General features: G+C 68.9%; 59 protein-coding genes and 3 tRNA genes (2 of these 62 cut by a window edge). 40 read left to right on the top strand and 22 right to left on the bottom strand.

Annotation, left to right across the window (positions count from 1 at the left end):
• Positions 1 to 1,051, bottom strand: partial view of a sensor histidine kinase gene (locus NL114_RS19400; RefSeq protein WP_254822563.1) — the 5' portion only. 497 nt of this gene lie to the left of the window's left edge; the window shows 1,051 of its 1,548 coding nt (coding positions 1–1,051); the start codon lies at positions 1,049 to 1,051; the stop codon falls past the left edge of the window.
• 126 nt (positions 1,052 to 1,177) lie between these two features.
• Here NL114_RS19400 and NL114_RS19395 point away from each other — a divergent pair, with 126 nt between their 5' ends.
• From NL114_RS19395 to NL114_RS19385, 3 genes are all read left to right on the top strand, one after another.
• Positions 1,178 to 3,181 carry a PKD domain-containing protein gene (locus tag NL114_RS19395; protein ID WP_254822562.1) on the top strand — a complete coding sequence of 668 codons (2,004 nt, stop codon included), beginning with the start codon at positions 1,178 to 1,180 and terminating at the stop codon, positions 3,179 to 3,181.
• A gap of 166 nt (positions 3,182 to 3,347) precedes the next feature.
• Positions 3,348 to 3,884: a CAP domain-containing protein gene (locus NL114_RS19390; RefSeq protein ID WP_254822561.1), complete on the top strand. Its 537-nt coding sequence runs from the start codon at positions 3,348 to 3,350 to the stop codon at positions 3,882 to 3,884.
• Positions 3,881 to 4,960: a hypothetical protein gene (locus NL114_RS19385; RefSeq protein WP_254822560.1), complete on the top strand. Its 1,080-nt coding sequence runs from the start codon at positions 3,881 to 3,883 to the stop codon at positions 4,958 to 4,960. The genes NL114_RS19390 and NL114_RS19385 overlap by 4 nt, the downstream gene beginning before the upstream one ends.
• Positions 4,961 to 4,963: 3 nt before the next feature.
• Here the strand turns inward: NL114_RS19385 and moaA are convergent, their stop codons facing one another.
• Entirely contained in the window at positions 4,964 to 5,959 is a 996-nt protein-coding gene (gene moaA, locus NL114_RS19380; RefSeq protein ID WP_254822559.1) for a GTP 3',8-cyclase MoaA, read from the bottom strand.
• 131 nt (positions 5,960 to 6,090) lie between these two features.
• Between moaA and NL114_RS19375 the strand changes: the two genes are divergently transcribed.
• Positions 6,091 to 7,266, top strand: coding sequence for a DUF7351 domain-containing protein (locus NL114_RS19375; RefSeq protein ID WP_254822558.1), 1,176 nt, complete (start codon positions 6,091 to 6,093; stop codon positions 7,264 to 7,266).
• A gap of 15 nt (positions 7,267 to 7,281) precedes the next feature.
• Here NL114_RS19375 and psmA read toward each other — a convergent pair whose 3' ends face one another.
• Positions 7,282 to 8,040 carry an archaeal proteasome endopeptidase complex subunit alpha gene (gene psmA / locus NL114_RS19370; RefSeq protein ID WP_286671111.1) on the bottom strand — a complete coding sequence of 253 codons (759 nt, stop codon included), beginning with the start codon at positions 8,038 to 8,040 and terminating at the stop codon, positions 7,282 to 7,284.
• Positions 8,037 to 8,834 carry an Ntn hydrolase family protein gene (locus NL114_RS19365; RefSeq protein ID WP_254822556.1) on the bottom strand — a complete coding sequence of 266 codons (798 nt, stop codon included), beginning with the start codon at positions 8,832 to 8,834 and terminating at the stop codon, positions 8,037 to 8,039. The genes psmA and NL114_RS19365 overlap by 4 nt, the downstream gene beginning before the upstream one ends.
• A gap of 209 nt (positions 8,835 to 9,043) precedes the next feature.
• On the opposite strand from NL114_RS19365, the gene NL114_RS19360 reads away from it, so the two are divergent.
• The 15 genes from NL114_RS19360 (at position 9,044) to rpsB (ending at position 16,792) form a co-directional block, all read left to right on the top strand.
• Positions 9,044 to 10,102: an Mrp/NBP35 family ATP-binding protein gene (locus NL114_RS19360; protein WP_254822555.1), complete on the top strand. Its 1,059-nt coding sequence runs from the start codon at positions 9,044 to 9,046 to the stop codon at positions 10,100 to 10,102.
• Entirely contained in the window at positions 10,099 to 10,347 is a 249-nt protein-coding gene (locus NL114_RS19355; protein WP_254822554.1) for a DUF7976 family protein, read from the top strand. Before NL114_RS19360 ends, NL114_RS19355 begins: the two co-directional genes overlap by 4 nt.
• Positions 10,348 to 10,524: 177 nt before the next feature.
• A tRNA-Ser gene (locus NL114_RS19350) sits at positions 10,525 to 10,606 on the top strand.
• Between the two features lie 19 nt (positions 10,607 to 10,625).
• Positions 10,626 to 11,159 (top strand): 30S ribosomal protein S13, encoded by a 534-nt coding sequence (locus NL114_RS19345; protein ID WP_254822553.1) that lies wholly within the window; start codon positions 10,626 to 10,628, stop codon positions 11,157 to 11,159.
• Positions 11,159 to 11,683, top strand: a complete 525-nt coding sequence (locus tag NL114_RS19340) for a 30S ribosomal protein S4 (protein ID WP_254822552.1) — start codon at positions 11,159 to 11,161, stop codon at positions 11,681 to 11,683. The genes NL114_RS19345 and NL114_RS19340 overlap by 1 nt, the downstream gene beginning before the upstream one ends.
• Positions 11,680 to 12,078, top strand: a complete 399-nt coding sequence (locus NL114_RS19335; protein WP_254822551.1) for a 30S ribosomal protein S11 — start codon at positions 11,680 to 11,682, stop codon at positions 12,076 to 12,078. The genes NL114_RS19340 and NL114_RS19335 overlap by 4 nt, the downstream gene beginning before the upstream one ends.
• A gap of 1 nt (position 12,079) precedes the next feature.
• Positions 12,080 to 12,841 carry a DNA-directed RNA polymerase subunit D gene (locus NL114_RS19330; RefSeq protein WP_254822550.1) on the top strand — a complete coding sequence of 254 codons (762 nt, stop codon included), beginning with the start codon at positions 12,080 to 12,082 and terminating at the stop codon, positions 12,839 to 12,841.
• A 227-nt stretch (positions 12,842 to 13,068) separates the two neighbouring features.
• Positions 13,069 to 13,153, top strand: a tRNA-Leu gene (locus NL114_RS19325).
• A gap of 29 nt (positions 13,154 to 13,182) precedes the next feature.
• Positions 13,183 to 13,539: a 50S ribosomal protein L18e gene (locus NL114_RS19320; protein WP_254822549.1), complete on the top strand. Its 357-nt coding sequence runs from the start codon at positions 13,183 to 13,185 to the stop codon at positions 13,537 to 13,539.
• Complete coding sequence (locus NL114_RS19315) at positions 13,536 to 13,976, top strand: 50S ribosomal protein L13 (RefSeq protein WP_254822548.1); 441 nt, start codon at positions 13,536 to 13,538, stop codon at positions 13,974 to 13,976. Before NL114_RS19320 ends, NL114_RS19315 begins: the two co-directional genes overlap by 4 nt.
• Positions 13,977 to 13,981: 5 nt before the next feature.
• Positions 13,982 to 14,380 carry a 30S ribosomal protein S9 gene (locus NL114_RS19310; protein ID WP_254822547.1) on the top strand — a complete coding sequence of 133 codons (399 nt, stop codon included), beginning with the start codon at positions 13,982 to 13,984 and terminating at the stop codon, positions 14,378 to 14,380.
• 42 nt (positions 14,381 to 14,422) lie between these two features.
• Complete coding sequence (locus NL114_RS19305; RefSeq protein ID WP_254822546.1) at positions 14,423 to 14,617, top strand: DNA-directed RNA polymerase subunit N; 195 nt, start codon at positions 14,423 to 14,425, stop codon at positions 14,615 to 14,617.
• Positions 14,614 to 14,811 carry a DNA-directed RNA polymerase subunit K gene (locus NL114_RS19300; protein ID WP_434084099.1) on the top strand — a complete coding sequence of 66 codons (198 nt, stop codon included), beginning with the start codon at positions 14,614 to 14,616 and terminating at the stop codon, positions 14,809 to 14,811. Before NL114_RS19305 ends, NL114_RS19300 begins: the two co-directional genes overlap by 4 nt.
• Positions 14,808 to 16,007 (top strand): phosphopyruvate hydratase, encoded by a 1,200-nt coding sequence (gene eno / locus NL114_RS19295; RefSeq protein WP_254822545.1) that lies wholly within the window; start codon positions 14,808 to 14,810, stop codon positions 16,005 to 16,007. The genes NL114_RS19300 and eno overlap by 4 nt, the downstream gene beginning before the upstream one ends.
• Positions 16,004 to 16,792 (top strand): 30S ribosomal protein S2, encoded by a 789-nt coding sequence (rpsB, locus tag NL114_RS19290; protein ID WP_254822544.1) that lies wholly within the window; start codon positions 16,004 to 16,006, stop codon positions 16,790 to 16,792. The genes eno and rpsB overlap by 4 nt, the downstream gene beginning before the upstream one ends.
• Before the next feature lie 137 nt (positions 16,793 to 16,929).
• On the opposite strand, the gene NL114_RS19285 is transcribed toward rpsB, so the two are convergent.
• Positions 16,930 to 17,478: an NUDIX hydrolase gene (locus tag NL114_RS19285; protein WP_254822543.1), complete on the bottom strand. Its 549-nt coding sequence runs from the start codon at positions 17,476 to 17,478 to the stop codon at positions 16,930 to 16,932.
• 109 nt (positions 17,479 to 17,587) lie between these two features.
• On the opposite strand from NL114_RS19285, the gene mvk reads away from it, so the two are divergent.
• The 3 genes from mvk to NL114_RS19270 all read left to right on the top strand — a co-directional run bounded on the left by mvk (position 17,588) and on the right by NL114_RS19270 (position 19,862).
• On the top strand, positions 17,588 to 18,580 hold the full coding sequence (mvk, locus tag NL114_RS19280) for a mevalonate kinase (RefSeq protein ID WP_254822542.1): 993 nt from the start codon (positions 17,588 to 17,590) through the stop codon (positions 18,578 to 18,580).
• On the top strand, positions 18,577 to 19,374 hold the full coding sequence (locus NL114_RS19275) for an isopentenyl phosphate kinase (protein ID WP_254822541.1): 798 nt from the start codon (positions 18,577 to 18,579) through the stop codon (positions 19,372 to 19,374). The genes mvk and NL114_RS19275 overlap by 4 nt, the downstream gene beginning before the upstream one ends.
• A 101-nt stretch (positions 19,375 to 19,475) precedes the next feature.
• A complete protein-coding gene (locus tag NL114_RS19270) occupies positions 19,476 to 19,862 on the top strand; it encodes a DUF7522 family protein (protein ID WP_254822540.1) in 387 nt (128 codons plus the stop codon).
• Between the two features lie 7 nt (positions 19,863 to 19,869).
• Here NL114_RS19270 and NL114_RS19265 read toward each other — a convergent pair whose 3' ends face one another.
• Positions 19,870 to 21,009 carry a phosphotransferase family protein gene (locus NL114_RS19265; RefSeq protein ID WP_254822539.1) on the bottom strand — a complete coding sequence of 380 codons (1,140 nt, stop codon included), beginning with the start codon at positions 21,007 to 21,009 and terminating at the stop codon, positions 19,870 to 19,872.
• Positions 21,010 to 21,073: 64 nt separating this feature from the next.
• Between NL114_RS19265 and NL114_RS19260 the strand changes: the two genes are divergently transcribed.
• From NL114_RS19260 to NL114_RS19240, 5 genes are all read left to right on the top strand, one after another.
• Positions 21,074 to 22,081 (top strand): DUF7064 domain-containing protein, encoded by a 1,008-nt coding sequence (locus NL114_RS19260; protein ID WP_254822538.1) that lies wholly within the window; start codon positions 21,074 to 21,076, stop codon positions 22,079 to 22,081.
• Between the two features lie 67 nt (positions 22,082 to 22,148).
• Positions 22,149 to 23,054: an MBL fold metallo-hydrolase gene (locus NL114_RS19255; protein ID WP_254822537.1), complete on the top strand. Its 906-nt coding sequence runs from the start codon at positions 22,149 to 22,151 to the stop codon at positions 23,052 to 23,054.
• A 115-nt stretch (positions 23,055 to 23,169) separates the two neighbouring features.
• Positions 23,170 to 24,657 (top strand): IMP dehydrogenase, encoded by a 1,488-nt coding sequence (gene guaB / locus NL114_RS19250; protein ID WP_254822536.1) that lies wholly within the window; start codon positions 23,170 to 23,172, stop codon positions 24,655 to 24,657.
• A gap of 250 nt (positions 24,658 to 24,907) precedes the next feature.
• Complete coding sequence (locus NL114_RS19245) at positions 24,908 to 25,096, top strand: hypothetical protein (protein WP_254822535.1); 189 nt, start codon at positions 24,908 to 24,910, stop codon at positions 25,094 to 25,096.
• Between the two features lie 267 nt (positions 25,097 to 25,363).
• The gene (locus tag NL114_RS19240; RefSeq protein ID WP_254822534.1) at positions 25,364 to 25,783 is read left to right on the top strand and encodes a group I intron-associated PD-(D/E)XK endonuclease; all 420 of its coding nucleotides are present in this window, start codon (positions 25,364 to 25,366) and stop codon (positions 25,781 to 25,783) included.
• A gap of 183 nt (positions 25,784 to 25,966) precedes the next feature.
• On the opposite strand, the gene NL114_RS19235 is transcribed toward NL114_RS19240, so the two are convergent.
• The 3 genes from NL114_RS19235 to NL114_RS19225 form a co-directional block, all read right to left on the bottom strand.
• Positions 25,967 to 26,434: a hypothetical protein gene (locus tag NL114_RS19235; RefSeq protein WP_254822533.1), complete on the bottom strand. Its 468-nt coding sequence runs from the start codon at positions 26,432 to 26,434 to the stop codon at positions 25,967 to 25,969.
• Positions 26,435 to 26,442: 8 nt separating this feature from the next.
• The gene (locus NL114_RS19230) at positions 26,443 to 26,631 is read right to left on the bottom strand and encodes a hypothetical protein (RefSeq protein ID WP_254822532.1); all 189 of its coding nucleotides are present in this window, start codon (positions 26,629 to 26,631) and stop codon (positions 26,443 to 26,445) included.
• A 330-nt stretch (positions 26,632 to 26,961) separates the two neighbouring features.
• Positions 26,962 to 27,035, bottom strand: a tRNA-Lys gene (locus NL114_RS19225).
• A gap of 187 nt (positions 27,036 to 27,222) precedes the next feature.
• Here NL114_RS19225 and NL114_RS19220 point away from each other — a divergent pair.
• Positions 27,223 to 28,692, top strand: a complete 1,470-nt coding sequence (locus NL114_RS19220; RefSeq protein ID WP_254822531.1) for a DHH family phosphoesterase — start codon at positions 27,223 to 27,225, stop codon at positions 28,690 to 28,692.
• 33 nt (positions 28,693 to 28,725) lie between these two features.
• On the opposite strand, the gene NL114_RS19215 is transcribed toward NL114_RS19220, so the two are convergent.
• Positions 28,726 to 29,031: a PRC-barrel domain-containing protein gene (locus NL114_RS19215; protein ID WP_254822530.1), complete on the bottom strand. Its 306-nt coding sequence runs from the start codon at positions 29,029 to 29,031 to the stop codon at positions 28,726 to 28,728.
• 173 nt (positions 29,032 to 29,204) lie between these two features.
• Between NL114_RS19215 and trxA the strand changes: the two genes are divergently transcribed.
• The gene (gene trxA, locus NL114_RS19210) at positions 29,205 to 29,639 is read left to right on the top strand and encodes a thioredoxin (protein ID WP_254822529.1); all 435 of its coding nucleotides are present in this window, start codon (positions 29,205 to 29,207) and stop codon (positions 29,637 to 29,639) included.
• Between the two features lie 73 nt (positions 29,640 to 29,712).
• Here trxA and NL114_RS19205 read toward each other — a convergent pair whose 3' ends face one another.
• Positions 29,713 to 30,576: an alpha/beta fold hydrolase gene (locus tag NL114_RS19205; RefSeq protein ID WP_254822528.1), complete on the bottom strand. Its 864-nt coding sequence runs from the start codon at positions 30,574 to 30,576 to the stop codon at positions 29,713 to 29,715.
• Positions 30,577 to 30,762: 186 nt separating this feature from the next.
• Between NL114_RS19205 and NL114_RS19200 the strand changes: the two genes are divergently transcribed.
• Positions 30,763 to 31,164: an NUDIX domain-containing protein gene (locus NL114_RS19200; protein ID WP_254822527.1), complete on the top strand. Its 402-nt coding sequence runs from the start codon at positions 30,763 to 30,765 to the stop codon at positions 31,162 to 31,164.
• Positions 31,165 to 31,216: 52 nt separating this feature from the next.
• The gene (locus NL114_RS19195; protein ID WP_254822526.1) at positions 31,217 to 32,218 is read left to right on the top strand and encodes an oxidoreductase; all 1,002 of its coding nucleotides are present in this window, start codon (positions 31,217 to 31,219) and stop codon (positions 32,216 to 32,218) included.
• Between the two features lie 36 nt (positions 32,219 to 32,254).
• Here NL114_RS19195 and NL114_RS19190 read toward each other — a convergent pair whose 3' ends face one another.
• The 3 genes from NL114_RS19190 to NL114_RS19180 form a co-directional block, all read right to left on the bottom strand.
• Positions 32,255 to 35,029: a PAS domain S-box protein gene (locus tag NL114_RS19190; RefSeq protein WP_254822525.1), complete on the bottom strand. Its 2,775-nt coding sequence runs from the start codon at positions 35,027 to 35,029 to the stop codon at positions 32,255 to 32,257.
• A gap of 106 nt (positions 35,030 to 35,135) precedes the next feature.
• Positions 35,136 to 35,363, bottom strand: a complete 228-nt coding sequence (locus tag NL114_RS19185) for a DUF7385 family protein (RefSeq protein ID WP_254822524.1) — start codon at positions 35,361 to 35,363, stop codon at positions 35,136 to 35,138.
• Positions 35,360 to 36,391, bottom strand: a complete 1,032-nt coding sequence (locus NL114_RS19180) for an MSCRAMM family adhesin (RefSeq protein WP_254822523.1) — start codon at positions 36,389 to 36,391, stop codon at positions 35,360 to 35,362. The genes NL114_RS19185 and NL114_RS19180 overlap by 4 nt, the downstream gene beginning before the upstream one ends.
• Before the next feature lie 143 nt (positions 36,392 to 36,534).
• Between NL114_RS19180 and NL114_RS19175 the strand changes: the two genes are divergently transcribed.
• Together NL114_RS19175 and NL114_RS19170 are read left to right on the top strand one after the other, a co-directional pair.
• Complete coding sequence (locus tag NL114_RS19175; RefSeq protein WP_254822522.1) at positions 36,535 to 36,990, top strand: chemotaxis protein CheW; 456 nt, start codon at positions 36,535 to 36,537, stop codon at positions 36,988 to 36,990.
• 211 nt (positions 36,991 to 37,201) lie between these two features.
• Complete coding sequence (locus NL114_RS19170) at positions 37,202 to 37,660, top strand: helix-turn-helix transcriptional regulator (RefSeq protein WP_254822521.1); 459 nt, start codon at positions 37,202 to 37,204, stop codon at positions 37,658 to 37,660.
• A gap of 107 nt (positions 37,661 to 37,767) precedes the next feature.
• Here NL114_RS19170 and NL114_RS19165 read toward each other — a convergent pair whose 3' ends face one another.
• Positions 37,768 to 38,163, bottom strand: a complete 396-nt coding sequence (locus NL114_RS19165; protein WP_254822520.1) for a DUF8057 family protein — start codon at positions 38,161 to 38,163, stop codon at positions 37,768 to 37,770.
• The gene (locus tag NL114_RS19160; protein WP_254822519.1) at positions 38,163 to 38,843 is read right to left on the bottom strand and encodes an RAD55 family ATPase; all 681 of its coding nucleotides are present in this window, start codon (positions 38,841 to 38,843) and stop codon (positions 38,163 to 38,165) included. The genes NL114_RS19165 and NL114_RS19160 overlap by 1 nt, the downstream gene beginning before the upstream one ends.
• A gap of 164 nt (positions 38,844 to 39,007) precedes the next feature.
• Between NL114_RS19160 and NL114_RS19155 the strand changes: the two genes are divergently transcribed.
• Positions 39,008 to 39,433, top strand: coding sequence for a DUF8048 family protein (locus NL114_RS19155; protein WP_254822518.1), 426 nt, complete (start codon positions 39,008 to 39,010; stop codon positions 39,431 to 39,433).
• Positions 39,434 to 39,609: 176 nt separating this feature from the next.
• On the opposite strand, the gene NL114_RS19150 is transcribed toward NL114_RS19155, so the two are convergent.
• Both NL114_RS19150 and NL114_RS19145 read right to left on the bottom strand, forming a co-directional pair.
• Positions 39,610 to 41,193 carry a globin-coupled sensor protein gene (locus NL114_RS19150; RefSeq protein WP_254822517.1) on the bottom strand — a complete coding sequence of 528 codons (1,584 nt, stop codon included), beginning with the start codon at positions 41,191 to 41,193 and terminating at the stop codon, positions 39,610 to 39,612.
• Positions 41,194 to 41,327: 134 nt separating this feature from the next.
• Positions 41,328 to 42,386, bottom strand: coding sequence for a hypothetical protein (locus NL114_RS19145; RefSeq protein ID WP_254822516.1), 1,059 nt, complete (start codon positions 42,384 to 42,386; stop codon positions 41,328 to 41,330).
• Positions 42,387 to 42,511: 125 nt separating this feature from the next.
• Between NL114_RS19145 and NL114_RS19140 the strand changes: the two genes are divergently transcribed.
• Complete coding sequence (locus tag NL114_RS19140) at positions 42,512 to 43,198, top strand: hypothetical protein (protein ID WP_254822515.1); 687 nt, start codon at positions 42,512 to 42,514, stop codon at positions 43,196 to 43,198.
• A 42-nt stretch (positions 43,199 to 43,240) separates the two neighbouring features.
• Here NL114_RS19140 and NL114_RS19135 read toward each other — a convergent pair whose 3' ends face one another.
• Positions 43,241 to 43,867 carry a hypothetical protein gene (locus NL114_RS19135; protein ID WP_254822514.1) on the bottom strand — a complete coding sequence of 209 codons (627 nt, stop codon included), beginning with the start codon at positions 43,865 to 43,867 and terminating at the stop codon, positions 43,241 to 43,243.
• Positions 43,868 to 44,185: 318 nt separating this feature from the next.
• Here NL114_RS19135 and cheB point away from each other — a divergent pair, with 318 nt between their 5' ends.
• The 5 genes from cheB to NL114_RS19110 are packed head-to-tail and all read left to right on the top strand — an operon-like array spanning position 44,186 to position 50,580.
• Positions 44,186 to 45,292: a chemotaxis-specific protein-glutamate methyltransferase CheB gene (cheB, locus tag NL114_RS19130; RefSeq protein ID WP_254822513.1), complete on the top strand. Its 1,107-nt coding sequence runs from the start codon at positions 44,186 to 44,188 to the stop codon at positions 45,290 to 45,292.
• Positions 45,289 to 47,553 (top strand): chemotaxis protein CheA, encoded by a 2,265-nt coding sequence (locus tag NL114_RS19125; RefSeq protein WP_254822512.1) that lies wholly within the window; start codon positions 45,289 to 45,291, stop codon positions 47,551 to 47,553. The genes cheB and NL114_RS19125 overlap by 4 nt, the downstream gene beginning before the upstream one ends.
• The gene (locus NL114_RS19120) at positions 47,550 to 48,392 is read left to right on the top strand and encodes a CheR family methyltransferase (RefSeq protein WP_254822511.1); all 843 of its coding nucleotides are present in this window, start codon (positions 47,550 to 47,552) and stop codon (positions 48,390 to 48,392) included. The genes NL114_RS19125 and NL114_RS19120 overlap by 4 nt, the downstream gene beginning before the upstream one ends.
• Before the next feature lie 2 nt (positions 48,393 to 48,394).
• Positions 48,395 to 49,717: a HEAT repeat domain-containing protein gene (locus tag NL114_RS19115; protein ID WP_254822510.1), complete on the top strand. Its 1,323-nt coding sequence runs from the start codon at positions 48,395 to 48,397 to the stop codon at positions 49,715 to 49,717.
• Positions 49,714 to 50,580, top strand: coding sequence for a CheF family chemotaxis protein (locus NL114_RS19110; RefSeq protein WP_254822509.1), 867 nt, complete (start codon positions 49,714 to 49,716; stop codon positions 50,578 to 50,580). Before NL114_RS19115 ends, NL114_RS19110 begins: the two co-directional genes overlap by 4 nt.
• Before the next feature lie 492 nt (positions 50,581 to 51,072).
• Here the strand turns inward: NL114_RS19110 and NL114_RS19105 are convergent, their stop codons facing one another.
• The 3 genes in view from NL114_RS19105 to flaI are tightly spaced (at most 2 nt apart) and all read right to left on the bottom strand, a layout consistent with a single transcriptional unit that may run on beyond the window.
• On the bottom strand, positions 51,073 to 51,951 hold the full coding sequence (locus NL114_RS19105; RefSeq protein ID WP_254822508.1) for a CheF family chemotaxis protein: 879 nt from the start codon (positions 51,949 to 51,951) through the stop codon (positions 51,073 to 51,075).
• A 2-nt stretch (positions 51,952 to 51,953) separates the two neighbouring features.
• Complete coding sequence (gene arlJ / locus NL114_RS19100; RefSeq protein WP_254822507.1) at positions 51,954 to 53,678, bottom strand: archaellar assembly protein ArlJ/FlaJ; 1,725 nt, start codon at positions 53,676 to 53,678, stop codon at positions 51,954 to 51,956.
• A gap of 2 nt (positions 53,679 to 53,680) precedes the next feature.
• Positions 53,681 to 54,135, bottom strand: partial view of an archaellum flagellar ATPase motor FlaI gene (flaI, locus tag NL114_RS19095; RefSeq protein ID WP_254822506.1) — the 3' end only. Its footprint extends 1,222 nt past the window's final position; the window shows 455 of its 1,677 coding nt (coding positions 1,223–1,677); its start codon lies off the right edge, out of view — the gene reads right to left on this strand; its stop codon occupies positions 53,681 to 53,683.

Here is a 54,135-nt window from a genome sequence, read left to right as displayed (position 1 = left end):
GTCGGGCGAGTGCCCGGGCGACGTGATCGAAGTGCTCGTCGTCGCCGTGTTCCCGGGCGAGGTCGAGCTGGAGGCTCGCGGCACCGAGCTGGTTGCTCAACTCGTGGGCCAGTACGTCGGCCAGCAGCCGGAGTCGGTCCTCGTTTCCCTCGCCGGTCGCGCCATCCGCCACGGCTGCCGCCACTGCCGACCCGAGCGCCGTGAGCGCTCGCCGCTCCCCCGCCGGGACGCCCCCGGGCCGCTCGGCGACGAGATGGAACACCACTACCGGGCTGGTGGGAACCCGCAGCGCCACCAGATGGGCTCCGTCATCGCCGCCGGGCGAACGGTCGCTCCCATCGAGCGGCTCGGTGAACACCGCTGCACCGCCGTCCGCAGTCACTGCTTCCCTCGTCACCGAAATCGTCTCCTCGCCGTCGGTGCCACCTCCAGTGCCGCCTCCGGTGCCGCCCCCGCCTCCGACCGGAACAGCTCGAAGGTGGTCCGTCGGCGTTCCTGCGGCGGCCAGCGGTCGAACCACCCGCCGCTCGGTATCGTGCTGGCCGGCCCAGACGACCGGGTAGGGGTCGGTTCCGCCGACGGACCTGACGATATCGTCCGTGAGCGGCTCGATGGCGTCCCGCTCGCCGCTCCGGACGGTCTCTATCGCCGTTCGCAGGAGCGTCTCCGCTCCGGAGCTCCGATGTGCTGACCGGTCGAGCAGTTCGTCCGAGCGAAGCTCCTCGAGCCGCCGTGCGGTTGTTGCTGGCGCGGTCCGGTCGACGACGGCTGCCACATCGGCGCCCATCGCTACGGCACCGCTGTCGGGGTCGATGGCCAGTACCACTGCCGCGCTCGAATCCCGGCGGAATCGCCGGAGTGCTCCGTCTACCGCCCCGCTGACCGCTACGCTGTCGGCTGCGGCATCGACTACGACGCAGACGACATCCCTGGCCCGAAGTCGGGCAACCGCGTCGTGGACGCCCTCGTAGCGCGCTGTCGACGCGTCCAGCGCCGCCGCCACGTCGTCCATCGCGGTGGTCGCCGGAAGCAGTACGGTCCCCGTCCCCATCTCGTGTTACGTCCCACTCTGGACCGCGCCGTCTAAACCCTAGTGGTCACTGTCCGACGTTGAGATTCCGCTCTGGAGTGTGAAATTTTATAACGGGGGACGCAGGTAAAATCGGCCAGACACTCGATGAAATCAATTCGCCTTCGGGAGGTTGCGTACCTGTCGTTCCTCGTGGTCCTCCTGCTGGGTGGGGGTGGTGTCGCCACGGGGGGTGAACCGCCGCTCGCCGACGCTGGTCTCGACCAGCAGGTCGAACGGAACGCGACGGTCCTGCTCGACGCTGCCGGCTCCCGCGACCCCGATGGAACCATCCGCTCGTACCGGTGGACCATCGAGACGCCGGACGGCCGGACGATCCAGCCTCGCGACACGGACGCTCCTCGGACATCGTTCGTCGCCCGACAGACCGGCCGATACGAGGTGACCGTCACCGTCACCGACGACGACGGGCAGACGGCATCGGACACGCTGTACGTCGATGTGGATCCGGCTGCCACGTCCCCGTCGTCTCCGTCGGAGGCTTCGGATACGACGCCGGGACTCCCGGACTCCGCCGAGCCCGACTCCGACGGGGTCCTCGACCCGGCTACCCCGGACGCGCCCCTCTCGGCCGGCACGACCGCCTCCACTGGCGGTAGCTCGCCGGGCACGGATGCCTGCCCGGGGGAGACGACCCGGAGCGGCCAGCGCGGCTGTCTGGAGGGAGAGGACCCACCAGCCACGGTCGAGGTCTCCGGGCCGCTCTACGTCCGGCAAGGCAGCGTCCACACCTACACCGCGACCGTCAGCGACCGTCCGGGGGGTATCGCCGATATCTCCTGGTCGGGGGGTCTCGGCTCCGGCTACTCGGCGACCCACCTCTTCACCGAGCCACCGGGGTCGACCGTCCGCATCGCAGCCACCGTCGACGACGGCGAGGGACACACCTCCTCGGATGCCGTCGTCGTCCACGTCGTCACGGACAACGCTCCGCCGGAGGTTCGTATCGAGGGCCCCGTCGCGACCTGCGTCGGCGAACCGGTCGAACTCGAGGGGTACGCTATCGCCTCCGAGCAACACGACGAGGTCGTCGAGACGACGTGGCACGGCGACCCGACGTTCGTCCCACAGCATTCCGGACAGTACGTCGTCGGGTTCTCCGCACAGGACATGCAGGCCCAGACGGCGCGCACCCAGCATACCGTGACGGTTCGAGAGAAGCGGGTGTGTGATCCTGAGATGGAAGAGCCTACGGGACAAGGTGCAAAGACAGACAAACTTCTCATCAGAGCTACCGATGACAACCTGGTGGAAGGTAGCAGGATCTCCGCAGTCATGCGGGCACGGGGGAACGTACCGAACTCGGGTCCGGTGGAGAAACTTGCGGACATCGGGGCGGGCCTCGGTCGTGTCGGCGAAGGTGCCGCCGAGCACGCGACCGGGAACGAGGAGACGCTCGTCTTCTACATGTCCGCCGAGAACGCCAGTCGATTGGGTCAGAACATCCGTACGACTCCTGACGACGAAGTCGTTGCAGGGGCGAATGGCCCCCGAATCAACGAACACGAACGGCTGCGCAATGCACGTGTCGAGGACAGAGTAGAGACGGAGCACGGCAGGGTCAAGGTTGTCGTCCGTATCGGGAAAGACAATACCGGGAACCCGGACCGGTTCACTGGAGAGAATCGGACCGACAGTGACTCTGCTGCAACCGGCGATTCGTCGTCCGAAGGGTCTCGTGCCGACCAATCGAGTGAGGCATCCTCGCAGGAGTCGTCCCCCAACTCGGAGCAGACAGTAATCGACAACAACCCCGGGGTCGCCGATACCGTATCGGATATCATGGACCCCGTCGGAGACGCGGCTGAGAGTGTCGGAAGTCTACTCGGGAGCGACGATACGGGGTCCGATTCGGCCAGCGATGGCGGCGATACTGAAGGCCGGGACAGGGAGACCGAATCCTCATCCGCCGACAGTTCGGGGTCCGCCACGGACGATGATTCCGGCTCCTCCGGTGGAGGCACCGTCCCTGCACTCGACGGTATCATCGACACCTCCGCGGACGAATCCGACGGCATCGGTTCGGACTCGTCCGACTCGTCCGACGAACCGACCATCGACGGCAGCGATAGCTGGGGTGGCATCATATGATTCCACACCGGTCCGTGCAGATGGTATCTCAATGGGGTGAAATCGTGTGAAACGGCGGACACTCCTCCGTGTATCCGGAGCAAGCTTGGCGTCCGGGCTCGCCAGCGGTTGCACCGAGCGCTTCGGTATCGGTGACGATACTCCCGAACAGCCTACTCCCTGTCCGATGCCCGAGTTCGATGCCGTCGCCAGCGACGAGTACGACCGTATCGAACCGTTCGAGCGAGCCGTCTTCGAGCGGGTGAACGAGTCGCGTCGGTCACAGGGCGTTGAGCCCGTTGAGTGGGACGAAGTGCTGGCCTACATCTCGAGACTCCATAGCCGGAATATGGCTATAACGGGATTTTTGGACCATGTTGACCCGGCTGGCAGAGGACCTGGAGACCGAATCGATTCCTTCGGTTATGGCTGCCCCCATTCAAGCGGAGAGATAATCTACAAACACCCATATTTCTACACCAAATACGGGAAGAAATCAGACAAATTGGGGGATGTTGCCGTGGATTGGTGGATAAGCTCTGAGCCACATCGCCGAACGATGTGGAGCGAGCCGGTCGAGGTCGCCGGTGTGGGCTGCTACATCACCCGAGACAACGATATCTACGTCACCAACCTGTTCTGTACGCACGACCCGGCCGACGCCGAGGACGCCGCCACGGGAACCCCCTCGGAGGACTGCTACTACGGGGGTGAGCGCCCGTGACGCGCAGTCGGCGCTCGCTACTGACCGCACTGGCGGGTAGTGCGACCCTGCTCGGCGGCTGTGGGGCATCCGAACGGGAGAGCACCCCGACCCGCGACAGCGGAACCCCCACGGTTACCTTCACGACCTCCACGCCCACTGTCGAAGACACGGCGTCACCGACCGAGTCCCCGACCGACGAACCGACCGAGACACAAGATCCCGTCGCGGAGGCGCTCGCGGCGGCCCGGGGTGATATCGAGACATCGATCGCTCGACTCGAGTCGGCTGCGGTCGTCGCGGACGGGCGGGTCGGGCTCGTGACGGAGGATGCGTTCGCCGAGTACGCTGCGGCGAAGGACCCCTGGCCGCCGGTTCGGGAGGCACGCGAGCGCCTCGAGTTCGTCTCCGACCGGGCGGCAGGCGACCGCGGACGGAGCGTGAACGGGTTGCTGTTCCTCTGTGAGTACCTCGAGACGCGGGCCGTCGAACACGACCGTATCGTCGACGGGTTCTCGTCGTTCTACCAGGCGAACCGGTCGTTCCCGGGCGAGCTGGAACTGGACGGCGCGTCGGCGGCTATCGCGGATATGCAGGCACTACAGGAGCGCACGCGGACTGCCGGGGAGATACTGGACCGTGTCGAGCCGCGAGCCGACGCGCTCGGTGTCGAGGGGTTCGACCTCCGGTCGGCCCGGAAGCGACAGCGCGTGTTCCAGTCCATCGGTCGGGAGTTCGAACCGGCGTTCGCGGGCACGCGCTCGATGCTACGGGCGTACGGGCTCACGAGTGCGACGGCCCCGGCTATCGAGCGCGGCGAGTACGCACAGGCCGAGGAGTTCGCGACCAACGCCGTGACCGCGGCGGAGAACGGGCGTCGGTTCACCGCCACCGCGTTCGAGCGGGACGTTCGGCACTTCCGGGACGTGTTCGAGCAGGACCGCTGTCTCTGTGACGGACTGCAAACCGCCGGAGAGCGCTACCAGTCGGCAGCGCGAGCGTACCGTGAGGGGCAGGCGGAGACGGGTCGCGAGCGGTACCGGGCGGCGAAGAACGCGCTGGAGGCGACCGAGGAAGAGTGTGGAATCGAACTCTGAGCGCTACGCCTTCACGTAGTCGTCGAGATACTCCTCGTTGACGACCCACTCACCGTCGTCATCGCGGACCATGTACTCGCCGTAGTAGGGGACGCGGTCGTCGACCGTCTCCCGGAGTGCCTCGCGGATGTCCGGTTTCGTCATCTCACCCATCGGCTTGAGGTCGTCGTTGCGGTTGAGACAGCCCTTCAGGAAGCCCTGATGCGTGACGCGGACGCGGTGGCAGCTGGCACAGAACTCCTCGTTGCCGACGGGGTCGACGATCTCCACCATCCCCGTCTCGGTCGCTTCGGTGCCGTCGGGGCTGACCCAGTAGCGACGGCGGTCGTGCATCTCGCGGTGTTCGATGTGGTCGGCCTGCTCCGCCAGCCAGTCGTGGACGCGGTCGATGTCGACCGCCCACTCCGGGCGCCCGGCCAGTTCGGGCATGTACTCGATGAGCTGGAGCTGGAGCCCCTCGTTCTCGGCGACGTGGTCGACCATCTCGGGGACGTAGCCCGCGGTCTGCTCGAAGACGACCATGTTGAGTTTGACAGGCGTGAGGCCGGCATCGACGGCCGCCTGCACGCCCTCCAGCACCGCGTCGTACTGGGTGCTCTGGGTGACCTCGCGGAAGGCCGTCGGGTCGAGTGCGTCCTGCGAGACGTTGACGCGGTCGAGCCCGGCCTCGCGGAGTGCCTCGGCACGACCGGGCAGGAAGGTCCCGTTCGTGGTGAGCGAGGTCTCCATCCCGTCGGGTGCGCGCCGGACGATCTCCTCGAGGTCCTCGCGGAGCATCGGCTCGCCGCCCGTGAACTTCACCTTCCCCACGTCGAACTCGGCCGCGACCTCCAGGAACCGGACCACGTCGTCGGTACTCATCTCGCCGTCGGCTGGTTCCATCGGTCCTCGCGTATCTCCCAGGCCCTCGTTGTGGCAGTAGACGCAGTCGAAGTTACAGCGGTCCGTCAGTGATACCCGGACCCCCGTCAGCTCGCGCCCGTGCCCGTCGACCAGCATACCCGACCGTTCGCCCGACGACGCTTAATCGTGTGGCCACGATTCGACAATACGTAACCGGATTCAGTCACGTCGCGGTGGGGGTTGCGGGTGCCGCGCCGCTTAACCGACTCGCCACCCAATCCGTGGCAATGAGTGACGCCGTTTCGGACGACGCCGGAACCGGTGCTGTCGGGGAGCGGTCGGCCGCCGCCGACCCCGGCGTGGCCCCGAGCGATGCCTTCGCCGCGCTCGGGGGCGAGACGCGGATGGGTATCGTTCGGACGCTGTTCGAGGCCGAGCGCGATGCGGGGCGCCCGGTGACGTGCTCGTTCTCGACACTGTTCGAGGCCAGCGACGAGGAGACCACCGCCGGGTTCGCCTACCACCTGAGAGAGCTCCCCGAGACGTATCTCCGGAAGATCGAGCCGACGGAGGCCGACACCGCCGACGATGAGGCGGGCTACCGCCTGACGGCCGCCGGTCGCCGGGTCGCCCGGGCCATCGCGGCCGGCACGCTGACCGAGAGCGCCGACCGGGACCCGGTCGACCTCGAGGCCCCCTGTCCGTTCTGTGCCGAGGCGGACCTGGTGGCTGCCGGCGACGACACGGTCCTCACGGTCGCCTGTGGGGCGTGCGAGCGCGAGGTCCTCGCGCTGCCGTTCCCGCCAGCCGGCTACCGGGCCCACGACGACGGTTCCCTCCCGGCCGCCGTGGATAGCTACTACCGGGGGCGAATCGGGACGATGCGTGACGGGACCTGCCCGGAGTGTGGGGGAGTCGTCGAGACAGCCGCCGAACTGGCCCGGCACGACCACCGCGGGGACGGTCCCGGCGCCGACGGTGACGACACACACGACCGTTCCGACGACCACGACGGGGAGCTCGTCGCCCACGCGCGCATGACCTGCACGGCGTGTGGCTATCGTCTCCGCTGTCCGGTGACGCTGACGGTGCTGGACGAGCCGGCCGTCGTCGCGGCTTTCCACGCCGCCGGTATCGATCTCTCGGAGCGACCGCTGTGGAACGTCGGGCCGGAGTGGCGCGAGCGCGTCGTCTCGACGGACCCGCTCGCGGTCCGCGTGACCGCGCAGGTCGGGGATGGTGAGCTCGCCTGTTTCGTCGGGCGCGACCTCTCGGTGGTCTACACGGACCGCGTCACGCCGGACGATGACGGCGACGGCCGCCGCTCCGGCGCCGACGTCACGGGCGCCGGGGCTGGGACGGACCAGTCGGTCGAGAGCGCGGGCAGCGAGACAGAAGACGCGGACGCGGACACGGGGGCCGACCAGCCCGCCGTCGGCGAGCCGGATTCGGCGCCCGCGTGAGGACTCGTCGGGTCGTTACTCCTCGTCGCTCTCGCTCCCCTCGTCGAGCAAGCCGTGCTCGTCGAGGTGGGCACCGATCTCGCTGCGCTCCAGCGCCTCGAAGGTGGCCGTCTCGGCGTCGATGGTCGCGGCACTCATCCCCTCGGGCGTGAGGTCGCCGTCGGCCGTGGCGGCGAGGGCCTCGAACGCCAGTCGGAGGCCGTCGTCGACCGTCTGCAGGTCGTCGTAGCCCTCCTCGAGACGGTCCTGTGCCTCGCGCTGGTTGCCGCCGACGGCGACCGCCTTCCACTCGTACGGCGTGCCGGACGGGTCCGTCTCGAAGAGGCGGGGTTCGCCCCCGTCGTCGACGCCGGCGATGAGGAGCGCACAGCCGAACGGGCGCGCGCCGCCGGTCTGGGTGAACTCCTGGATGTTGTCCGTGATGGCCTTCGTGAGCGTCTCCGTGTCGACGGCCTCGCCGTAGCGGAGCTTCTCGACCTGTGCGCGACGGCGGGCCATGTCGACGAGGCGGCGCGCGTCGGCTGCGTGCCCCGCGGTCGCGACGCCGAGGTGGTCGTCGGCCTTGTGGATCTTCTCGACGCTCTCGGCGACCTGCAACTCCGAGCGGAGCCGGCCGTCCGCCGCGAGGACGACGCCCTCGGGCGTTCGGATGCCGACCGCCGCCGTGCCGCGCTTCACCGCCTCGCGGGCGTACTCCACCTGATAGAGCCGGCCGTCCGGCGAGAAGATGGTGATACCGCGGTCGTACGCCTGCTGTTGGCTGTTCTGCATTATCGGACACCTCCGGCCGCCCCGTTCATGAGAGCACCGGTCGCGTCACGTAGCTCCGTCTCCACGCCGTCGGCGGTCACGCGCGCGACGACGACCCCGTTCCCGGAGGCCGTATCCCGCTCGCTGGCCGCCAGCACGGCGTCGACGGCCGTGGGAACGGCCGACTCGACATCGCCCTCGGGGTCGTACTCGCGTTCGAGGGCACCCGTCGCGACCGTCATCCCGCTGCCGGTCGCGGCGAACGCCGACTCCTCGATGCGGCCGCCCGCGCCGTCGAGCTGATACAGGTGTGGCTCGACGCCGTCCCCGTCGTCGTGCGCCGGGTCGACGCCGCCGAGCAGCGGACTCACTGGAAGCCCGCGGAGGATGGCGCTCCCGACCGTGGAGAGGGCCTCCATGCTCATCCGGCGGCCGCGCCGGTTCTCGTAGAGGTCGGCCTCGGCGCGGAGCTGTTTCAGGTACGCCTGGGCCGCGCCGACGGAGCCGGCGATGGTGACGGCCGCGGTCGGGTGGACCTGCTCGACCTTCACGACGTTCTTGTTGGAGACGAAGCGGCCGCCCAGCGACGCGCGGCGGTCCGTCGCGAGGACCACGCCATCGTCCGCGACGAGGCCGACCGTCGTCGTCCCGGTACTGTACTCCACCGCGTTCTCGCCGCCGGCTGCGGGAGTGTCGCCACCAGCGCCGGCTGCGGGGATGTCGCCACCGCTGCTGCCGGCCGCGTTCGTGCCCGGCGCCACGCCGAGCGGGTCGAGCGACCCACCCAGGTCGAGGCTCGGGCGGTCGTTGGGGTTCATGCACCTGAGGTGAAGGCCGAGGAAGGGATACGTTCTCGCTAAAATTTCCTTTAGCGAGCGTCTGCTCAGCAACTTCCAGGTTTGTATCGGAACATCCCCCCATCCGGACGATTTCGGCAACTCCCTCGGGATACTGCCGTTCCAGCGACGCCGCCGCTGAGCGGACCGCGTCACAACCCTTATCGCTCGCACGGGGCCTATCGCCGGTAATGGTAGACCGGAACGAGGTTCTCGATGCGCTGCGCTCCGTGGAGGACCCGGACCTCGGGGACGACATCGTCTCGCTGGGGCTCGTCAACGACGTGACCGTGGGCGACGCCATCCAGGTCGACCTCGCGCTGGGCGCACCGTACTCGCCGACCGAGACTGGCATCGCCGAGGAGGTCCGCGCGGCGCTCTCGGGGCTCGGGCTGTCGGTCGAGCTGTCCGCGAACGTCGACCGCGGCGTCGCGGCCGAGGACCAGATCCTCCCCGGCGTGAAGAACATCATCGCCGTCGCCTCCGGGAAGGGCGGCGTCGGCAAGTCGACCGTGGCCGTGAACCTCGCGGCCGGACTCGCGGACCGCGGAGCTCGGGTCGGGTTGTTCGACGCCGACGTGTACGGCCCGAACGTCCCGCGGATGCTGGACGCCGGCGAGGCACCGAAGGCGACTCAGGACGAGACGATGGTCCCCCCGGAGAAGTTCGGGATGAAGCTGATGTCGATGGACTTCCTGCTGGGCGAGGACGACCCCGTCATCTGGCGGGGTCCGATGGTCCACAAGGTCATCACCCAACTGTGGGAGGATGTCGAGTGGGGCGCGCTGGACTACATGGTCGTCGACCTGCCGCCCGGCACCGGCGACACCCAGCTGACGATGCTCCAGTCCGTGCCCGTCTCGGGCGCCGTCATCGTCACGACCCCGCAGGAGGTTGCACTCGACGACGCCCGCAAGGGGCTCCGGATGTTCGGCAAGCACGACACGCCCGTGCTGGGCATCGTCGAGAACATGGCTGGCTTCCGCTGTCCGGACTGTGGCAGCACGCACGACATCTTCGGCGCGGGCGGCGGCGAGCGGTTCGCCGAGGAGAACGACATGCCGTTCCTCGGCTCCATCCCGCTGGACACCTCCGTCCGCGAGGGTGGCGACTCGGGGAAACCGGTCGTCCTCGACGACGACAGCGAGACGGGCGAGTCGTTCCGCGACTTCGTCCGCACGGCCGCCGACATGCAGGGCATCGTCCACCGGCGCCGACACCAGCAGCAGGCGAACGCGCCGGAGCAGTGAGCGACGACGGTTCCGGGAGCCCCGACCAGCCCAGCGACGACCCCGAGCGTGCGGCCATGCTCCGCGACGTGGCCCGCGAGGTCCGTGGCGACAACGACGAGTCCGAACGGGTCGCGGCCATCCTGTTCCGGGTGTCGGACCTCTACGACCCCGACGAGGAGACGGACCCCGAGTCCATCTACCGGAACATGCGGACCATCCTGCAGGTGAGCGAGCGCGGGACGCTGGAGCGGGACCGGGACTGATTGGGCGCGCCGCGGCATCCGACACGGAGCGCCGGGAGACGGCCTCGCACACGCGGACGGCATCACTACGTTTTTATGCACCTGCCCGGTACGAGCAAGCGCAAACACTGTAGCGGGTGTCCGGCACCCGCGAGTTCCGGCTCGTCCGGGGCGAAACTACCAGGCAGAACGCCAAGTGCGACGGTGGCCGAGTGGTCTAAGGCGCAGGGTTGCTAACTCTGTGGCGCAAGCCTCCGGGGTTCGAATCCCCGCCGTCGCGCTAGCCACACCAACAAGACATGAGTGCAGAAGACCCAGACGCGGCGGAGGACACGGAGTCCGAGGAAGAGGAGGACATCCGGTACTTCGTACGCATTGGACAGACCGACCTCGACGGCACGAAGTCCGTCGAGCGGTCGCTGACCGAGATGAACGGCATCGGGCACCGGGCCGCCCGCCTCATCGCTGAGAAGGCAGGCGTCGACCGGCGCGCCGTCTTCGGCAAGCTCGACGACGACGTCATCGACAGCGTCGTCGAGCTGGTCGAGGGGTACGCCGACGAGGTGCCCGACTGGATGAACAACCACCGGAACGACTACTTCAGCGGACAGACGACGCATCAGATCGGCAACGAGCTCGAGATGACGCGTCGTCAGGACATCAACCGCATGAAGATGATCGACTCGTACAAGGGCGTCCGACACGAGCGCGGCCAGAAGGTCCGTGGACAGCGCACGAAGTCCACCGGCCGGACGGAGGGCACCATCGGCGTCAACGTCGAGGCGATCAAGGAAGAGCAGGCCGAGGAGGCCGCAGCGGGTGAGGAAGAATAATGGCACTCGGTAGCAACACGAAGTTCTACGAGACGCCGAACCACCCGTACCAGGGCGAGCGCATCGACGAGGAGGCGAGTCTGCTCGACCGGTACGGCCTGAAGAACAAGGAGGAGCTGTGGCGGACCCAGTCGACGCTTCGTTCGTTCCGTCGCGAGGCCCGCTCGCTGCTGGGCCAGACGGAAGCTGACGCGGCCGCAGAGCGCGCCCGCGACCAGTTCCTCGCCCGACTCCGCCGTATCGGCGTCCTGGGCGACGACGACGGCCTGGGCGACGTGCTGGCGCTGGACGTGACGGACGTCCTCGAACGGCGACTCCAGACCGTGGCCTACCGCCAGGGGCTGGGCAACACGGCCGACCAGGCGCGACAGTTCATCGTCCACGGGCACGTCACCGTGCGCGACGCCCGCGTCACGCGACCGGGCTACACCGTCGAGGTGGCCGAGGAGGACCACATCGAGTTCGACGAGAACAGTCCGCTGGCAGACGACCTCCACCCCGAACGAGCAGGTGAGCAGGAATGAGCTCAGAAGAGGATGTACCACAGGACCGGTGGGGTGTCGCCCACGTCTACGCGTCGTTCAACAACACCGTCATCACCGTGACGGACCTGACCGGCGCCGAGACCATCGCCAAGTCCTCCGGCGGGACCGTCGTGAAGCAGAACCGCGACGAGGCCTCGCCGTACGCTGCGATGCAGATGGCCGAGGTCGTCGCCGAGGAGGTCCAGGCCGCCGGCCTGGAGGGCCTGCACGTCAAGGTGCGTGGCCCCGGTGGCAACCTGCAGAAGAGCCCCGGCCCGGGCGCACAGGCGACCATCCGGGCGCTCGCACGCGCCGGTCTCGAGATCGGCCGCATCGAGGACGTGACTCCCATCCCGCACGACGGGACGCGGGCACCCAAGAACAGCGGGTTCTGACATGAGCGAGGACTACGAGGTGGAGTTCATCGACCGGGACGAACGCGACGCCCGGTTCGTCGTCCGCAACATCACGCCGGCGTTCGCCAACGGCATCCGGCGTGCCATCGTGGCCGACGTGCCGACGCTGAGCATCGACACCGTCCGTGTCATCGAGAACTCGTCGGTGATGTTCGACGAGCAGATCTCGCTCCGCCTCGGGCTCGTCCCGCTGACGACGCCCGACGACTACATGGAGGGCGACACGGTCACGCTCGCGCTCGACGTCGAGGGGCCCGACACCGCGTACTCGGGCGACCTCGTCTCCGCCGACGACCAGGTCCAGCCCGCCGACGAGAACATCCCCATCATCGACCTCAAGTACCCCGAGGGGGCGGATTCGCCCCAGCGCCTCGAGGTCGAGGCCGAGGCCGTGATGGACCGCGGGAAGGCCCACGCCAAGCACCAGGGTGGCGTGGCCGTCGGCTACCGACACCTCCAGACCGTGGAGGTCGTCGGTGACGCCGAGGAGTTCGAGGCGGACGAACCGAACGTCCTGCGTGGCGTCATCGAGGAGGACGGCGAGCTCGTGCCGACAGAGGAGTTCGACCACGACCTCTCGAAGCGCTACCCGGGCAAGGAGGTCGAGGTCCACGACGTGCCGAACGCGTTCGTGTTCAGCATCGAGAGCGACGGCTCGCTCTCGGTCGAGAACCTCGTCCTGAACGCCGTCGACACCATCGCCGACCGCGCGGACGAACTCGAACAGGCCGTCCAGCTGTAACCGGACGAACCGAACACACACCAACATGAACCCGACAACCGTGACCCCACGACTCCACGCCGGCCTCGCCGGCACCGACGCGCTCGCATGGGGCCCGACGCCCGCGACGGCTGCGCCGTCGACGGGTACATGGGCCGACGAGCGGACGCTGGATGTCGTGACCCGTGCCGACCCCGACCACGGGACCGAAAGCGGTTTGAAGGGATACACCGAACGGGTGGATGCGCGCAGGGATAGCCAAGTCTGGCCAACGGCGCAGCGTTCAGGGCGCTGTCCCGTAGGGGTCCGCAGGTTCAAATCCTGCTCCCTGCACTCCACCCTTCTGCGGAACTTGCACAACAATGAGCAGTAACAAGACGAATCCGAGGCTCGCCAGCCTCATCGCCGACCTCAAGTCCGCCTCCCGCAACGGGGGCGGCGACGTGTGGGGCGACATCGCGGAGCGGCTGGAGAAGCCGCGCCGCACCCACGCGGAGGTCAACCTGGGCCGCATCGACCGCTACGCCCAGCCCGACGAGACGATCGTCGTGCCGGGCAAGGTGCTCGGCTCCGGCGCGCTCCGCACGGACGTCACGGTGGCGGCCGTGAACTTCTCCGGCACCGCCGAGACGAAGATCGACGCAGCTGGCGAGGCCATCACACTGGAAGAGGCACTGGACCGCAACCACGAGGGCTCCGACGTCCGGGTGATCCGATGAGCTACGCCGAGTACGACGCCGATATCGTCGTCGACGCACGGGACTGCATCCTGGGTCGCGTCGCCAGCGAGGTCGCAGAGCGCGCGCTCGACGGCGAGCGCGTCGCCATCGTCAACGCCGAGGACGCGGTCATCACCGGCCGCGAGGAGTCGACGATGGAGAAGTACCGCAGCCGCCGGGACGTTGGCTCCGACCGTGGGCCGTACTACCCGAAGCGGCCGGACGGCATCTTCAAGCGCGCCGTCCGTGGTATGGTGCCGTACAAGACGACCCGCGGGCGCGAGGCGTTCGAGCGCGTCCGGGTCTACGTCGGCGACCCCTACGACGACGAGGAGGCCGAGGTCATCGAGGGCACCTCGCTGGACCGGCTGTCGAACATCCGCTTCACCTCGCTGGGCGACATCAGTGAGGAACTCGGCGCCAACGTCACCTGGTAACCAGTATGGTCACGAACACCTCAGGCAAGAAGAAGACCGCCGTCGCCCGCGCCACCGTCACGGACGGGAGCGGCAAGGTACGTATCAACTCCCAGCCGGTCGAGCTGGTCGAGCCGGAACTCGCCCGCCTCAAGATGACGGAGCCGTTCCGCATCGCCGAGGACGAACTCCGCGAGGGCGTCGACATCGATGTCACCGTGCAGGGTGGTGGCTTCTCCGGGCAGGCAGACGCCGCCCGGACCGCCATCGCCCGCGGGCTGGTCCAGCACACCAACGACGCCGAGCTGCGAGAGGCGTACATGAGCTTCGACCGCTCGCTGCTGGTCAACGACGTGCGTCAGTCCGAGCCCAAGAAGTGGGGCGGCCCCGGCGCACGGGCCCGCTACCAGAAGTCGTACCGCTAACAGCCGCACACCCCAGAATCCAACACACAAGGTGATACACCAATGATGGTACCCGTCCGCTGCTTCACGTGCGGCAAGGTCGTCGGCGAGCACTGGGAGGAGTTCAAGTCCCGAACCCGCGAGGGGGACGACGACCCCGAACAGGTGCTCGACGAGCTCGGCGTCGAGCGGCACTGCTGTCGCCGCATGCTCGTCTCGCACAAGGACCTGGTCGACGTGGTGGCACCCTATCAATGATGGCGGGACCAGACAACCGCTACGAGAAGGCACGCATCATCGGCGCGCGAGCGCTGCAGGTGTCCTTCGGGGCGCCCGTGCTCATCGACACGGAACAGACCGAGCCCATCCTCATCGCGGCCGAGGAGTACGACGCGGGCGTTCTCCCGTTCACCGTCCGCCGGAGCGACAAGCCGGGGGCCGAGGAGACATGACGCTCGTCACCGAGGTGCGACTCCGGCGCATCCTCGACTCCCGTGGCTCGCCCACGGTCGAGGCCGAGGTCCGAACGGAGTCCGGCGGTCACGGCCGCGCCGCGGCGCCCTCCGGGGCGTCGACCGGCGAGTACGAGGCCGTCGAGCGGCCGGCGGGCGAGGCCATCGCCGCCGCCCGCGAACTGGCGGTCCCGCGTATCGAGGGGCAGGTGTACGCCGGCGACCAGCGGTCGGTCGACGCCGCGCTCCGCGCGGCCGACGGCACCGAGGACTTCTCCGAGATCGGCGCCAACTCCGCCGTCGCCATCTCGATGGCCGCGGCGAAGGCCGCCGCGGACGTGCTCGGCGCCCCGCTGTACCAGCACCTCGGTGGCGCCTTCCGCGGCAACGAGTTCCCGACGCCGCTGGGCAACGTCGTGGGCGGCGGCGAGCACGCCGCCGACGCCACGCACATCCAGGAGTTCCTCGCCGCGCCGGTCGGCGCCCCCTCGGTCGCGGACGCCGTGTTCGCGAACGCCGAGGTCCACGCCGCCGTCGCCGACATCCTCGACGACCGGGACATCCCGGCCGCCAAGGGTGACGAGGGCGCCTGGGCACCCAGCATCGACGACGCCGAGGCGTTCGAGATCGTCGACGAGGCCATCGAACAGGTCGAGGAGGCCGTCGGCTTCGAGATCCGCATGGGTCTGGACGTCGCCGGCGCCGAGCTGTACGACAACGACGCTGGCGTCTACCGGTACGGCGAGCGCGAGCGCACCCCCGCGGAGCAGCGCGACTACATCGCCGACCTGGTCGACGACTACGACCTCGTCTACGTGGAGGACCCGCTGGACGAGGACGACTACGAGGGCTTCGCCGACCTGACCGAACGGGTCGACGACTGTCTGGTCTGTGGCGACGACCTGTTCGTCACGAACGTCGCGCGCCTGCAGGAGGGCATCGACCAGGGTGCCGCCAACAGCATCCTCGTCAAGCCCAACCAGATCGGGACGCTCTCGGATGCGTTCGACGCCGTCGAGACCGCACACCGCGCGGGCTACGACGCCGTCGTCTCGCACCGGTCGGGCGAGACCGAGGACACGACCATCGCACACCTCGCCGTCGCGACCGCGGCCCCGTTCATCAAGACGGGCGCGGTCGGTGGCGAGCGCACCGCCAAGCTGAACGAACTCATCAGAATCGAGGAATCCGCATGAGCGACAACGAGGAAGGCCTGGAGACCGACGCCGACGCCGAGTCCGAGGAGGACACGCCGGCCGAGGTCGCCGAGGTCGACGACGAAGAAGCACCGCCCGCCGCCGAGGAGGCGGCCGAGGAGACAGGCGAGGACGAGGCTGCGGCCGAGGCCGAGGAGGCCGAGGAGACGCCCGTCCTCGACGAGGACGTCATGCCGGACGAGGAGGCCGACCTCCTCATCCCGGTCGAGGAGTACCTCCAGAACGGGGTCCACATCGGGACCCAGCAGAAGACCAAATCGATGGAGCGGTTCATCCATCGCGTCCGCACGGACGGGCTGTACGTGCTGGACGTCTCCCAGACCGACCAGCGCATCCGCACGGCGGCATCGTTCCTCTCGAACTACGCCCCCGAGCAGATCCTGGTCGCGTCCTCGCGACAGTACGGCCGGTTCCCGGCCGAGAAGTTCGCCGAGGCCGTCGGCGCCCGTGCCCGGACCGGCCGGTTCATCCCGGGTACGCTGACGAACCCGAAGTACGACGGCTACATCGAGCCGGACGTCGTGGTCGTCACCGACCCCATCGGTGACAGCCAGGCCGTCAAGGAAGCCATCACGGTCGGCATCCCGGTCGTGGCGATGTGCGACTCCAACAACACCACGTCCAACGTGGACCTGGTCGTCCCGTCCAACAACAAGGGGCGCAAGGCACTGTCGGTCGTCTACTGGCTGCTGGCCAACGAGACGCTCGACAACCGCGGCGCCGAGCCGACCTACGCCCTCGAGGACTTCGAGACCGAACTGTAGACGCGCGACGACTTTCGTTCTCCAGCCATCGACCGGCCAGCGACAGTGCCGGGTAGGGCGATAACCTGGGACTTTCGGCGAGAGATCCGAATACTATCGGCAGACTGTCCGAATATATGTCTTATCTGGGCTGGAACTCACTGCGCGTCCGGCGCCGTCGGCCGCAGGTCCCCGTACAGCAGGTCGTCGGGCAACTCGTCGGAGCCGAACCAGCCGGCCTCGGTGACGCCGTCGCCCGGCGTGGGGTCGGGACTCCCGCCGCGTCGGGGGGAGGCCTCGAAGACGAGCGCCGGGTCAGGGAGCGGTGGGCGGTCGAACGGGTCGCGGGCGACGTGGATGTGGACCTCCGAGAGGTCGTCCAGGCGGACCTCGATGCCGGTCGCCGATTCGACGGCCCGACGGGCGCACTCGCGGTAGTCCTCGCCGGGGCGCCGGGCGTCGCCCGGGTCGGCCCAGCTGTCTCCGTGACGAACGAGCAGGAGGCGCCCCTCGGCGTCGCGGACGCGTGCGGTGGCGCCACCGACCACGTCGAACGCCTCGAACGTCTCGGCCAGCGCGTCGTACGACGAGGCCTCGCACTCCCAGCCCCGGCGGACTACGTCCAGCTCACCGTGTTCGGCGGCGAGGTCGCTGACGAGGGCGGCGACGTGGCGGCGGAGTCGGTCGGCGGCGCCCGAGCGGTACACATCTCGGTCGAGGACCGGCGACGGCAAGGGCGTGTCGGCTCGGAGGGCGTGGCCGGCAACCGCCGCTCGTGTGGTCAGAGTCAAGTGCCCACCCACCCGACGCGGGGGTATGACAGTCTCCTCGGCCCCCGGGAAGGTGTACCTGTTCGGGGAGCACGCCGTCGTCTACGGCGAGCCTGCGGTCCCATGTGCTATCGAGCGCCGGGCGCGTGTGACCGTCGAGCGCCGCGACGACGACCGCGTCCGGGTGAACGCCGACGACCTCACGCTCGACGGCTTCACCGTCGCGTGGGGCGGCGAGAGCGACGCGCCGGAGCTGAACGTGCCGAACAACCTCGTCGAGGCCGCGATGGGCTACCTCGACGGCGCCGTCGAGCAGGCCCGCGACGCGGCCGAGGCACCCGACGCGGGACTGGACATCAGCGTCGAGTCGGATATCCCGCTGGGTGCCGGCCTGGGTTCCTCGGCGGCGGTGGTCGTGGCCGCCATCGACGCGGCGGCGCGCGAACTCGGGACCGAACTCGGCCGCGAGGCGCTCGCCGACCGCGCCTTCCGGGTCGAACACGACGTGCAGGACGGCCAGGCCTCGCGGGCGGACACGTTCTGCTCGACGATGGGTGGGGCCGTCCGGGTGCAGGGCGACGACCGCCGGCAACTCGACGGCGTGGGCAACCTCCCGTTCGTCGTGGGCTACGACGGCGGTGCGGGCGACACCGGCGAACTCGTCGCGGGCGTCCGCGAACTCCGGGACCGACACCCGTTCGCCGCCGACACGGTGGAGGCCATCGGCGACCTCGTCTGGGAGGGCGAGACGCTGCTCCAGGGCGAGAACACGCCGCTCGACGAACTCGGGCAGCTGATGAACTTCAACCACGGCCTCCTGTCGGCGCTGGGCGTCTCCGCGCGCTCGCTGGACTCGATGGTGTGGGCCGCCCGCGAGGCCGGCGCCTACGGCGCGAAGCTCACCGGCGCCGGTGGCGGTGGCTGCATCGTCGTGCTCGACGACAGCGAGGGCGCGAAGACCGCGCTCGACTACACGCCCGGCTGCGAGGAGGCGTTCCGGGCCGAACTCGACACCGACGGTGTCCGGAGGGAGGCATGACCACCGTCCTCAAACTCGGCGGGAGCGTCGTCACCGACAAGGGGGCCGTCGAGCAGGTCGACACGGGACGGCTCGAACGGGCCGCGGACGCGGTCGGCGCGGTCCACGGACGCGACCGGAGCGAGGGTGACGGGACCACGCCCGAGCCGGCCGAACTCGTCGTCGTCCACGGTGGCGGCTCGTTCGGCCACCCGAGCGCCGAGCGCTACGGCGTCACCACCAGCGACGGTACCCACGACGCCAGCGCCGTCCGCGACATCCACGGCGCGATGCGCGACCTCAACCGCGCGGTCGTCGACACGCTGGCCGACGCCGGGGTGCCCGCGGTCCAGGTAGCGCCGTTCTCGACCGGCTACCGGGTCGGCGGCGAGTTCCAGCAGCCGGCCGGTGCCGTGGCCGCCCTCCTCGCGGAGGGGTTCGTACCCGTCCTCCACGGCGACGTGGTCGCGACGGCCGGCCAGGGCGTGACGGTCGTCTCGGGCGACGAACTCGTGACCGAACTCGCCGAGGGCCTCGATGCCGACCGCGTCGGCCTCTGCTCGGACGTACCGGGCGTGCTGGATCGGGACGGCGCGGTCATCGAGCGCATCCAGGCGTTCGACGATGTCGCGGACGTGCTCGGCGAGAGCGCCGCGACGGACGTGACGGGCGGGATGGCCGCGAAGGTCCGGACGCTGCTCGACCTCGGCACTCCGGCGTCCGTCTTCGACCTCGACGGCCTGGACGCGTTCCTGGCAGGGGAATCCCCCGGAACGCTGGTCGCCGGTTCGTACTTCAGTTACGGCGGGGAGTGAACCGCCCTCGCTGCTCTCCTCCGGGTCGCTGGGTCCCGTGATCGTGGTGGCAGACAAATCTATGTTCAGTGAGAACAATACCCACGATAGGTGAACCACAGATGTCGGTACACGAGGGTGATTCGATAGACGACCCCCGGTCCTCGGAACTCGTGAGTGCCTGCCGGACGACGGTCGGCGACCAGGTCCGGTCGGTCACGTACTTCACACTCGACGACTTCAGGCAGCTGTACCTCCGCTCGGACCTCGACTCGGACGCGGACCTGTCCGGATTCGTCGAGCACGAGAGCCTCGGCTTCCAGGCCAACACCGCGTACCGTGACTCCGAACTCGGGGATTACGAGTACACCATCCGGGTCTTCGAGAACGGGTTCCTGTGTCGGATCACGACCGCCGACGAGGGCGTGTTCCTGACGACCGACGGGCTCACACTCCGGGACTTCGACGAGGTCGCCGCCGCGGTCGGTTCGATTCTCGACGGGGAGTAGTCGGGACTCACCCCCGGAGCGGGACCTCGCCATCCAGAATCTGTCGGCCCTGCTCGGCCAGCACGAACGGCACCATCCGCATCACGGGATACGTCGGCTTCGCGTTCGGGGAGTCATCGAGATGCGCCCGGAAGAACCCCTCCGTGATGACACCCAGTTTCAGCGTTCCGAGCGCGCGGTAGAACTCGTCGTGGCGGTACTCTCGGCCCGTCCGTTCCTCGTAGCGGTCGACGATGTGGCCGCGCCCCGGCGAGTCCGGGTGGCTGGTGAACCCGGAGTAGTCCTCGACGAACACCCGGAGCATCTCGAAGTAGTTGTGGTCGCCGTACCGCTCGCGCACCTCGTCGGTCATGATGGACGGGTCCGAGTCCTGCTCCCAGTACGAGAGGAGCCAGCCCACGTCCGCCAGCGGATCGCCCCGGGCGGCCATCTCCCAGTCCAGCACGCCCACGAGGTCGGCCTCGTCGCCGGGGGCGAACATGAGGTTGTCCGGCTTGTAGTCACCGTGGACGAACGCCGTCGCGTCCGCGGGGCGCTCGGGGAGACGCTCCTCCAGCCGGTCCGCGAGTTCGTGCAGGCCACTCACCCGTCGCTCCTCCGCCGTACGCTCCTCGGCCCAGGCGAGCTGGTCGCGGTAGGTCCGCAGCTCCCGCTCCAGGTACGCCTCCGGTGTGTCGGGGTCCGCGTCGAACGCGTCCGGTACGGGCACGTCGTGCAACGCCGCGAGCGCGTCGGTCGTCTCGTCGACGATGCGCTCCCGGGCGGCCGGCGAATCGAACCGGTCCGGAACCCGGTCCTCGATGACCTCCCCGTCGAGCAGTTCCATCACGAAGAACTCGTCTCCGACGACCGACTCGTCGCGGCAGCGGTGCAGCAGGCGAGGAGCGGGGACGTCTGTCTCCGCAACGGCCGCGAGCGCGGCGTACTCCCGTCCCACGTCGGCCAGCATCTCCGGCGCCGGCGTCGAGGTCGGCGGAATGCGGACGACGTAGCACTCGTCGCCCCACTCGACGAGGAGCGTGTCGTTGGCGTTCCCACCCGGTAGTTCACGGATGCCGGCCGTCTCGGCCGGCCCGAAGGCCGTCTCCAGTTCCGCCGCGAGCGCTGTCCCGTCCCCGACCCGGTCCGCGTGCGCCTCGATGTCCATGGCTTCCCTACAGCGCGGGGCCACCCGTGGTAAACGTTATCCCCCATCCACCGCAGCACCGGACATGGACGCACGGCACGAGTTCTTCCACGCGCCCGGCGACGGCGAGTTCTGGTCCGAGAGCCACTACCTCGATGTCGTCGGTGACGGCGTGGCCGCACACGCCCGCATCGGCTTCTACCCCAACCGCGACGCGGCCAACGTCTTCGCGTACCTGCTGGAGGGGACGGGCCCGGATGCGACCGTCTACCGGCTGCGTGACGACGAGGTCGACCTCCGGCACGTCCACGGGCTGACCGTGGACGCGCCGGATCTCTCCTTCGAGATGGTGCCCGAGGAGGTCGGCCGGGACTGGCGCGTCGCCTTCGGCGGGACCGCCGCGCGCTGCGAGGACGCCGGCGAGGTCGTCGCGGGCGCGGGGGAGCCGGTCGATATCGAGGTCGAGCTCGTGACCCACGCCCGACACGAGCCGTTCCTGTACTCGGGGGGTACCGACTGGCCGGGTGGCGAGGACGAGGACCGCTACGAGGTCGCCACCGAGGTCGAGGGGACGGCCACGGTCGGGACCGGCGAGGACGCGCGGACGCTCGCGCTGGAGGGCCCCGGCGAGCGTGACCACTCCTGGGGCCGGCGCGACTGGACCGACGGCGAGTGGCTCTGGATATCGGGCTCGTTCGACGACGGCTCGGCGTACAACCACCTCTCGGCGTGGGCCGCCGGCTACGGGCCCAGCGAGATGGACCCGGTCATCACCAACGGGTTCTGGTTCGACGGGGACGAGGTCCACACCATCACGGACGCCGACCTGTCGGCCGACCCGGCGTTCGGTGTCGAGACGGGTCGGACCTGGATGAACGACGGCGCGGCGCCGACCATCGACCTCACGCTCGGCTGGGACGGGGGGAGCGCCGACCTCGCCGTCGACCCGGGCGCGACGACACCTGTCGACTGGACCGACGAGGAGACGGGCCACCGGGCGGTGCTGAACCGGTCGCCGTTCGAACAGCGGAAGGACGGCGAGGTCGCCGGGCGGGGGTGGCTGGAGAACATGACGCAACTCGGCGCCGACTGAGCCGCCCAGCCACGGCCTCCGTCACGGTCACGGCAAGCGATTAGTCCCTCCCGGGACTGGGGACGCCATGGATATCCAGCGGTTCGAGTTCCCGCAACCCACCTGGGGCCCGAGCGTCAACGTCCTCCGGGTCGGCGACACGCTCATCGACACCGGACACGTCCGCTCGGCCGAGGCCCTCGCCGAGGCGCTATCGGACCCCGACCGACTCGGCGGTGTCGAGCGCGTCGTCCTGACGCACCCCCACATCGACCACGTCGGCGGCTCCGAGGTACTCGACGAACTCGCCGACCTGCCCCACGTCGCGCTCGAGGGCGTCCCGTTCATCGTCCACGACTACCGCGAGTACCTGCTGGAGGCGCGCGCGGACATGACGCGGCTCTGTGCCGGTCTGGGCGCGACGGACTCGATGTGGGACAGCTACTTCCCGGTCGACCGGGAGTACCAGGAGGACCGCATCGAGTTCGAGCGCGTCCTCGCCGACGGCGACACGGTCCGGCTGGGCGAGTACGAACTGGACGTGCTCTCGACGCCGGGCCACTCCGGACAGCACGCCACCTTCTGGCACGAACCCTCGGGCACCTGTCTCCCGGGCGACATCGTCTCGGAGAACGGCCACTTCATGTACGCACCGCTGTACTGCGATATCGGCGACTACAAGCAGTCGTTCCGGCGGCTGCGGGCGCTGGAGGCCGACCGGCTGGTCCCGATGCACGGGCCGCCGATGGAGAACCCCCGCGAGCGCATCGATGACTGCCTCGCGAAGGCCGAGCGGACGGAGTCCCGACTGCTGGACTGGCTCGACGACCGCGGCAGCTTCTTCGCCCGCGAGTTCGCCAGCGATGTGCTGGGGGCGGAGGGCGCCGCCGTCGGCTTCCTCACGATGGTCGTCTACGAGTACGCCCGCCACCTCGAGGAGCGTGGCGAGTGTTCGGTGGCGGTCGAGGGGGACGGCATCGAGGTCTCGCGCTGAGCGACCGGAACGGGTGTCGGCTGCCGCCCCCGTGTGGGGGCCCGTGGTGTGCCCACCTCTCCCGTGGCTCGACGGGTCGCACAACGTTTTTGGGCGGTCACACCGCACCGTTGACATGGCGAACGACGCTCCACAGCCGTTCTCGGAGAAGCTTCGTGTACCGGAGGCGCTGACCTTCGACGACGTTCTCCTGCGCCCGAAGGAGAGCCGTGTCGAGCCCGACGAGGCCGACACCCGGACGAGCGTCTCGAAGTCCGTCGACCTCAACATCCCCGTCCTCTCGGCCGCGATGGACACCGTCACCGAGGCCGACCTGGCCATCGAGATGGCCCGGCAGGGCGGCATCGGCGTCCTCCACCGCAACATGGATGTCGAGGAGACGGTCGAGCACGTCGAGCGCGTCAAGCGTGCCGACGAACTGGTCATCCGCGATGTCGTGACCGCGGAACCGGACCAGACCGTCAGCGAGGTCGACGCGATGATGGGCCGCGAGGGCGTCTCCGGCGCGCCGGTCGTCGACGAGGACGACCGCGTCCTGGGCATCATCTCCGCGACCGACATCCGGCCGTTCCTCGAGGTCGGCGAGACCGACGCCGTCCGCGAGGCGATGACCGACGAGGTCGTCACCGCACAGGAGGGCGTCAGCGCCCGCGAGGCGCTCGAACTCATGTACGAGCACAAGATCGAGCGCGTCCCCGTCGTCGACGAGGACGACCGCCTCACGGGCCTGGTCACGATGCAGGGCATCCTCGCCCGCCGGGAGTACGACAACGCCGTCCACGACGAGCAGGGCGGCCTCCGCGTCGGCGTCGCCGTCGGCCCGTTCGAGGAGGACCGCGCGACCGCGGCCGACGACGCCGGCGCGGACATCCTCTTCATCGACTGTGCCCACGCGCACAACGCGAACGTCATCGACAGTGCCCGCTCCATCAAGAACGAGGTCGACGCGGACGTCGTCGTCGGGAACATCGGCACGCGCGAGGCCGCTGAGGCCGTCGTCGACTTCGCCGACGGTGTCAAGGTCGGCATCGGGCCGGGGTCCATCTGTACGACCCGCGTCGTGACGGGCGCCGGGATGCCCCAGATGACCGCGGTCGCCGAGGTCGCCGACGTGGCCGGCCCCGCGGGCGTGCCGGTCATCGCCGACGGTGGCATCCGCTACTCCGGTGACGCCATCAAGGCCATCGCCGCGGGCGCGGACGCCGTCATGCTGGGCTCGTACTTCGCGGGCACCGACGAGGCTCCGGGTCGGGTCATCACGATGAACGGCAAGCGCTACAAGCAGTACCGCGGGATGGGGAGCGTCGGCGCGATGCAGAGCGGCGGCGGCGACCGCTACCTCAAGGAGGACGACGAGGACGAGGAGTACGTCCCGGAGGGCGTCGAGGCGGCGACCCCGTACAAGGGCCCGCTCGCGGACGAGCTCCATCAGCTCGTCGGCGGGATGCAGTCCGGCATGGGCTACGTCGGTGCCGAGACCATCCCCGAGTTCAAGGAGCGCTCGGAGTTCGTCCGCGTCTCCGCGGCCGGACAGACCGAGGGTCACCCCCACGACGTGATGATCACCGACGAGGCGCCGAACTACTCGCCGCAGAACGAGTAGCGACCGTCCCGAACGAGAACCCCTTCTGCCGCGAGTCGCTCGCTATCCGGACTCACCGAGACATAAACGACCGGAGGATGCCGCCTCTCCCGCGGGACGACCCCGGCCGCTGACATCCGCCCTGCGAGGCGAGAACTGGCCGCATATGGACTCTGACAGCCGAGGGTACTCTATCCGAAGTCCTGAATGTAAATTCAGCTGCCTGACATTGGTAACTACCTTCATACCCGCTTGTACCGACGGTGGAGCCATGTCCGATGGACTGTTCCACTGTGTATGCCGGACCTGCCCCGCCGAACAGATCGCCGACGATGTCGCCGGCCGTGCGAGCTTCTTCGAGGCCCACGCGGAGCACGAGGTCGTGACCGCGACGCTGCCGACACGGACTGCGGAGCCCGAGTCGCGGGGGCGTGTCGTCGAGCTACGGGCGAGCGACTGAACTGTGGGGCGGTGGAAACTGACTGGCGACGACAAGCGCAGAATCGAGAGGGTGTGAGCGTATCCGAGAGACCACGGGTGCGGTCCGGATTCCCGCCGAAGGTCAAGCAGTGAGCCGAGCAGGAGGCGACCGGGCAGTCAGAGGCCGATTAGAAGCAGGAGTCAAAGTGAGGGCTGTCCGGTTCCTGGTGGAGATGAGGACGTATATCGGCTCTGAGATCCATCGATTGCGGTTAATGTTTATAATACCGTAGCAGGGATTGGCAGCATGACCAATGCCCCCCGTCAAGGGGAGAAATCCGAATTAGCCGTCGCTTCGGAACTGATGATGAAGGGGTACGGCGTGTCGTTCCCCTTCGGGCACGATTATCAATACGACCTCATCGTCGACAAGGACGGAGCTTTATACAGAATTCAGGTCAAGACGGCGAAGATCGAGGACGGGAATCGATACTACATCCAAGCTGACGCAGGACAATACGATGAGGAGTACGTCGATCTGCTCGCAGGCTACTCGGAAGATGAGGTAGCTACATTCTATATTCCGGTCAGCGAGGCGAGTGGGAAGCGCCAGCGGGTTACCTTCACAGAGTTAGAGAGGATGGGTTCTAAGGAAAACCAGGATCGGGCTAATCACATCAGCGATTACCGGTTCGGCGAGGCCATCAGCAGAGTGGAATCCGACTGATACCGTTGTGTCTACTCCGGCATGTTGAGAGGATTTCTGAGATTCATGTTTCTGTAGAAGCGCGCAACCCGTCGACAAACGAACTACTGAAACGTCGATTTACGGGCGGTTCACCGGTATCGGTGGCGACCACGGTTGCGGATTCTGCGTACTTCTCTAGAACAACGCGAAGACGCTGACATCCTAAGCCGTCGGAATGTGCTCGACGACGACGCCGTCGACGTCAGCGCGTTCGGGATCGAAGTCGGCAAGCGGGTCGTCGGTGGTGAACACGGTAGTCTCGCCTGAGAGTTCCTCTGCGAACATGATGATAGGGACATCCTTCGCCTGGATACCCCAGGCGCTCGCGAGTAGTCGGATGGGCTGTTGGCGTCGTACCTCGTGGATGTCCATGCTCCCGATGGCCTCGTGGCCGGGGAACTCGACGTTGTGACGTTTGGCGACGATGACATTGAACTCCCGCTTCATCTCCCGGATTTCGGAGTTCTCAGCACTGGCGGCCCGGTTGAAGGCTTCGGTCACCTCGCCGTGGATGTAGGCGCTGATGCCGACGTACCGGTCACCTGCCCGGACTTCGTCGATCTTCTCGACGGCGGCGGGAGCCTTCTCGGTGAGTCCCCAGACCCAGACGTTCGAGTCGTATACGTCCACAGAAGAGATTAGTGGGCCTCGCCGCGCTCGGTACCCTCTTCAGCTCGCTGGTCGGGGTCGGACTCCATCGCCGCGAGCATCTGCTCTGGGTCCCAGTCGGTGGACTCGTTGAGTTCCTGGATCCGCTCCCAGGCTTCCTCGGCGGTGGTGTCGGCCCGCCGGGCCCACTCGTACGCTCCGGCGGCTTCCTCGGTCATATCTCCTCGTAGGTGGTTGCTCGGTGAAAACGTTATCCCCGTGGCCTGGGGTCGGGAGGGGAGTGGCCCCCTCGCCTGCTGAAATCGTGTGACGGTGGCCGTTCGTTCTCCGTTCGGGTTCAGTTCGGGAGCCGCGGGTGAGGCTATCAGAATCGAAAGACGGCAGGCTGGTGGGGTTGGCTCCTCTCCGTGTGAAAATCGAGCGGGCTGAGAGGAATTGTGAACCGGAGCAAGACGTGCTCGCTCACTGCGTTCGCTGTGCGCGACTTGCGGGGTTCAAATCCCTCTCACGTCGAGATTCGCTCCTCACGTTCGTTCGTCGCAGAATCACGGGCTGAGAGGGATTTGAACCCTCGACCGTCTGGTTAAGAGCCAGACGCTCTGCCTGGCTGAGCTATCAGCCCTCACAACCGGGTAGCGAGGTGCGACGCTAAAGGGTTGCGTTTCCCCATCCCTGGCACGTTACGCACTTCCGACAACGGCCGCCCGGCCCGGTGTTGTCGGCCGGTCTCGGCCGTGGCCCCACCGCCACATCCCGTCTGGGAAGGGAAGCCGGGGTTTTTGTAGCACGCCACCGCAGTGCCAGCCAGTATGAGCAGCGCCGTCTCGATGGCCTCGATGTCTACATACGCCATCCTCGGGTGCGGGAGTGTGGGGCACGCCGTGGCCGAGGAACTCGAGTCCGAGGGGAAGGACGTCCTCATCCTCGACAACGACGAGGGCCGCGTCGAGGCGCTGCGCGACCAGGACCTCGACGCACGGACCGCCGACATCGCGGAGCCGGAGGTGGCCGACGCCATCGGCGACCGCGATGTCATCCTCATCATGTCCTCGGACGTGTCGGCGAACAAGGCCGCCGTCGAGAACATCCGGGCCCGGGGCGACGACCAGTTCATCGTCGTTCGGGCCTCCGACCCCGTCACAGCCGACGAGCTCACGGAACTCGGCGTCGACGTGGTCATCAACCCTTCCGAGGTCATCGCGGACTCGGCGCTCCGGGCGCTGGAGACCGGCGAACTGGAACATCGCGCCGAGCGGCTCGCGGAGGTGCTGAGCGAGGGGAAACGACTCGCTATCCTCGCGCACCGCTCGCCGGACCCCGACTCCATCGCCAGCGCCGTCGCGCTGAAGGCCATCGCCGAATCGCTCGGTGTCGAGGCCGACATCCGCTACGAGGGCGAGATCGGTCACCAGGAGAACCGCGCGTTCGTCAACCTCCTGGGCATCGACCTCGCGCCGCTGGCCGACGACGACCTCGCGTCCTACGACACCCTCGCGCTGGTCGACTACGCCCGCGTCACGGAGTACGAACTGGAGCGCCAGCCGGACATCCTCATCGACCACTTCGAGCCGGAGCTGGAGTACGAGGCCGAGTTCGCTGATATCCGACCGAACGTCTCCTCGACCTCGACCATCCTCACGAAGTACATCCAGGAGTTCGACCTCAACCTGAGCGAGGAGGTGGCCACGGCGCTGCTGTACGGCATCCGCGAGGAGACGCTGGACTTCAAGCGCGACACGACACCGGCGGACCTCACCGCGGCGGCGTACCTCTACCCGTTCGCCAACCACGACACGCTCGAACAGGTCGAGTCGCCGTCGCTCTCGCCGGAGACGCTGGACGTACTCGCCGAGGCCATCCGGAACCGCGACGTGCAGGGCTCGCACCTCGTCTCGAACGCGGGGTTCATCCGCGACAAGACCGCCGTCTCGCAGGCCGCTCAGCAGCTCCTCAATCTGGAGGGCATCACGACGACGGCCGTCTTCGCGGTCACCGACGACACCATCCACCTCGCGGCGCGCTCGAAGGACATCCGGATGAACATCGGCAGCGTGCTGGAGGACGCCTTCGGGGGCATCGGCGAGGCACGCGGGCACTCGACCGACGCCACGGCGGAGATCCCGCTGGGAATCTTCACGGGACTGGAGGGGAACAGTGGGAACCGGGAGACGCTGTTGAACCTGACCGAGCAGGCGGTGAAGACGAAGCTGTTCGAGGCGATGGGGGTCGACGTGGAGGTCGAGGGGGGGAGCGGTGGCGAGTCCTCGAACGGCACCTGAACGCCGCGCTCCGCGCCGGTGACGAGAACCGGGTCAGGCCGACCCGGCCACGGCCAGCGGCTCCTCCTCCTCGTTCGTCCCGTGCATCCGCTCGACGATGCTGTTCACGAGGATGACGTCGCCGACCGACCGGACCCAGCGGTACGGCAGGATGACACCGCGGCTCCCGTTGACCTCCTCGTTGAACAGCTCACGGTTGAGCTGGGTGAGCGCCAGCCCCGTCACGGAACGACTGTCGACGTCGAGGCGCAGGTCCTCGACCTGCCCGACGAAGACACCGTTGTTCGAGTAGACCTCGCGACCGACCAGCGTCGTTATCTCCTGGGGTTCCTCGGTCATGGACGGGCGGTTGCGGTCCCCGATTATCAAGCTTCCCCGCGCGTCAGACGCCCGTCTGTCCCCGGTCCGACGGCACTGAGTCCCCGCCCCCGAGACGCGTTCGCCGCGTTCGGCAATGCGGCGAGCGGGCACGACCCCGAGGCTCTTAATCTCGGCCGGACATTAGGGAGGGTATGAGCGAGTCAGGAGACGGACCCGACGACGAGGAGATCGAGACCATCCGCGAGCAGAAGCGCGAGGAACTGCTCTCGCAGACGGGCGGCGACGAGGGGGGAACGGTCACCGACGGCGGAGCCACCGACCCCATCCATATCGACGGTGCCGACCACCTCGAATCCGTGCTCGCCGAGCACGACGTGGTGCTGGCGGACTTCTACGCCGACTGGTGTGGGCCCTGCAAGATGCTCGCACCGACCATCGAGGAGATCGCCGCCGAGGAGGACGCCACGGTCATCAAGATCGATATCGACGCGAACCAGCAACTCGCGCAGCGCTACGGCGTCCGGGGCGTCCCGACGGTGTACCTGTTCCGCGACGGCGACCCCGCACAGGAGTGGGTCGGCGTCAAGGACAAGAACACGTACGTGAGCGCCATCCGGGCCGCCTGACGGCCGGGCGACCGGACGGCGCTCTCGTCCGAGAGGACCGGGCGATACCTTGGCGACCGCACGGCTCCTGCCCTCACGCCTCGCCGAGGAAGCGCGACACGTGTTGGACGACGGCGTCGGGTCGCTCGCGCGGCGGCCAGTGTGCACAGTCGTCCAGCACCACGCACTCGCCGTCGGGGGCGAGCTCCGCGGCTTGCTCCGACCACGCCGGCGGGAACACCTCGTCCGCGGCGCCGTGCAGGAACAGCGCGGGTTGCTGGAGCTCCGGCAGCAGCGGGACGTACGATGTCGCGTACCCCTGGCGTGTCACCTCGGCCGACCGCCACTGCCGGAACGGGTGGCCGGGGTCCTCGCGCTGGAGGAGGTCGAACAGCGTCTCGACGACCTCGTCCGGGAGGGCGCCCGGGTCGACGACGATGCCCCCGAGGCTCGCCCGCGCCAGTCGGCGCGACCGTGCGAGCACCGCGAGCGACAGCCGGTTGCACAGGGGGACCTGCGCGAGCGCCCACGTCAGCCGGCCGCTCGATAGCTCGGTCCCCAGGCCGAAGCTGTCGATGGCGACCAGCCGCTCGACACGGTCGTCGGCCAGCGCCAGGCCCAGCGCCACGCCGCCGCCCAGCGAGCAGCCACAGAGGTCCACACGCGCCAGCCCGAGCGCGTCGAGCAGCCCCCGGACGACCTCGACGTGGTAGGCCGTCGAGTAGGCCGCCACGGGCCGGTCGCTGTCGCCGTAGCCCGCGAGGTCGGGCGCCAGCACCGGACGGCCGAGTTCGGCCGCCAGCGACTCGATGATACCGCCCCAGGAGAGTCGCGCCGAATCCACGATACCCCCGTGCAGCAGGACCACCGGCGGCCCCCCGTCCTGCTCGGCCGGGTCGTCCCGGAGGTAGTGGATGCCCACGCCGGCCGCCTCGATGCGTTCGTCGTGAACCGTCACGCCCGGTATCTCGCCCCCGGGGTACTTGATCGTTCGAGCCGATGGGCCACGCCGAGATATCTATACTAGTTCCGAGATTATCGTGATACTTGTCGCTCTCGGACAGAGGGCTGGATTTCCGGAACGAAACCTCTCCGTTCGTCGATGACAGTCGGATTCAGGTGGCAGGCGTGCCAGCCGCCAGCCATGGACCCGAGCGACCTGCGCGCGCTGGCGACGGACGCGGTGCTACTCACGGGGCGGGGCGTCGTGCTCCTCGAACGCGACCATCCACCCCACGAGGGTGAGTGGGTACTCCCCGGGGGAATGGTCGAGCGGGGCGAACGTGCTCGGACCGCCTGTGCTCGGGAGGTCCGAGAGGAGGTGGGGCTCGACGTGCGGCCCGTCTCGTTCGTCGGTCTCTACGACGCGCCCGGCCGGGACAGCCGCGGGAACGTCTCCGCCGCCTACCTCTGCGTGCCGACCGGTGACGATGAGCCGGTTGCCCGCGAGGAGGCCAGACGCGTGGACACGTTCGACCCCGACGACCCGCCGGCGATGGGGTTCGACCACGCGACCATCCTCGCCGACACCGTCGACGCGCGCTGAGGCGTGAGAATGAGGGACGAGGTTGATAATGCGCCCACCTCTCGGACGAGTCATGAGTACGTGGACGGCCGCGGAGATGCCGGACCAGACGGGACGGACCGTCGTCGTGACGGGCGCAAACACGGGTCTGGGCAAGGAGGCGGCCCGCGCATTCACCGCGAAAGGAGCCGACGTGGTGCTGGCCTGCCGGTCCGAGGCGAAGGCCCGCGACGCGAAGGCCGACATCGAGGCCGACGGCCCGGACGGCTCGCTGACCGTGCTGGAGCTCGACCTCGCGGACCTCGACTCGGTTCGGGCGTTCGCCGACGCGTTCACCGACGCCTTCGACGACCTACATGTCCTCGCCAACAACGCGGGCGTCATGGCCATCCCCCGTCGCGAGACGGCCGACGGCTTCGAGACGCAGTTCGGCGTCAACCACCTCGGCCACTTCGCGCTCACGGGGCTCCTGCTCGACGCGCTCCGGGCGACGGGCACCGGGGCTGACCCCGCTCGCGTGGTCACGATGTCCAGTGGTGTCCACGAACGTGGCCGTATCGACTTCGATGACCTCCACGGCGAGCGCTCCTACGACAAGTGGGACGCGTACGCGCAGTCGAAGCTGGCGAACCTGCTGTTCGCCTACGAACTCGACCGGCGGCTCGAGGCCGCCGGCGCGCCCGTCGAGAGCCTGGCCGCGCACCCGGGCTACGCCGCGACGGACCTCCAGCGCCGCGGCCCCGAGATGATGGGCTCGACGCTCCGCACGGTCGGGATGAGACTCGCCAACGCGGTGCTGGCCCAGCCCGCAGAACAGGGCGTCCTGCCGTACCTGTACGCCGCGACGATGCCCGACGCGTCCGGCGGCGAGTACTACGGCCCGGGCGGCCTCGCGAACATGCGCGGCGCCCCCGAGCGCCAGCGCTCCTCGAAGCGGTCCTACGAGGAGGGTACCGCCTACCGGCTCTGGTCCGTCTCCGAGGAGCAGACCGGCGTGGGCTACGACCTGCCGGACCCACGAGCGAGCGACGGGTCGTCGGCTGCGGATGCGACGGACGTGTCGGCCGACGACTGACCGTCGCCGTCCCCCATGTGACGGGGTGGAGCGCGCTCAGCCGTTCGCCTTCGGCACCGAGACCACGACCGAATGCCAGCCGTCCGCCTCCTCGAAGCGGATATCACCACCCATCTCGTCGACGATCCACCGGACCACCCACAGCCCGATTCCGTTGCCGTGGTGGAGCTGGGTTATCTCCCGGTCGCCCGCGATGAGCGACTGCTCGAGTTCCGGGACGCCGGAGCCGTCGTCGGCGACCCGGAGCTCCAGCCGGTCCCCGGCCGCCTGCATCCCGACCCGGACGGAGATGTCGGGGCCGTTGTGGTCGATGGCGTTCTCCATGAGGTTCGATACCACGGGCCCCAGCCGGTCCGGGCCGATGACGGCGACCGGCTCGCTCGGCGGGTCGAACTCGATGCGCAGGTCGGGATACGCCGACCGGAACCGCTCGACGACGTTCCCCACGGCGGTCCCCGGGGGTGCGCTACCGGTGTGGTCGTGCGAGAGCGCTCGCTCCGCCTCGCGTGCCTTCTCGCTGACCGAGAGGACACTCTCGGTCGCGGTGCGGAGTCCGTCGATCACCGGCCGGAGTTCCTCGTCGTCGAGCCGCTCGTCGAGCAGACGTGCGTTGCCGTCCGCGATGTTGATCTGGTTGCGGACGTTGTGCCGGAGGACGCGGTTGAGGACCTCGATCCGGCGCTGGCGGCGCTGCTGGTCGGTCACGTCGGTGTAGGTCCCGAAGGCCCGGAGGCCGTCGGCGGTCTCGTAGGGGACCGCCCGGAAGAGGAACTCGCGGTAGCCGTCGGCCGTCCGCCGACGGACCTGTCGGGTTACCGGTTCACCGGCACGGACCCGCGCGTCGATCTCCCGTCCTTCGTCGTCCTCCCGGTCGTCCTCCAGGACCAGGTCGTTGGCGGGAAGCCCGACCAGCTCCTCCGGGTCGCGCCCCCCACCGAACGCCTCGGCGAACGGCTCGTTGCATCGGCAGATGATCGGCTCGCCGTCCTCGAACCGGACCTCGTTCACCGGGTCGGGGATGTGGGTGAACAGCGAGGCGAACCGGTCCTGTTCCCGCGAGAGCGCACCGCGGGTCTCCTGTAGCTCCGAGATGTCCCGGACCACCACGACGAGTGGAGGTTCGCCCCCCTCGCCGAGTGAGACCTCCAGCTCGACCGGCCGGGCGGTTCCCTCGACGGTGACCGTGGTCTCGAACCGCCCCGGTTCGCCCGGGGCAGCGCTCTCGGACGCGGCGACCATCTCGGCGAGGTCGTCCTCCGGGAGCAGGTCCCGGGCCTGCTCGCCGACGAGGTCCTCGGGGTCGAGTTCGAGGTAGCTGGCCAGCGAGTCGCTCACGAGTTCCACCCGCAGGCTCTCGCCGACGACTGCCGCCATCTCGCTCCCCTGCTCGATGACGGTCTCGTAGAGCCGGAGCCGGTCGCGCTGGGCCGCCTGTTCGAGTGCTGCCTGGACGCTTTCGGACAGGATCTCTGCGATCCGCCGCTCGAAGTCGCTCGTCCGGGCTCCATCGGTCTCCAGCCCCAGCGTCCCGTGCTCGCCCAGCGGGATGACCAGCCCGTCGGTGGCGTCGGCCTGGTGGCCGTAGCCGCCCGGTTCGAACAGCTCGCGGTCGAAGCCGAGCGTCGTTCCCCGTTCGTACGCCCGCCCGGAGAGGCTCTCTCCGACGGCGACGGGGGCGACCGCCGTCGGCTCGGTCCCGGTGCCGGCGACGGGAACGAGCCGCTCGGTCTCCTCGTCGTAGAGCCGGATGAGGCAGTCGTAGCCCAGGACCTCCTCGACCGCCCGCGCCGCGGCCGTGGCGACCTCGTCGCGGGTCTCGGCGGCCAGCAGCGAGCGGGTCCGCTCCAGCAGTGCCGTCACGGTCTCCTGGCGTTCGATACGCTCGGTCACGTCGCGCTGGGTACCGATGTAGCGGACCACCTCCCCGTCCTCGTGGACGGGCGTCACCTCGATCTCGTTCCAGAACGGCGTCCCGTCGGCCCGGTAGTTCCGCAGGACCATCTGGACGTGTTCCTCCGCGTCCAGCGCCCGGGCCAGCTCGGCGGTCCGCTCGGGGTCCGTCTCGGGGCCCTGCAGGAACCGACAGTCACGCCCCAGCACCGCGTCGCGGTCGTACCCCGTCAGCTCCTCGAACCCGCGATTGACGTAGGTCAGTGCGCGGTCGCCCTCGGCCCCGTTGTCGGTGATGGTGATGGCACTGTTCGCGGCCTCGATGGCCCGTCGCTGCTGCTCGACCGTCTCCCGGAGGCGGCGCTCCTCCAGTCGGTTGCCGATCCACTCCACCAGCAGCTTGACCAGTGTCCGCTCGTCCTCGGAGAACGCTTCGCGGGGCTCGTCGCCGCTGAAGCAGACGGTCCCGTACAGCACCCCGTCGACCTCCACGCGCCCGCCGACGTAGCAGGAGAGACCGTGCGTCTCCTGGGTGGGTGTGCCGTCCCAGATGGAGTCATCGAGATCGGGAATCAGTTGGGGCTCGCCGGATTCGACCGTCTCGCGGCAGTACGTCGTCGAGAAGCGGAACGACTGGCCGGACTCGATGCCGCCGGGCCCGACGGCGAGCTCCACGTCGTAGTCGTCCGTCTCCGGGTCGATGACCGAGAGGTGCGCGTTCGCGACGCCGAGTCGGCGCCGGCCGATATCCAGCATCCGTTCGATCCGTTCCGTCTCGTCGAGGCCGGGCTCCGACGTGACCAGGTACAGCTCCTGCAGTGCCTCGTGGCTCCGGCGCAGGTCCGTCACCTCCCCCTCCCCACCATCGTCGTCGGTCGCCTGGTCCCCTGGGTCGATCGTCTCGTCGTTAGGCGGGACCATCCGATTCGTATCGCTTCGATGGAGGCGCCGCCCAGGCTAAAGTGTTCGGACCACGTCCGCACCCTGACCGTCCCGCTGATGCCGTCTCCGGAGGGCTCGATGGGGGTCAATGGCTGAAGAGGTGGACGAACTCGTCGTCCGGCACCACCAGACAGAAGCGTGCATCTCCGGGGGGTGGAAATCGGGTGGCGGTCTTCCGCGTCGAGAACAGCCGCGAGAACGGCTCCCCACACGCTGGGCACGACATCCCGTCCCGGTTCTCGAACAGCTTCGTCTCCCCGCCGTCGCGGAGCTGCTTGAGCCGGTGCCGGTGGTCGTGGATATCGAAGCTCATCGACGGCTATCGGGCACGTCGCCGTGGCCTCCGTCGGTGGCCACGTGGTCGCTGCCCGCGGCCGTCCCGTCGTCCGGTTCGTCCGTTCCTGGATCGGTCGTCGGTGCGGAATCGGCCGTCGGTTCGGGGTCGGTCGTCGGTTCGGGGTCGGCCGTCGGTTCGGGGGCGCCGTCGGGGAGGTCGAAATCGACGTGGGCGAGCAGGAGTTCCCTCGTCGGTGGGGGACGCCGGTAGACGGCGACCCAGAGGAGTCCCCCGACGGCCCAGACGAGCGCCGCGAGACAGACGAACGCGGCCCTGGCGAGACCGCTCGCGACGGTCGGCAGATGCCGGACGCCCGCCAGCAGCGTCCCACCGAAGGCCCCCGCTACGACCGGCCAGACGAGCGAGTCGGGCCCCGGCGACGACAGCAGGACCACCAGCGTCACGAGCCCGGGGACGGTCACGAGGGCCGTCCGGAAGGGGCTCCGGAACAGCGCGTGGTCCTCGTCGCGCTCGGCGCTCAGCCCCACGACGAGGACCGCGATGGCCCCCGCGATGGCCGCCCACTGCACACCCATCGGGTCGCCCGCCGCGACCGGACCGTACAGCTCCCGGGTCGAGGTCCCCGGGTCGACCGGCTCCCGGGCCAGCATCCAAACCACGTAGAACGTCGTCAGCCACACGAGCGCGACGATGTCGACGAGATACTCCTGCGTGAGTTCGGTCAGGCCGACGGCCAGTGTCCGGTGGGCCAGCGCGAGCGGGAACACCAGCGCGTAGCAGGTGAACCCCAGGGTCAGCCAGTCCCCGCCGATGATGGGGTCCGCGACGACCCCGAGCGCCGTCCCCGTGACGTACCAGGCCAACCAGAGGTAGGGGACGACCGTCAGCACGACCGCCGCGCTCCGGCCGGGTGCCAGGACGAGCGCGGCCGCGGCCCGCTGGACGAGTGCCAGGGGCGAGCGCGGCAGGCTCGCCGCGTCGGGCTCCCGGCCGCTGACGGCCTCCTCCGTCCCCGGGTCGCCCGCTGGCGAACGGTTCTCCATGGGCCCCGAACGGACGTGCCACTCATAGCCGTCCGGTCGATTTCGACACGTGAATCGGGCGGAGCCCCGCGTTTCGGGAACTGAGTCGTGGCGACGCTTCTTGTGTGGATGGTCCGATACCTCGGCAAGAGCCGGTGGCGACAATGACAGAGACCAACGAAGAGACGGCCCGGCAGGTGCTGGAGTTCCGTCTCGACGGGGAGGCCTACTGTGTGAGCATCGACTACGTGACCGAGATCGTCGATATGGGTGATCTGACGCCGATTCCCAACGCACCACGGCACGTCAAGGGCGTGATGGACCTGCGCGGGGAGACCACGGCCATCATCGACCCGAAGGTCCGACTGGATCTCGACGGCACCGTGGGGGACCGCATCATCATCTTCGATTCGGCGGTGTTCGACGACGAGCGGTCCGTCGGCTGGGCCGTCGACAGCGTCCGCGAGGTCGCCCGCGTCGCGCCGGAGTCGGTCGACGACCCGCCGGTCGAGCGCGACCACGTCCGCAGCATCGTCAAGCGTGACGACGGCTTCGTCATCTGGGTCGACCCCGGCGAGATGGATGCTGCCGGCTCGAAAGCCGCCCCGGCGGCGGACTGACACGCCCGAATATACGGTCGGTAACTTTCCAACGGCATCTGGCGTCTTCTGTTCGGTTATTTGGAGGAATACTGTCCAGTGGTGCGCAGATATGTGCGAAAGCTACCACTGTAAACCTCCGTTTTCACGACCAGAAAACCCGCTCCAGCTATTATGAGTATCCGGTCTAAGAGTTGGTCGTACAATGGGGACCAGAGAAGGCGATGATGTGATGAGCACGGAAGCGCCCGAGGCACTCGAACGACTCCGCGCGGAAGTCTCCGGCGAGGAGTCCGACGGCCCGGACGCGGTGCAGTTGGCGGACGAGTACCTGTCGGATGTGCTGGAGTCGTTCGCGCCGGCAGGTGAGTTCGCGTTCAGCGAGGAGACGGTGAAAGGTGACCTGGGCGAGATCCTGCTGACGCTGGTGGCGCATCGGTCGACGGAGACGAACGGGAAGCGGTTGATGGAGGACCTGGGTCGAGTGTTCGACGCGGACCTGTCGCCGGGGACGGTGTACCCGCAGCTCCACGAGTTCGAGGAGGAGGGGCTGCTGGAGCGCCACGAGCTGGTCCGGACCAAGGAGTACCAGCTCGACGACGCCGAGGCCTGCCGCGAGCGGATCGCCGCGGAGATGCGCCAGCATCTCGTGCTGGGCCTCTTCTACCACCGCGCGCTGGCCGACCTGTAACGGCACGCGAGCACTGCTTGCGAGTTCTGTCGTCTCGCCGCCGATGCCGAGGAGCCGCCGGTTCCTCCGGATGGGCAGTCACACGGTGTCCCGAGAACGAGGGACGGTCAGTCGAGGAACTCCGGGAGGTCGAGCGAGTCGGTGGAGTCGGGCGAGGAGAGGTCGAGCATCTCGACCCGTGAGAGTGCCGGCGGAAGGCCGCTCGGGTCGTCGTCCCCGTCGGGTAGCTCGACCGAACCCTCGGTGACGAGCGTCGACCAGAGGGCACCGGGTGTGCCGGCATCGGCCGCGGCAGCCTTCGCCTCGGTCCGCCCCTGTTCGTAGGCGAGTTCGACCATGCTCCGGTCGTAGGTGGTCTCGACGCTCTCGTAGAGCTGCCGGAGCTCGGCACGGTTGCGCTCGCCGAGGCGCTCGGCGACGCCGACCGCGTACGCTCGCTCGACGGCCTCGTCGGCGGTCAGGCTCTCCCAATCGGTCCCGTAGGTCCGCTCGTAACGGCTCATCAGGTCTCGACCGTCCGGTCGGGGTTCACTCGCAGGCCCCGGTCGGAGAACGTCAGGCGCCTGATATCCGTGTCGATGGCCGTCCCGCGCATCTTCAGGACCTGGATGCCACGGGTCATCCCGCTCCCGTCGAGGAAGTTGTGGAAGAAGATGACCCCGTGGGCGAGGTAGTGCTCGTTCGCGTACGAGCCCGGGTCCGTCATCTCCGAGATGAGGAGGACGGTCGCGTCCGTGCGCTTCAGCGCCGAGAGGAAGTTCGTGGTCCCGGTCTCGCCCGCGAAGTGTTCGAGCAGCATCGTCGAGTCGATGATGACGCGGTCGATATCGTTCTCCTGGATGGCGCCGACGAGCCGGTTCGTCAGTCCGGACTCGGAACCGAACTTCGAGAGCGTCCGCTTGCCCTCGTTGGTCATCAGGTTCAGGAACTCGATGGCTCCGGACTCGATGGCGCCCGAGAAGCCGAACGTGAAGTTCGCCATGTCCTGGCGGAGCTCCGCTTTCGTCTCGTGCATCGTCACGTACAGGCAGTCCTGTCCGGTCTCGACACCCTGGGTGACGAACTGCGAGCAGAACGTCGTCTTGCCGCTTCCCGGGGGACCGCTGACGACGTGCAGCCTGTTGGCCGGCAAGCCCCCGTCGACGAGCTGGTCGAACCCCGGGACGCCACTCGGAACGCGCATGCCGCCCGCTATGTGACCCCCTATTATCGTCGTTCGCTCCACATCGGGATGTGAAACGGGCGATCGACAGGATCTGAGGCCGAAATCCGTTCACGGACCCGATTCCGAGAGATTTCGACGCTGCGGCCAGAAGATAGTAAAGGTTCGTCAGCGTACGAGGGTGTATGGAGCCCGACAAGGGGCCAGTTCGACGGGACGACGACGAGGCTGCTGCGGGAGCGGCCACCGACGTACGAGCGGCCGTGGACTGGTACTTCGGGGACCTGGTCGACCAGGTGGTGGCCGACTGCGGGGTCTCGCATGAGCAACTGATCCGTGCCCTGGCAAGCATCGAGCAGGAAGCGAGCGCGCGCCGCGACCAGCTCGCCGAACGCGGTCGGGTGGTCTCGACCGCCGGCGCGCCGGGTGAGGTTCTGGCGCTCCCCGTCGGCACGTTACAGGTGCTGACCCGGGCGTGTGACCTGTCCGGCGAGGAGGCGGAGGCGGTCCGGTCGGTCCATCGGCGGATGGCACGCGCGATCGCCAGCCTGCCGGAGGACGACTCCACCGACGCCGTCGTCTTCGCCGCGGAACCGTCCGACCTCCACTGACATCTCCGCCGCCCTGGGTCCCTTGTCCTGTGAACCGTCGGTCGAGCCGTGGCTACGCTGAAGCGAGCCACCGCTGAGGACGCTGGTCGTGACAGGAACAGTGATTGATGACGGGACCGGCGCCGTGGAAGGACGGCCGCCGGTCCCGTGGTCAGCCGCTCACGTCCATCCCGCGGTCAGCCGCGGTTCACGTCCACGTCGTCGTTGTCGCTGATGTTCGCGGTGAGTCGGCCGACGGAATCACGGATCTCCTCGACGTTGGCCTGCTGTTGCTGGTTCATCTCGGCGATGGTCTCGACCTCGTCGGCGACGGTGACGGACTCGTCGGTGGCCTGCTCGACCATGCTGGCGATCTGCTCGGTGCTCGCGGCCTGGTCGTCGGTTGCGTCGGAGACCTCCTGGATGCCGGTGGCGGTCTCCTCGGCGGCTTCGGCGATATCCTCGAGGCTGTCCATCGCGGCCTGGGCCTGGCCGAGCCCCTCGTCGATGACCTCGTTGGTCTCCTCGAGGCTGTCGACGGTCTCGGCGGTCTCGTTCTGGATCTCCGCAACCATCTCCTCGATACGCCCGGCCTGCTCCTGGGCGTCCTGTGCGAGCTGTTTGACCTCGTCGGCGACGACGGCGAAGCCCTCGCCGGCCTCGCCGGCGCGCGCGGCCTCGATGGAGGCGTTCAGTGCGAGCAGGTTCGTCTGGTCGGCGATCTCGTCGATGACCTCCACCACCTCGTCGATCTCGTCGACGTTGGACTGGAGCTGCTCGACGTCCTCCGTGACGTTCTCGGCGGCCTCGTCGACGTCCTCGAGCACGTCGATGGCGTCGGTCGCGGACTCGCGGCCCTCCTCGGCGAGCTCCTCGGCCTCCTCGCTGGTGTCGGCGACGCCCTCGGCCGTGGAGGCGATCTCCTCGACCGTCGCGCTCAGCTGCCCGACCTCGTTGGAGACGTTGCGCATCCGGTCGACCTGCTGGTCGGTGAGGTCGTTGATCTCCTCGACCGTCTCGGTGACATCCGAGGAGAGGTCCCAGAGCTGGTCGACCGGCTGCTCGACCTCCTGGCTGACATCCTCGCTCAGCTGCTGCTGTCTCGCGAGCTGCTCCTCGACCTGTTCGCTGTAGGAATGGATGTACGTGTCCATCGCGACCTGCTGGTCGAGGTTCAGCAGCTTCAGGGCGGACATCGTCCGCTCGACGACCTCGTCGATGGCTTCGGCTGCGGGTTCGCCCGGTACCTCCGGCGCTTCCGTCCCCTCGTCGCTCGCCCCGCCGGACTCGGCAGCCGCCCCGCCGTCGGTCAGGACCAGCCCCTCCTTGACGTCCTCCGCGATGGCACGGATGATGCCCTCGTAGTAGATGTGGTAGGCGCCCATGTACACCTTGGGCCCCAGGTCGAGCATGTCGTGGATCTTCCCGATACGGGCCCGCCGGTCGAAGTACGACTGCCCGTACTGGCCACTCCCGAGGTCCTTCAGGTACTGGCGCTGGGACTGCTTGAGCATCTCGACGCTCTTGGTCGAGCTGCCGATGATCTCACGGGCCTCCTCGTAGCCCGTGAGATGGTCGTAGAAGTCCTCGACGAGGTCCTCGGCGATGCGGTCGAACGTGTCCGACATGGCCTCGAGCTGCTCGGCGTCCGCCGGGTCGAACCCGGTGAACGACTTCCGCCAGTCGATCTCGCGCTCGTCGATGCCGATACTGGCCGACAGGGACGAGCCGTTGACGTCCCGTCGCGTTTCGTCGTCGATCTTGATACCGTCATCCGTCATACACCCGGCTATTTGCCGGGAATTATTAGCAGGGGTCCCCGAATCGAGGCTCGATACCCGCGGTGCCGAGTAACTCTCCGTTCGCAGGTTCCAGAGGAGGCCACCGACTCTCCGTCGGCTTTCCGTCGGCTCTCTCAGCGGTTCGCGACCGGGGGGCGCCACCCGTACTGGTCGGCCACGTACTCGAAGAGGCTCGGGAAGTGCGGGCGGTCCCCAACCTGCGCGTCGGCGAAGGCGGCCTCGTCGACGTCGTCGAAATCGTCCCCCTCGACGACACGGCGGAGGACCTCACGGGTGTCGCCACCGTCGGCGAACGTCTCCGCGAACGCTTCCGGGCTCCCACCCACCTGCTCGGTGAACGTCTCGCTGGCGGCCGCGTACGCGTCGTCCAGCCACGACTCCCGATGGGCGTCGTCGGTGCTCGCGTGATGGTCGACCAGCGAGCCGAACTCGCCGGCACCGAGCTCGTCGGTAGCGACGAGGAACGTCACCAGCCGCTCGGCCCGTACCTGGATGGTCGGGTCCGCCGGGTCGGCGGCCGGTAGCGGGACCGTCTCGACCGCCTCGTGGGTGGTGCTCGGCCCGCTCCGGAGCGTCACCTCGTAGCTCGGGTCGGTGTCCGGGTCCGCCCCGTCGTCCGGTACGTCGTCGGTGCGCGAGACGTACAGCGTGTACTGGAAGCCGCCATGGCGCAGGAGCCGCACCGTCTCGTCCCCCTGGCCGGACGGTTCGACGCCGCGCCAGGAACTGATTCCCAGCGCCGAGAGCGGCGGCGTCGCCGGCGTCGGGTCGACGACCGCGTCCAGCAGCTCCCGATAGCTCCATCCCTCGACACAGGGAATCTCCGCGAGCGAGTGCAGTGCGCGCGACCCGTCACCGCGGAGCGGGGCCGACCGGCCACAGGTCTCACAGAGCACCCGTCGCGCCCCGCGGTCCGACTCCGGACCGAGGCGGAGGGTGTGTTCGCCGCCGGCCGCCGCGGGGATGCGGTCGTTCCGGCAGGGTGCCTCGGAGAGCTCGGCTAGCGCGTCGCGAAGCGTGTACTCGGCCACGACCGTGACGGGCACGGTGCGGCCGCAGCGACCACAGCGGACGAGTCGGTCACGGGCGTGCAGGACCGGCTCGTGGCCCTCGCATGAGTTCTCCAGCTCGAAGTCGGCGAGCGTCGTCTCGGCACCCCCGTGGACTGCCATGCGGGAACACTCCGTGTCCCCACCTAAAACCCGTCACGGGGAAATCGAGGCTCGAAAGCCCCGGCTCGGCGCTCGAAACCGTCCGCGACGCTTTACGAGCGCCGCGTCCATCCCCGGACGATCCGATGGACGCGGACCCCGACCCGCGGACGGTGCGACGGGTGTCGGTCGAGCCGCCGGTCCCGGAGCCGGCCGACTGCGTCCCGTCCTGCGAGCCCATCACGACCCGGGTCTCGCTCTCGGACGGCTGGCTCGCCGTCACCCCGCGGCAGGTCCTCGTCTACCGGACCGACCGCGCGCCGCCGCTCGTGACAATTCCACGGCCGAACGTGACCAGCGTCGCCATCCGGCGCTCGGGTGACGGCCCGGTCGTCCGGTACGCACCTCGCGTCGCGGCGTACGGCGTCGTCGGTATCCTCGTCGGCCTCCTGTTCGGCGCGCTCGTCCCCGCGGCGTCGGTGGATATCCCGCAGGATTCCCCGGCAGCCGGCGCCTTCGGGTTCGTCACGGTGCTGACCGGCGGCCTCCAGCTGCTCGGCGACGCCGCCATCCTGTTCGGTGCCGTCGCGCTCGTCGGGGCGCTCGGTGCCCTCGGCTACCGGCTCGCGACCGGCGGGAACGTGGTCGTCGTCGAGGTCGCGGGCGGCTCCCCCGTGCAGTGTCGAGCCGCTGCCGGCGGCGAGCGGCGTGCTCTCCGACGAATCGAGGACGCACTCGCCGAGCCAGCCGGAACCGGCGCGACGGGGACCACGGATGTCGGCACCGAACGGGAGCCGGGCGGGACCGACTCCGACGCGGACACCAGCGACTGACGCCACCCCGGTACTGGCAGGCGCCGGAGCCCGACGCCGTGGCTACCGCAGTACGCGCCCCGACGTGTCCAGCGCCTCGGAGAGATCCGTGGCTCGCTGCTCGGCCGGCACGATGGGGTCGACGTGCTCGTCGAGCGTGGTGATGTGGTCGAGCGCGATAGCGAGTGCCTCGTGCAGGCTGTCGGTCGTCGCGATCTCGCGACGCTGTGCGGTGCCTGCAGGCCGTGCGTAACAGGTCGCCGGCCCTTCGGGAGCGACCGTGCGCAGGGGGTCGACGACGACCCGGTGCCCGCGCCCCGACAGCTCCAGGACCTCGGTCACGGGCTCCTCGCCGAACTTCGTCACCGTCGTCCGGGCGGTCCAGGCCGTCGGGAGCCACCGCGTGAGTGCCGCGGCGTCGACCACGTCGGCCAGCGTCCGCCGCTCGGACACGGCCTCGAGCGGGGTCGTGTCCGTCGCCGTCTCCGTGTTCCCGTCCCCCCGGGTGCTCCGGTCGGTCCCAGCGCGTCCGTGCGGGCGGTCGCCTCGTGCGTCCGAAGTCCGTCGGTCGGTCTGCACCCGGTCGGCGCCCGAGGTCGGGTCGTCGGTCGATGCCCCCGCCGAATGCTGGTCGTCGGCCCCATCCCCCCACGGGATACGGGCTCCGACAGCGGCCACACGTCGGAACATACCCCCACCTGTCCGTGAGGTAGTAATGCAGTTCTGACAAGACCGTCGAAAGGAGTGCCGTCTCAGGCGGTGAGAACGGTCAGCGCGAGGAGCCCTCCGAGGAGCACCGTCGCCCCGAGCATCAGGCCGATCATCAGCCCGTGGCCCACCGCCCTGTCGTCGAGGGGTCCTGTCATCACCTCCTGCCAGCACTGCTGGCGACAAGAGGGCCCCGTCGGTGTCGAGACGTGAGTCCGGACGAGTGTTAAATAGCGACTGCGACCACCGCCCGCCTATGACAGCGTCGCCAGTCGAACCCCCGCAGCTCCCGCGGGGAGTATGACGCACACCACGGGAGCGCGGCACGCGACCGACGGGCAGCTCCGGGCCGTCGTCGTCGACGATTCGCAGTTCATGCGGACCGTCATCAGCGACATCCTCGAGTCGGGTGGCGTGGAGGTGGTCGCCACGGCCGACGACGGCGCGGCCGCGGTCGAGGCCGTCGTCGAACACGACCCGGATGTCGTGACGATGGACCTGCGGATGCCCGACGTGGACGGCGTCGAGGCCGTCGAGCGGGTGATGGCCCAGCGCCCGACGCCGGTGCTGGTGCTCTCGGCACACGCCGGCTCGGCGGACGGGTCCACCTTCGAGGCACTGGACAGGGGCGCCGTCGACTTCTTCACCAAACCCGGCGGCGAGGTGTCGATGGCGATGCACGACCACGGGGAGCAACTGGTCGAGACCGTCCGGTCGGTCGCGACGGTCGACCCGACCGCGGCCGGCGCGCCCGAGTCCCGGGCCGCGGAGGACAGTGGCGGCGAGGCCGGAGGGCACGGTGCCGACGGCGCGGCGAGCGAGTACGCGGCGGACGCGACGCTCGTCGTCGGCGCCTCCACCGGCGGCCCGCCGGTGGTCGAGGAACTCGTGGCGGGACTCCCGCTCGATGCCGACCTCCGGGTCCTCGTGGTGCAGCACATGCCCGACGCGTTCACGGGTCGGTTCGCCCAGCGGCTCGACGACGCCTCCGACTACGACGTCCGCGAGGCGGCCGACGGCGACCGCATCGGCGGCGGCGAGGCGCTGGTCGCGAAGGGCGACCACCACCTCGTCGTCTCGGGGTTCGGCGGCGGCCGGCTCCGGGTCAAACTCACGCAGGACGAACCGCTGCACGGCGTCCGGCCGGCGGTCGACCGGACGCTCGAATCCGCCGCGGCGACCGTCGACGGGCCGTTGACTGCGGCTATCCTCACCGGCATGGGCGGCGACGGTGCGGCCGGTGTCGAGGCCGTGGCGGCCGCCGGCGGGACCGTCGTGGCACAGGACGAGGCGACCTCGGCGGTGTTCGGGATGCCGAAGCGCGCCATCGAGACCGGCGTCGTCGACGCGGTCCGCCCGGCCGGGGCGGTCGCCGGCGCCATCTGCAACACCTTTCTCCGACCATGAACGACGACCACAGAACCACCTTCGTCTCCGAGGCGAGAGAGCATATCACCGACCTGAACAACGCGCTGCTGGCACTCGAGGACGACCCCACCGACGCGGAGGCCATGGACTCGGTCTTCCGGACGGCCCACACGCTGAAGGGGAACTTCGCGGCGATGGGCTTCACCGACGCGAGCAGCCTCGCCCACGCGCTGGAGGACCTCCTCGACGAGATCCGTGCCGGCGAGATGACCGTCTCCAGCGAGGTGATGGACGTGACCTTCGACGCGGTCGACCGCATCGAGGCGGCCGTCGCGGCCATCGAGGCCGGCGAGGACGAGGAGGTCGACGTGAGCGACACCGTCGAGAGCCTCCGCCGGACGATGGACCACGCCGATGCCGAGGGTGACCGCGAGACGGTCACAGGGGACGAGAGCGACCCCGCGGCCGGGGTGACTGACGACGCCGGGGGAGACGGCGCCCCCGTAGACGGCGCCTCCGGTCCCGGCGACGAGGCTGCCGAGTTCGCCCACGCCGACGCGGTGCCGGCGTTTCCCGGCGCCGACCGCGTGGTCCACGCCCGGGTGACGGTCGACACCGGCGAGATGCCGGGTGTCGAGGCGATGTTCGTGCTGGAGGCACTCGCGGAGGGGTTCGAGGGGTTCGAACTCGCGCCGTCCCGCGAGGCCATCGAGGGCGGCGAGTACAGCGGGGCGTTCGACGTGTTCCTCCCGGACGACGAGCCCGCGGCCCTGGCGGCCGGGCTGGAGACTGTCGGCGCGGTCGACTCCTTCGAGGTGACCACGATCCGCGAGGCGGCGGGCGAGTCCGAGTCGGAAGACGAGCCCCCCGGCGCGGAAGGCGATGCGGGCGCCGGCGCGCCAGCCGGCGAGTCCGAAGCCCTCGATGTCGCCGCGGCGGCGGACGAGTCGCCGGCGGCCACCGACGGCTCCGGGTCCACCCCGGACGCCGGCGATGACGCGGGCGGAGACGCGGCGGCCGGCCGGGATGCCGGGCCGTCGGCCGACGAGATCGCCTCCGTCCGGGTCGACGTGGACCGGCTGGACGAACTCCACGGGCTCGTCGAGCAGCTGGTCACCAACCGCATCAACATCCGGCGGGCCGTCGAGGCCGAGGAGTTCGAGAGCGCGAAGAACAGTATGAGCGACCTCGACAAGGTGACGAGCCGGCTCCAGAACACGGTGATGGACATGCGGCTCATCCCGCTCCGTCGCGTGGTGAGCAAGCTCCCGCGCGTGGTCCGGGACACCGCCCGCGACTCCGGGAAGGAGGTGGACTTCGAGATGTACGGGAAGGATATCGAGCTGGACCGGTCCATCCTCGCGGAGATCGGCGACCCGCTCATCCACATCCTGCGCAACGCCGTCGACCACGGTATCGAGCCGCCTCAGGAGCGCGAGGCCGCCGGCAAGCCGCCCGAGGGACAGGTCGAACTCCGCGCGAAGCGCGAGCGTGACCACGTCACCATCGTCGTCGAGGACGACGGTGCCGGGCTGGACGCCGACCGACTCCGGCGCAAGGCCGTGAGCGAAGGCGTCCTGACCGAGGAGGAAGCGGCCGCGATGCCTGACGACGAGGCCCACGACCTCGTGTTCCACCCCGGGCTCTCGACCAACGAGGAGGTGACCGACCTCAGCGGCCGCGGCGTCGGGATGGACGTGGTCCATCGGACGGTCGAGCAGCTGGACGGCTCCGTGAACGTCGAGTCCATACCCGGCGAGGGGACGACCTTCCGGCTGCAGCTGCCCGTCTCGGTCGCCATCGTCGACGTCCTGTTCGTCGCGGTCGGCGAACAGAGCTACGGCATCCCCATCAAGAACATCGACGAGATAACCCGCGACGACGACATCGAGCAGCTCCACGGCGACGACGTGGTCAGACACGGCGACGACGTGGTCCCCGTCGTCCGGCTCTCGGAGGCCCTCGACACCGGAAACGGCCGCGGCGAACTCGCCGCGGACGGCGGGTCGGCGGCCGGCTCCGGTCCCGATACGGGCGGGTCGGCGACCGGCGGGGCCGGCCGGGACGGCATCGACGGGCTCACCGCCGGACAGGGTCCGATGGACCGGAGCGGAGGGATGCTCGTCCGTATCCGCCCCTCCGAGCGTGAGGTGGCGCTCCGGTGTGACCGGGTACAGGACCAGGAGGAGGTGGTCGTGAAACCGCTCGACGGCGCGTTGAGCGGCATCTCGGAGCTCTCCGGGACCGCCATCCTCGGCGACGGGAACATCATCCCCATCCTGAACGTGAGGGAGCTATGAGCGGCCGGGGGGCCCGCGGCGAGGCCGACGAGTCGGAGGCGGCGAGCGGCAGCCTCGACACCGTCCTCTCGTTCGTGACCGGCGAGATGGCGTTCGACCCCGGCCCGTACAACGACGCCTACCTCGACCGGCGGGTGACCGCGCGCATCCGCCGGACCGACGCCGAGACCTACCGCGAGTACCGCGGCCTCCTCGAGGCCGACGAGGCCGAGCAGACGGCCCTGCTGGACGCGCTCAATATCAACGTCACCCGGTTCTTCCGCAACCCGGACGTGTGGGCGGTCCTCCGCGACGTGCTCGCGGAGCTGACGGCTGCCAACCGGACGGTCCGGTGCTGGAGCGCTCCCTGCGCGGACGGGCGCGAGCCCTACTCGCTGGCGATGCTCGCGCGCGACGACCCCGCCATCGACGCGAATCGACTGGACATCGTCGGCACCGACATCGACGGCGAGGCGCTGGCGGCCGCCCGCCGCGGGACGTACGAGACCACCCGGACCACGGATATCGCCGAGGAACTCGCACCGCTGTCGGACCTCGACGCCCACGTCGACCGCGATGGCGACTCGTTCACCGTCCGCCGGCCGGTCCGGGAGCTGGTCGAGTTCCGCCGCCACGACCTCCTCCGGGAGGACCCGCTGGGCGAGTTCGAACTGGTCCTCTGCCGGAACCTGCTCATCTACATCGACGGGGACCACACGCGGGACATCTTCGACGGTCTCGCCGCGGCCGTCGTCCCCGACGGCTACCTCACCATCGGGAAATCCGAGACGCTCCCCCGCGAGTTCCGCACGTCGTTCGACGCGGTCGAGCGGGGAGCCCACGTCTACCGCCACTGCTGACCATGTCACTGTACCAGCTCGAACGGGAGGCCGACGCCGACACGCTCGTCGAGTACCTCCGCCACGGGTCGCAGGCGGAGGTCAGACGGCGAGCGGCGGCCATCCTCGGCGATATCGAGGACCCCTCACGTGCCCCCGACCCTGGCGACGCCGACGACCTGCTGGGGGCCGAGGCGTCGGACGCGGGCGGTGGCGATGCCGGCGTGACCGACGCGGACGGCGTCGTCGACGCGCTGGTGACCGCGGCGACGGACGACGACGCCCCCGGCGTCCGCGGGGCGGCGGTCGACGCGCTCGACCGGCACGGGCAGGCAGCCATCGAGCGGCTGGTCGGCGAGCTGACCGGCAGCGATATCGGCGGCGACGCGGACTGGGTCACGGCCGAGGCGTTCGCGGAGCTGCTCGACGCCGACCGGCCGGAGCTGCGGATGGCCGCCGCCGTCGGGCTGGGGCAGGTCGGCGACGAACGGGTGACGCCGGCGCTCGTCGACCGGCTCGACGACCCCGACCAGCGGGTCCGGGCCCGGACGGCACGCTCCTGTGGCCGGGTCGGCGACCCCCGTGCCGTCGAGGCGCTGGCCGACCGGACCGACGACGACTCGGCACCGGTCAGGCGCGCGGTCGCGTCGGCCCTCGGGGCCATCGGGACACCACCCGCGCGCCGGGCGCTCGAACCCCTGGTGGCCGACGAGTCCGAGTCCATCCGCCGGACGGCAGTCGACGCGCTCGGTGACTTCGGGAGCGTCGAGCCGGTCGACCCGCTGGTCGACGCGCTCCACGACCCGAGCGAGGGAGTCCGCCGGACGGCCGTCTTCGCGCTCGTGGAGGTGCTGTCGAACGCACCCGCGGCCGAGAGCCACGAGGCCCGGGAGATGGCTGTCGACCGGCTGGAGGACGTGGACCACGGTTCGGCCGTGGGACCGCTGGCGGCAATCCTGACGGAGGCGTCGGGGTCGCCACAGCGCCGCAATGCGGCGTGGCTCCTCGGCCGCGTCGCCAGCGGCACGGGCGGCGGCGAGGCCCAGGCGGCGCTCATCGAAGCCCTCGACGACCGGGACGACCGGACCGCACAGTTCGCGGCGTCCAGCCTCACCAGCCTCGACGGCGCCGGCCTGGAGCGGCGACTGCTCGCGCTGCTGGACGATCCCGGGGCCTCGATGGACGCCCGGGCGCAGGCGCTGTTCGTCCTCGGCAAGGTCGGTGACGAGCGTGCCCGGGAGCGGCTGGGTCGCTTCGTCGACGAGACCGAGGAGGAACGCCTGCGCAAGCGGGCCTTCTCGGCGCTCTCGAAACTCGGTGGTGCGCCGGGGGGTGAGCTGTCGTGAGCAAGACGCCCGAGCGGAAACTGGCCGACACGACCGGCCGCTTCGCCCAGGTCATCGAGGACGGCCGGAAGCTGGGCGACGTGGGCTGGCAGCGCGGCCGCATCGTCCTCTCGACGCGCCGGCTCGTCCTCGCGGGCAACGAGGGCAAGCGGACGGTACCCCTCTCGGGCATCGAGGCCGCACAGGGACGGTTCGACATCAACCAGACCATCGCACAGGTGTCGAACTACGTCAGCGTCCGACAGGGCGACGACGTGTTCCTCGTCTCGCCCGAGGACGCCGCCGCCTTCGAGCGGACGCTGTACGGCGCGATGGTCGACGGCGAGGTCGTCCTCATCCGCCACCCCGCCGTGGAGGGCGGGGTCGTCCGCGACGTGGACTGGCAGAAGGCCCGCGTGAAACTCGAGGAGGAGCGCATCAACCTGGCCACCGAATCCGGCAAACTCGTCGAGATCGAGGTCGACGACACGAGCGCCGTCGAGCGTGACCAGCGGTCCGTCCGGGGGAGCGAGCGGCCCGTCATCGAGGCCTCACACACCGACGATGGAACCAGCGTCGAGACGTACCTCTCGGGCAACCCGCGCCACTGTTCCATCATCGCCTCCGTCCTCGGGAAAGGTGCGGCCCGGAACGAGACGGACCTCGACCTCGACCCTTCCGAGGAGGAGGTCCTGATGGCGCTGTACTCCGGGGTCTCCTCGTTCGACATCCCGGAGTTCGTCGAACTCCCGCCGGACGACGTCGAGGAGATCTTCGACCGACTCATCGACCTCGACGTGCTGGAGGAGGTCCGTATCCGCCGTGAGGTCGCGTTGCGCCCCCGCGGGCGCAACATCGCCAGCGAGTCGATGAACGACCAGTGACTCGCCCGGCTCGATATGATTCTAAACGGGATATATCTGCCGAGTCGGAATAGATGTACTCAGAACCGCTCCCCTACCTCAATATGCCGATTAGAGGTAGAAAAAAGCGAGATTAGTCGAAAATACCTCTGCCGAATCAGGCCACGACCGGAACGCGGCACTCCGTACAGATGTGCTCGCCGTCCGCTGTCTCGAAGACGCTCCGCTCGTCGAACTCCGGCGTTTTGCCGCAGGTGTCACATTCCATCATGGTATCTGGATATTCTCCTGGGCGGATAAATAATTTTCGAGCGGTAAATCGAGAATATTGTGTTATGTTACTATCGGGCATGCTATATTGTACCACGTATCGGGGAGCAGCGTCATGCGGGGTGCGGCCAGCGAACGGCGGCCGGTCGTCGCGGCGTCCGTCGAGCCCGGCTGGGTGGTCGGATGTGGCGTCCGCCGACCCCCCGGTCGGCTCGTCGGAGGTCCTCTCGCCCGAGGTCGTACTCAGACGTTGACATCCTCGATGCGTTCGGTGACCACGACGCGGCCCTCCGGCGTGAGCGAGACGGCGTCCGGGCCGTCGTCGACGAGGCCCTTCTCGCCGAGACCGTTGAGGACGCGCGTGACACGGGCCGCGTCGCCGTCGAGCAGACTGGTGAAGTCGATGTGTCCGCCGGTCGCGTAGATGCCGACCAGCACCTGCTTCTCCGCCTCGGTCAGCTCCACGTCGGCGATGTTCGAGCGGAGCGTGTCGTACTCGACGCGGAGGTAGCGCCCGAGGAGGTTGACCAGTCGCGCCGAGGCGGGCGCCGCGAGCGACGTGACCGCCTCCCCGTCGTCCGTGTGCTGGACGAGGAGCGTCGGGCGCTCGGTGCCGTCCGGCGACCGTTCCGTCCGAGTGAAGTCGATGACCTGCCCGGGGTCGATGCAGAACCCGCCGTCGGGGGTCCGGAAGCGGACGCCGTCGTCGGAGACCTGCATCTTCGCGGGGCTGGCGGTCGCGTCGGTGACCCGGCCGCCGACGCGCGCGGGATGCTTCACGAGTGCATCGCGGCCGGTCACCAGCGCCCGGAAGAGGACGGTCGTGAACCGGTCGATGGTGTCACCGCCGCCCTCGACGACCGCGGTCCGGGTGGCGGAGCCGTCCCGGTAGGCGATGGTGAGCGAGTCGTCGAACAGGGCCCGCATGTCGCTGGGCACCTGCCCGACCACCACGTCGACGACGCTCTCGAGGGGCACCGTCGTCCGCCGGTCGGCTGTGACGAATACGAGCCGCTGGCGGCTCATGACCACCCGGCCCTGCGTCGGCTCCGGCCGTCCCCCGTTCCCCCGTTCGAGTGCGAACCGACCCGTGAAGTCGGCGACTGGTCTCTCTTCTGCCATGGTCAGATACTGAGCAGCATGCTGATGAGCTGTTGTGTCGCGACGGCGGTCCCACAGCCGACCCACGTCAGCAGGACGAAGTGGAGGTAGCCGTTGCCGGGGTGACCGCCGTCGGCGGTCCGGATGGTCAGCGCGGAGACGACCGCGTTGAAGATGATGACACAGAGCAACAGCGCCTGCAGCAGCGGCAGGTTGTAGACGTCCGTGTGGAGCAGCTTCCCGAAGTCCATCCCGCCGGCCGAGGCCGTTCCGATGTCGAACCCGGCCAGGATGCCGACGATCTCCAGCCCGGTGAAGAACGCGAACGATGCGGCCGCGGTGATGCCGTACAGCAGGCCGATGAGCGTCGTCGTGGCCTGGCTGCGCTGCTCGCGGAGCTGGTTGATCTCGTTCATGTTGCGGCTGATGAGTTCACCGAGCTGTTTGGGGTCACCACCCATCTCCCGGCCGATGAGGTACATCTCGCTGAACTTCTGGATGAGGTAGGAGCCGTTCTCGGCGGTGAAGAAGCGCCACGCCTTGCTCGTGTCGATGCGCATGTTGAGCCGCCGGTAGAGGTCGTCGATGGTCCCTGTGAGCGAGCCGAAGTCCTTGTCGCGGAGCGTCGAGAGCACCTTCGAGGTGGTCGCCTGCTTCGCGCTCTCGGTCGCACCCAGCGCCCGGATGAACGACGGGAACTCCTCGTCGCGGTTCCGGATGCGCTTCTCCTCGGCCCGGAACGCGAGCGCGACCCCTAGGAACGGGAGCGTCGGGATGGCGACGTACAGCGGCGTCGGGAGCCAGCCCGGGATGAGCATCCGGAAGACGCCGACACCGACCAGCGCGCCCGCGAAGACGGCCGCCAGCAGCACGAACAGGATACCGCTCACGGCCGTCACCAGCAACAGCTTCCGCTCGGCCTCCGTGTCGACGTCCTCGGCGACGTACCAGACCGGGTCGTACGGGACGACCGCCCGGATGACGAGGAAGAACCCCAGCTGGACGAAGCCGAACATGCTGATGACCGCCGCCACCGTCAGCGTCGGGTCGGTCCCCGTCAGGATGGGGAGGACCACGGCGAAGACCAGGGCGAACGTCATCGAGAGGATCATCGACAGGTAGAGGTCCTTCATCACGTCGAGGTTGTCCAGCGCGGACTCGTAGACGGTCGAGTAGTTCTCTATCATCACGCTCTGCTCGCTGAGGAGGAAATCATCGAGCGCCTGGCCCGCGCCCAGCGTGTAGGCCAGTCGGTCGAACAGGTCCGTCAGCGACTCGCTGGGGACCGACTTCGCCCGGCGGCGGCAGGCGTCGTCGAGGCTCTGGTTCCAGGTGTCGACCAGCTGGACGATGCGGCGGATCTCCTTCGCGAGCTCGCCGTACTCCTCCTCCTCGCCCAGTTTGCGGAACACCTCCATCCGGTCGATGTTCGTCGTCGACAGGACCGTCATGTGCGTGACCATCAGGTGGAACCGGTTCTCCATCTCGATGCGGCGTCGGTCCAGCGCCACCCGGGGATAGGCGACGCCCGCCCCGAGGATGAGGAGGCCGAAGAGGGGGAGCAGGAGCCGGACCAGCAACAGCGTCTCCACCGCAATCGCGGCGACGATGGTGATGAGGAACAGGAACGACGTCGGGAGCAGGACGGCCAGCACGTAGCGCCGGGCCGGCATCTCCATCTCCTCGTAGGCCGTGATGATGCTGCCGAGGAGGTCTGCGGCCTGTGCGCTGCGCTGTCCGACACTCATGGCTAGTTCTGTCTGTGGATGTCGAAGGGAAGCCCCTCCACGCCGTCGCGCTGGAAGTCCGCGATGGTCTCGATGACGTCGTGGTAGTCGAGGATACCCTCCTGGATCATCCGCTCGATGACGCGGGCCCGGAACTGGAGGTCGTCGTAGATCTTCCGGGTGTCCGCGTACCCCAGCAGGCTGGCGATCTGCTCCTCGAGGACGTAGGAGTTGTTCATCCCCTGGAAGACGATCTCGTCGTCGACGGGGTCCCAGTAGAACGCCTGGCGCGTGACGACGCCGTCCATCTCCTTGGAGTAGCCCTCGATCTCCTGGACCGAGGTCACGCGCCGGAGCACGTCGTCGCCCTGCTTGACGCGGTTCTGGAACAGGGCCACGTCGGCGTTGTCGATGAACGTCTCGGGGACGTTGATGGGCTCGCCGGTGAACCGCTGGATCATCGAGACGATGTCGGACG

It is taken from the genome of Haloglomus halophilum, from assembly GCF_024298885.1.
GTDB lineage: Archaea > Halobacteriota > Halobacteria > Halobacteriales > Haloarculaceae > Haloglomus > Haloglomus halophilum.
Note: the sequence above shows the minus strand (reverse complement) of the source record. Positions and strands in the feature narration are given on the sequence as shown.

Bases quoted from the DNA above. Each gene is read 5' to 3' on its own strand.
- NL114_RS19345 (WP_254822553.1), top strand. From the start codon at position 10,626: ATGAGTGCAGAAGACCCAGACGCGGCGGAGGACACGGAGTCCGAGGAA.
- NL114_RS19160 (WP_254822519.1), bottom strand. From the start codon at position 38,843: ATGCGCGTTCCGAGTGGCGTCCCGGGGTTCGACCAGCTCGTCGACGGG.
- NL114_RS19175 (WP_254822522.1), top strand. From the start codon at position 36,535: ATGACAGAGACCAACGAAGAGACGGCCCGGCAGGTGCTGGAGTTCCGT.
- NL114_RS19195 (WP_254822526.1), top strand. From the start codon at position 31,217: ATGAGTACGTGGACGGCCGCGGAGATGCCGGACCAGACGGGACGGACC.
- trxA (WP_254822529.1), top strand. From the start codon at position 29,205: ATGAGCGAGTCAGGAGACGGACCCGACGACGAGGAGATCGAGACCATC.
- NL114_RS19150 (WP_254822517.1), bottom strand. From the start codon at position 41,193: ATGACGGATGACGGTATCAAGATCGACGACGAAACGCGACGGGACGTC.
- NL114_RS19315 (WP_254822548.1), top strand. From the start codon at position 13,536: ATGAGCTACGCCGAGTACGACGCCGATATCGTCGTCGACGCACGGGAC.
- NL114_RS19255 (WP_254822537.1), top strand. From the start codon at position 22,149: ATGGATATCCAGCGGTTCGAGTTCCCGCAACCCACCTGGGGCCCGAGC.
- NL114_RS19140 (WP_254822515.1), top strand. From the start codon at position 42,512: ATGGACGCGGACCCCGACCCGCGGACGGTGCGACGGGTGTCGGTCGAG.
- NL114_RS19180 (WP_254822523.1), bottom strand. From the start codon at position 36,391: ATGGAGAACCGTTCGCCAGCGGGCGACCCGGGGACGGAGGAGGCCGTC.
- NL114_RS19230 (WP_254822532.1), bottom strand. From the start codon at position 26,631: ATGACCGAGGAAGCCGCCGGAGCGTACGAGTGGGCCCGGCGGGCCGAC.
- NL114_RS19375 (WP_254822558.1), top strand. From the start codon at position 6,091: ATGAGTGACGCCGTTTCGGACGACGCCGGAACCGGTGCTGTCGGGGAG.
- NL114_RS19200 (WP_254822527.1), top strand. From the start codon at position 30,763: ATGGACCCGAGCGACCTGCGCGCGCTGGCGACGGACGCGGTGCTACTC.
- NL114_RS19310 (WP_254822547.1), top strand. From the start codon at position 13,982: ATGGTCACGAACACCTCAGGCAAGAAGAAGACCGCCGTCGCCCGCGCC.
- NL114_RS19165 (WP_254822520.1), bottom strand. From the start codon at position 38,163: ATGAGCCGTTACGAGCGGACCTACGGGACCGATTGGGAGAGCCTGACC.
- NL114_RS19260 (WP_254822538.1), top strand. From the start codon at position 21,074: ATGGACGCACGGCACGAGTTCTTCCACGCGCCCGGCGACGGCGAGTTC.
- arlJ (WP_254822507.1), bottom strand. From the start codon at position 53,678: ATGAGTGTCGGACAGCGCAGCGCACAGGCCGCAGACCTCCTCGGCAGC.
- NL114_RS19340 (WP_254822552.1), top strand. From the start codon at position 11,159: ATGGCACTCGGTAGCAACACGAAGTTCTACGAGACGCCGAACCACCCG.
- NL114_RS19270 (WP_254822540.1), top strand. From the start codon at position 19,476: ATGTCGGTACACGAGGGTGATTCGATAGACGACCCCCGGTCCTCGGAA.
- NL114_RS19360 (WP_254822555.1), top strand. From the start codon at position 9,044: ATGGTAGACCGGAACGAGGTTCTCGATGCGCTGCGCTCCGTGGAGGAC.
- NL114_RS19170 (WP_254822521.1), top strand. From the start codon at position 37,202: ATGAGCACGGAAGCGCCCGAGGCACTCGAACGACTCCGCGCGGAAGTC.
- NL114_RS19145 (WP_254822516.1), bottom strand. From the start codon at position 42,386: ATGGCAGTCCACGGGGGTGCCGAGACGACGCTCGCCGACTTCGAGCTG.
- NL114_RS19300 (WP_434084099.1), top strand. From the start codon at position 14,614: ATGATGGCGGGACCAGACAACCGCTACGAGAAGGCACGCATCATCGGC.
- NL114_RS19190 (WP_254822525.1), bottom strand. From the start codon at position 35,029: ATGGTCCCGCCTAACGACGAGACGATCGACCCAGGGGACCAGGCGACC.
- NL114_RS19105 (WP_254822508.1), bottom strand. From the start codon at position 51,951: ATGGCAGAAGAGAGACCAGTCGCCGACTTCACGGGTCGGTTCGCACTC.
- eno (WP_254822545.1), top strand. From the start codon at position 14,808: ATGACGCTCGTCACCGAGGTGCGACTCCGGCGCATCCTCGACTCCCGT.
- NL114_RS19275 (WP_254822541.1), top strand. From the start codon at position 18,577: ATGACCACCGTCCTCAAACTCGGCGGGAGCGTCGTCACCGACAAGGGG.
- NL114_RS19305 (WP_254822546.1), top strand. From the start codon at position 14,423: ATGATGGTACCCGTCCGCTGCTTCACGTGCGGCAAGGTCGTCGGCGAG.
- NL114_RS19155 (WP_254822518.1), top strand. From the start codon at position 39,008: ATGGAGCCCGACAAGGGGCCAGTTCGACGGGACGACGACGAGGCTGCT.
- cheB (WP_254822513.1), top strand. From the start codon at position 44,186: ATGACGCACACCACGGGAGCGCGGCACGCGACCGACGGGCAGCTCCGG.
- NL114_RS19320 (WP_254822549.1), top strand. From the start codon at position 13,183: ATGAGCAGTAACAAGACGAATCCGAGGCTCGCCAGCCTCATCGCCGAC.
- NL114_RS19335 (WP_254822551.1), top strand. From the start codon at position 11,680: ATGAGCTCAGAAGAGGATGTACCACAGGACCGGTGGGGTGTCGCCCAC.
- NL114_RS19395 (WP_254822562.1), top strand. From the start codon at position 1,178: ATGAAATCAATTCGCCTTCGGGAGGTTGCGTACCTGTCGTTCCTCGTG.
- NL114_RS19390 (WP_254822561.1), top strand. From the start codon at position 3,348: ATGCCCGAGTTCGATGCCGTCGCCAGCGACGAGTACGACCGTATCGAA.
- moaA (WP_254822559.1), bottom strand. From the start codon at position 5,959: ATGCTGGTCGACGGGCACGGGCGCGAGCTGACGGGGGTCCGGGTATCA.
- guaB (WP_254822536.1), top strand. From the start codon at position 23,170: ATGGCGAACGACGCTCCACAGCCGTTCTCGGAGAAGCTTCGTGTACCG.
- NL114_RS19240 (WP_254822534.1), top strand. From the start codon at position 25,364: ATGACCAATGCCCCCCGTCAAGGGGAGAAATCCGAATTAGCCGTCGCT.
- NL114_RS19115 (WP_254822510.1), top strand. From the start codon at position 48,395: ATGTCACTGTACCAGCTCGAACGGGAGGCCGACGCCGACACGCTCGTC.
- mvk (WP_254822542.1), top strand. From the start codon at position 17,588: ATGACAGTCTCCTCGGCCCCCGGGAAGGTGTACCTGTTCGGGGAGCAC.
- NL114_RS19215 (WP_254822530.1), bottom strand. From the start codon at position 29,031: ATGACCGAGGAACCCCAGGAGATAACGACGCTGGTCGGTCGCGAGGTC.
- NL114_RS19125 (WP_254822512.1), top strand. From the start codon at position 45,289: ATGAACGACGACCACAGAACCACCTTCGTCTCCGAGGCGAGAGAGCAT.
- NL114_RS19330 (WP_254822550.1), top strand. From the start codon at position 12,080: ATGAGCGAGGACTACGAGGTGGAGTTCATCGACCGGGACGAACGCGAC.
- rpsB (WP_254822544.1), top strand. From the start codon at position 16,004: ATGAGCGACAACGAGGAAGGCCTGGAGACCGACGCCGACGCCGAGTCC.
- NL114_RS19220 (WP_254822531.1), top strand. From the start codon at position 27,223: ATGAGCAGCGCCGTCTCGATGGCCTCGATGTCTACATACGCCATCCTC.
- NL114_RS19120 (WP_254822511.1), top strand. From the start codon at position 47,550: ATGAGCGGCCGGGGGGCCCGCGGCGAGGCCGACGAGTCGGAGGCGGCG.
- NL114_RS19365 (WP_254822556.1), bottom strand. From the start codon at position 8,834: ATGAACCCCAACGACCGCCCGAGCCTCGACCTGGGTGGGTCGCTCGAC.
- NL114_RS19185 (WP_254822524.1), bottom strand. From the start codon at position 35,363: ATGAGCTTCGATATCCACGACCACCGGCACCGGCTCAAGCAGCTCCGC.
- NL114_RS19265 (WP_254822539.1), bottom strand. From the start codon at position 21,009: ATGGACATCGAGGCGCACGCGGACCGGGTCGGGGACGGGACAGCGCTC.
- NL114_RS19245 (WP_254822535.1), top strand. From the start codon at position 24,908: ATGTCCGATGGACTGTTCCACTGTGTATGCCGGACCTGCCCCGCCGAA.
- NL114_RS19135 (WP_254822514.1), bottom strand. From the start codon at position 43,867: ATGTTCCGACGTGTGGCCGCTGTCGGAGCCCGTATCCCGTGGGGGGAT.